Raw genomic sequence first — 56,365 nt, forward strand, 5'->3', positions numbered from 1 at the left:
CAGGCCCGCCGCAGATACCTCGCAAACGACGGCCGCCTGAGCCGTGTCCATTCGCCGCGCCGCATTCTGGTCCGTCTCAGGGCAGTACATCACGTTCGCGATCCAGTTCGCTGCGAGCGTCATTATTTCCCGCTTCTTCCTCAAACCCGCTGAAATCGGGCTGTTCTCCATCGCGCTTGCCGCCGCGATGGTTCTGGCCATCTTCCAGGACATGGGTGTCACCCGCTTCATCTCCGGCCAGCCGCAGATGCGTCGGGATGCCTTGGGCGATTACCTCACGCTCACCATTGGCATCGCCTGGAGCGTTGCCGCCATTCTCATTCTCAGCGCGCCATGGCTTGCGTCCTTTTACGATCAGCCCGGGCTCGTCGGCCTCGTCCGGCTCATCGGACTGTCATATGTTCTTGTGCCCTTCGCCACCGTGTCCTGCGCCCTCTTGATTCGCGACATGGATTTTCGCGGGCTGTTCTGGGTCAATGCCGGCAGCGGTCTGGTCGGCAATATTACCGCGGTGGTCCTGGCCTTTCAGGGCTTCAGCGCCTTTTCCCTCGCCTGGGGGGTCATCGTGACCGCACTGATCAAAGCTATAAGCGCCCAGATCATGCGGCCGGTCGCCCCCAGGCTTCGCCCACGCAAGAAGGAAGTCGCACCGCTGCTGCGGTTCGGTTCGGCCTCCTTTTTGATCAGCGCGAGCGCAGCCATAGGACAGCGTTCGCAAGATCTGATTGTCGGCTTCATTCTGGGTATTTTCGCCACCGGCCTGTTCAGCCGCGCAAGCGCGCTCGCCGGGCAACTGTCGATGCTGGTGACGGGCGCGATCAACAGCGTGTTCTATCCCGCTTTCGCCCGAAAGCGCGACGCCGGTGAACCGCTGGCCGAACCATACCTGCATCTTATGGCCTGCAACACTGCGCTCAACTGGGCTGCGATGACCGGGCTGGCAGTCTGCGCCGAACCACTGGTGCGCCTGCTCTATGGCGAGAACTGGACAGGTGTCGCCCCCTTGCTGTTCTGGACGGCCATCGGTGAAATGCTGTTCATCGCCATGCCCTTGCAGATGGATATTCCGATCCTGCTCGGCCGGATCCGCACGCTGGTGTGGATCAATTTCCTCGAAACCGGCGCGGCCGTGATGATTCTGGCGTTGGCCTGCCTGATCTCGCTTGAAGCGGCCGCGATCAGCCGGGTTCTCTATGGCTTGGTATGGTGGGCGATCTATGCTGCGTTCCTCACCCGGTTGATCGATCTTCCCGTCTGGCGCGTTGCGATCATCTATATGCAAAGCGCGGTCTGCGCGCTGGGGGCCGGATTGCCGATGATCGTGCTGCTGTACTACCTCGGTTCGGAGAACGTCGGGCTGCCGGCGCTCTTGCTCGGCACCGGTCTGGGCGGGCTGGCATGGGTCGCCATGCTGTTTCTCTGCCGTCATCCCGCCCGCGAGGAAATCCGCCTCGCGCTGAACGTCGCGCGCGGTTCGCTGCGCGCGCGCCGCTTGCCCGGGTGAGGCGATGAAGATTGCCTATCTTATTCTGGCCCATGACCAGGAAGCGCAGCTCGATGCGCTGACCGATGCACTGCTCACCCCCGAATCGGATGACATCGCGATCATTCACGCGGATCGCCGGTCGGCGCTCTGGCAGCGCTTGCGCACCCGCACCGCACCGCCGAACCCGCGCATCCATATTCTGCCCAATCCCGTCACCGTGCGCTGGGGCCACCATAGCATCGTGACCGCAACGGAGCGCCTGATTGCCACCGCCCTGCAGGAAGGGTGCGATTTCGCACATCTGCTGAGCGGGGCGGATTGGCCGATCGTTCCGCGCGCCACAGTCGTGGAAGCGCTGGGCAAGGCGGCAAAACCACCCTGCCTGATCGAAGCCGCACCCGATCCTGCGCTGGAGGAGCGGATGCAGACCCACCGCCTCGATGCACGGTGGCTGCGGCTCGATCCGGCAAAGGACCGGATGGCCTATACCGCCACATGGGAACTGCGCCGCCTGTCGGGCTGGCTCGACCGGGTTTGCCCGTCCCGTCAGCGCCCCTGGGGGGCGTGGCGCAAGGGATCGCAGTGGTGGACGCTCCCCCTCGATGCGCTGACCCTGCTGGGGGCAGAATTGCCCCGCCTGCGCAGATCGGGCCGTTTGTCCGGCACCGTCTGCGCCGACGAGCATGTGATCCAGACGCTTATCGCCGCCCATTTCCCGGAGAGGCTCGCTCCGGCCCGCCGCTTCATCGACTGGGAGGCGGGCCATTCGAGCCCGCGCACGCTCACCCGCGCCAGCATCCCAGCACTCGCCGCCAGCGGCGCATGGTTCGCGCGCAAGTTCGATGCGCGCGTGGACCCGTTCTTCCTGGAGCCAGGGGCGTTCGATCCCATCCATGCCGTAGCGCGCGCATCAGACTGACCGCCGCAGAGAAGGTGCCTGCTGCCTGCGGGGCCAGAGCGCTGGCCTTGCCGCGCCATCTTCCGATTTTGCACGCATCCACTACATAGACAGCCATGCCGCCCGACACACCTCAACAGGACACGCTCAGCCGCCTCGATGGCTGGCATACGCTGAAACGCTTTCTCCCGTATCTCTGGCCCGCCGATAACCGCGAACTGCGCTGGCGCATCGCGGCGGCGGTGATGCTGATCCTGGCCGCCAAGGCAGTCACTCTGGCTTTGCCGTTCTTCTACAAACGCGCGGTCGATGCGATGGCGGGAGATGCCGCGCAGGTGGCGCAGGTGGCGATGGCGTTCGTGCTCGCCTATGCCGCAGGGCGCTTTTCGGGGGTGCTGTTCGACAATCTGCGCAACATCGTGTTCGAACGCGTCGGCCAGGATGCGACGCGCGCGCTGGCCGAGGATGTCTTCGCCCGGCTGCACCAGTTGTCGCTGCGCTTCCACCTTTCACGCCGCACCGGCGAAGTCACCAAAGTGATCGAGCGCGGGACCAAAAGCATCGACGTGATGCTTTATTTCCTGCTGTTCAATGTCGCCCCCACGGCGATCGAGCTGATCGCCGTGGCGGTGATCTTCTATTTCCAGTTCGGCTGGGAACTGGTGATCGCCACGGCGCTGGCCGTGGTTGCCTATGCCTATGCCACCCGCACGATCACCGAATGGCGCACGGCGCTGCGCGAAAAGATGAACGATCTCGACGGGCAGGCGATGGCGCGTTCGGTCGATTCGCTGCTCAATTACGAAACGGTCAAATATTTCGGCGCCGAACAGCGCGAACAGAACCGCTATGCCGAAGCGACGCGCGCTTATGCCAGCGCCGCGGTCAAAAGCGAAAACAGCCTCGGCCTGCTGAACATCGCGCAGGCGCTGATCGTCAATCTGCTGATGGCCGGGGCGATGGCCTATACGGTGTGGGGCTGGTCGCAAGGCAGGCTGACAGTGGGCGATCTGGTGTTCGTGAACACCTACCTCACCCAGTTGTTCCGCCCGCTGGACATGCTCGGCATGGTGTACCGCACGATCCGGCAGGGGCTGATCGACATGGCTTCGATGTTCCGCCTGATGGATACCGCCGTGGAAGTGCGCGACGCGCCCGGCGCCCCGGCGCTGGTCGTGCGCCGCCCCGCTCTAGCGTTCGACAACGTGACGTTCGGCTATGAACCCAATCGCACGATCCTGCACGGGTTGAGCTTCGAAGTGCCCGCCGGGCACCATGTCGCGATTGTCGGACCTTCGGGCGCGGGCAAGAGCACTATCGCCCGGCTGATCTTCCGCTTCTACGATCCCGTGGCCGGGCGCATCCTGATCGACGGGCAGGATATCGCGCAGGTGACGCAGGCCTCCCTGCGCGCTGCGCTGGGAATCGTGCCGCAGGACACGGTGCTGTTCAACGACACCATCGGCTACAACATCGGTTATGGCCGCGACGGAGCGGATGCGGCGACAATCGAACGGGCTGCGCGCGATGCCGCGCTTATGCCGCTGATCGAGCGGATGCCCCAGCGTTTCGCCACCGAAGTGGGCGAGCGCGGGCTGAAACTGTCGGGCGGGGAGAAGCAGCGCGTGGCGATTGCCCGCACGCTGGTGAAGAATCCGCCGATCCTGCTGCTGGACGAAGCGACCAGCGCGCTCGACACCCGCACCGAACAGGAAATCCTCGCCACGCTCCACCGGGTCGCGGAAAACCGCACCACGATTTCCATCGCCCACCGGCTGTCGACGATTGCCGATTCGGACCGTATCCTCGTGCTCAACGAAGGGCGGCTGGCCGAACAGGGCTCACACGCGCAACTGTTGCGGCTGGATGGGCTTTATGCGGAAATGTGGGCGCGCCAGCAGGCCGAAGGCGATACGCCCGAACAGGCCGCGGCGATGGCGGAGTAGGACAAGCGATGGGGGACAGCGGGGCGCAGCCGGATCGCGGGGCGGATCGTAGCGGGGCCGGCGCCGATCGAACGGCACGCTTCGGCCATCCCAAGGGCCTGTGGGTCCTTGCCGGGACCGAACTGTGGGATCGCATCTCGTTCCACGGGATGCAGGCGATGCTCGTGCTCTACATGGCGGGCGAACTGCTCAAGCCCGGGCGCATCGAAAAGGTCGTCGGCTTCCCGCAGTACCGCGCCGCGATCGAAGCGGTCACCGGGCCGCTGTCCGATCAGGCGATCGCCACGCAGACGTTCGGCCTCTACATGGCGCTGCTGATGTTCTTCCCACTGGTCGGCGGGTGGATCGGTGATCGCTGGACCAGCCACCGCACCGCCGTGACGCTGGGCGCGTTGCTGATGACCGGGGGCCATTTTTCCCTTGCTTTCGACCAGACCTTCCTGCCCGCGCTGCTGCTACTCATCCTCGGTGCGGGGCTGCTGCGCGGCAATCTGAAGGCACAGATCAAGACGCTCTATGCCGAAGGGGACCGGCGGCTGGCCGACGCTTTCCAGGTCTATAGTTTCGTCGTCAATTTCGGGGCGTTCATCGCCCCCATCGTCGCCGGGACGGTGGCGAAATACTATGGCTGGCATGCCGGATTCGCGGTTGCCGGGCTGGGGATGCTGATCGGCCTCGTGGTCTATCTGTTCGGATCGCGCCATCTGCCCGCCGACCGCGCCAAACATGTGGCGGTGGCGCGCGGCGCGCTGACCGTGCGGGAAAAGCGCAATGTCATCGGCCTGTTCCTGATGTGGCCGGTTTCGCTCTGTTTCTGGACCGCGCAGGCGCAGATCTGGAACGTCTACAACCTGTGGGTACGCGACCACGTGAATCTGCTGATCGGCGGCTTCGAAGTGCCCGTGCCGTGGATGCAATCGCTCGATGGCCTGGCGCCGGCGATTTTCATCCCGCTGGTGGTGTGGCACTGGCGGCGGCAGGCCAAACGTGGGACGGAGCCCGATATCTTCGTCAAGATGGGGATCGGCTGTCTGATCTTTTGCGCCGGGGTGCTGTGGCTCGCCGCGGCACCGCTCGTGGCCAATGCGCAAGGGCGCGCGCCGCTTGCCTGGCCGGTGATGTTCCATCTGATCTCGAATCTCGGCGCGGTCTATTTCTCGCCCGTCATGCTCGCGCTTTTCGCCAGCCGCGCACCGGCCGCGTGGCGCGGCACCATGCTGGGGGTGGAAGCGCTGGCCGCCTCCGCCGCCAGCCTGCTCAGCGGCTACATGGGCGGCTGGTATGAAGTGATGAGCCCCACCCGCTTTTGGACGATCAACGCCATGATCGTCGGCGGGGCCGGGCTGGCAGTGCTGATCCTGCGCGGCCCGCTGATTCGCTTCTTCGGCCCGGAAACGGCGGAGGATGGGGAACCGGGGCCGGGCGCGGCCACGCAGCTCGCCTGACGGCGCCCCGCCCGGCAGCGCGGAACCGCCTTACCGCTTCACCACATCCGCTTCATGCCAGACCACGGCCTGCGCGGCTTTCATGAAGCCGCCTTCCTCGTCCCAGGCCAGACTGGGCGAACCGTAAAGCCGCCACCCCTGCGCCAGAGCCTCGGACACCCGCTCGCAAAAGGCGCGGTCATCCTTGCCGGTCAGCAGGCGATAGATCGGGCGGTCTTCGGGTGTCTGGTACATCGGCTCTGCTTTCGCCTTACAGGATATACTTGCTGAGATCGCTGTCGCTGGCGAGGCCCGCCAGCTTTTCGCGAACATAGGCGGCATCGACGTGGACGGTTTCGCCCTTGCGATCCTCCGCTTCGAAGCTCAGTTCCTCCAGCAGCTTTTCCATCACCGTCTGCAAACGTCGGGCACCGATGTTCTCGACGCTTTCGTTCACTTGCGCCGCGATCCGGGCGATTTCGCTGACCGCATCGGGGGCGATGGCAAGCGTGACTTCCTCGGTGCCGAGCAGGGCCTGATACTGCTGCACCAGATTGGCCCGCGTGTCGGACAGGATGGCGACGAAATCTTCCTCGGTCAGCGCTTTCAGTTCCACCCGGATCGGCAGGCGGCCCTGCAGTTCGGGCAGCATGTCACTGGGCTTGGCCACATGGAACGCGCCGCTGGCGATGAACAGCACATGGTCCGTCTTCATCGGGCCGTACTTGGTGGCCACCGTCGTCCCTTCGATCAGCGGCAGCAGATCGCGCTGCACCCCTTCGCGGCTGACCGAACCGCCGCGCACGTCGGACACCGCGATCTTGTCGATTTCATCGAGGAAGACGATCCCGTTGGTTTCGGCATTGGCCAGCGCGACCCGGGCGACATCGTCCTGGTCCATCCGCTTTTCCGCTTCCTCGTCCACCAGCTTGTCCCAGGCATCGGGCACTTTCAGCTTGCGCCGTTTCTTCGGCGCGCCGCCGAACGCCTTGCCCATGATATCGCTGAGATTGATCATCCCGACATTGCCGCCCATGCCCGGCAGTTCCATCGGCATCGAGGGGGCATCCTCCACCTCGATTTCCACCTCGGTGTCGTTCATCGCGTTCTGGACGATACGCTGGCGGAAGCTTTCGCGCGTCGCCTCGCTGGCGTTTTCGCCGACCAGGGCATGCAGCAACCGGTCCATCGCCGCTTTCGACGCGGCTTCGCGCACCGCTTCGCGGCGGCGATCCTTTTCCAGCCGGATCGCGTCTTCCGCCAGATCGCGGGCGATCTGTTCGACATCGCGGCCGACATAGCCCACTTCGGTGAACTTGGTCGCTTCCACTTTCACGAATGGCGCATCGGCCAGCTTTGCCAGGCGGCGGCTGATCTCGGTCTTGCCGCAGCCGGTCGGCCCGATCATCAGGATGTTCTTCGGCGTCACTTCATCGCGCAGCTCGGGGGAGAGACGCTGCCGCCGCCACCGGTTGCGCAGCGCCACGGCCACCGCCCGCTTCGCTTCGGCCTGGCCGATGATGTGTTCGTCCAATGCGGCCACGATGGCCTTGGGGGTGAGATTGTCGTTCATGGAATGGGGACCGCTGTTTCGGGAAATCAGATGGTTTCGACCGTCACGCGGTCGTTGGTGAAGACGCAGATATCCGCCGCCACGGCCATCGCCTTGCGGGCGATCGTTTCCGCATCGCTTTCATAGCTGTCGATCCCGCGCGCGGCGGCAAGCGCGTAATTGCCGCCCGAACCGATTGCCGTGATCTGCGATTCGCCGGTGCCCTCGGGCTCCAGCACATCGCCATTGCCGGTCAGCACCAGCAGCGCGTCCTTGTCGGCCACGATCATCAAGGCTTCGAGATTGCGCAGGTACTTGTCGGTGCGCCAGTCCTTGGCGAGTTCGACCGCGGCGCGCATCAACTGGCCGCGATGTTGTTCCAGCTTGCGTTCCAGCCGTTCGAACAGAGTGAAAGCGTCGGCGGTGGCCCCGGCGAACCCGGCGATCACTTTGCCGTGTTCGGGCCCACCTTCGCCGATGCGCCGCACTTTGCGGGCGTTGGGCTTCATCACCGTGTTGCCCATGGAAACCTGGCCATCGCCGGCGATCACGGTCTTGCCGTTCTTCCTGACGCCGATGATGGTTGTGCCGTGCCACTGAATGGTGCCGTGGCCGCTGTCGGAATGCGCGTTCATGATGGCGGGGATATGGGCCCCGCCATGCCAACCTTCAAGCGGCGGGCATCACATCCCTGCGCCGCCGCCGCCACCCGGGGCGGCCGCGCCGACCGCGCCGATGTTGCCGAACAGATCCTGCAGGAACGAACGGTCGCGGCCCAGAACCGGCGTCTTGTCGCCTTCCGGATCCAGTTTCACCACGCGTTCCATGCCCGAACGTTCGGTGCCGATAACGTTGCCCGCCTTATCGAAATGGACGGCGAACACCGTTTCATCCTTGATTTTGGGCGAGGAGAACGGCTTCTGGCGGGTGTCCGCGCTGACATAGTACCAGCTGTCCTGGCCATAGACGCTGGCGAAGGTCGGCCGCCCCAGCGTGCCGGCCACCGATTCCTTGTTGTCGATGCCCGGCTGCACCGCGTTGAGCAGCACGTCTTCGGCGACGTAGCCGCGCTTGTCCTTGATCGTGGTGCAGCCTGCCGTCAGCCCCACGGCCGCGATGGCAGCAACCAGTCCGATCCGCGCGAAAGCCTTCATCACCTGCATCTCCGAGTCTCGCATGACAGAGCCGATTGCCTTCACCGCAGCGGCTCCTATACGGGCGGAAGCCTTAAGGCGCATTGGCCCGCCGTGCAATGCCGCTTGAGACAGACGCTTTGAATTGTCGCTGAATGACGGAGACACACCACAATCATGTCCCTGCTCTCTCGCCTGTTCGGCAAACGCGAAGACCCGCGTGAGGCCCTGCGCCCGCTGTGGCACCGCGTGGTCGAAATCTCGCGCCGCCCCGAATGGTATCGCGAAGCCGGGGTCGCCGACACCGTGGCCGGCCGCTTCGACATGATCACCGCGATTCTCGCACTCGTGCTGATCCGCATGGAACGCGACGAGGAAGACCGCGCCCCGCCCGTCCTGCTGACCGAACTGTTCGTCGAGGATATGGACGGCCAGCTGCGCGAGGCGGGAATCGGCGATGTCGTGGTGGGCAAGCATATCGGCAAGCTGATGTCCGTGCTCGGCGGGCGGCTGGGCGCCTATCGCGATGCGCTGCGCGCCGAAGGCGATGAGGCGCTGGCCGAAGCGGCCGCGCGCAATCTGACACTGGCAGACGGCGCCGATCCGGCAGCAGTCGCCGCCGCGCTACGCCGATTCGAAGCGACGCTGGCCACGACGGACGATGCCGCGCTGCTGGCAGGAAGGATCGACTGATGAACGACAACACCGCACCCCACCAGGCGGGCAGCGAATTTTCCCGCCCCGTCGAATGCGCCCGAATGGGCGACGGCATCCGCCATCTCGTAGCCGACGAGAACGAGCGGGCGGCGCTGGCCGCGCGCTTCGGGCTGATCGGCGTCAGCCGGCTGGAAGCGGACATCGCACTGGATGCCGACGGTGAAACGGTCATGGCCACCGGCATCCTGCGTGCCGATTTCGTGCAAAGTTGCGCCGTTTCAGGCGATGATCTGCCCGTCAGCGTGGCGGAATCGCTCGCATTCCGCCTCGTTCCCGCGGGCACCTATCGCCCGGACGAGGAAGTGGAACTGAGCGCCGAGGATTGCGACGAGATCGAGTACACCGGAGGCACGTTCGACTTGGGCGAAGCCATTGCGCAAAGCCTTGCCCTGGTTATCGATCCCTACGCCACCGGCCCCAACGCCGAACAGGCGCGGCAGAAGCATGGCTTGCAGGGTGAGGATCAGACCGGCCCCTTCGCGGCGCTCGCCGCGCTCAAGCCCAAGAAATGAGAGCGTTCTAAAGCAAAAGCCCGCCCCCGATGAGGAGCGGGCCTTTGTTTGCCGTGCGGAAGGCGGAAGAAGCCACCGCCCCATCCTGTCAGAACGGGATATCGTCGTCGAAATCGTCGCTGAAGCCGCCGGACTTTCCGCCGCCAGACGACGAACCACCGCCGCCGAAACCACCACCGGAACCGCCCGAGCTACCGCCCTGATCCCAGCCGCCGCCCGAGGAACCGCCGCGATCGTTGTTCCAGCCGCCGCCGCGCTGGCCACCACCGCCACCGCCGCCGGATGCGCCATCGAGCATCGTCATCACCGCGCCGGGGCCCTGCAGGACGACTTCGGTCGAATACCGGTCATTGCCTGACTGGTCCTGCCATTTGCGGGTGCGGAGCTGGCCTTCGATATAGACTTTGCTGCCTTTGCGCAGGAAGCGTTCGGCAACGCCCGCCAGCCCTTCGGAGAAGATCGCCACCGTGTGCCATTCGGTGCGTTCCTGCCGTTCGCCGGTGTTGCGGTCCTTCCAGCTTTCGGAGGTGGCGATACGCAGGTTGCACACCTTGCCGCCATTCTGAAAGCTGCGGACTTCGGGATCGGCGCCGAGATTGCCGACCAGAATGACCTTGTTGACGCTGCCTGCCATAAATGTGTGTCCTCGCTATCTGGCGTGCGGGCTTATCGGACTGCGGCGCTCGCCGCCAGTCTCGCACGGGGCGGTTTCAACAGCGCGATTTGCTTCACGCAGCCCGTGCTACAGCCCGAACGCCTTTGCCGTCCAATATGTGATGCCCGCAAAGACATAGGCAAGAGCGAAAAGATAGGCGACCATGAAGGCAGGCCATTTCCAGCCGTTGGTTTCGCGCCGGGCCACGGCGATGGTCGACAGGCATTGCGGCGCGAACACGAACCAGGCGAGGAAAGCCAGCGCGGTCGGCAGGCTCCAGCGGGAAGCGAGCTTGTCCGTCAGCGCGGCCGCGGCGGCGTCTTCGTCGTCGGAGCCCACGGCATAAGTGGTGGCGAGCGAGGACACGGCGACTTCGCGCGCGGCCATGGCGGGGACCAGCGCCAGCGCGATCTCGTGATTGAAGCCGATCGGCTTCACCACCACTTCCAGCCCGCTGGCGATGCGCCCGGCGATAGACACATCGACCTGGCTTTCGCCCGGCCCCGCCTTGGGGAAGCTCAGCAGCAGCCACAGGACCACGGTGACAGTGAAAATGATCGTGCCCGCGCGGCGCAGAAACACCCACGCACGCTGCCACAGACCGATAGCCATGTCGCGCAGGCGCGGCATCTGATACTTCGGCATTTCCATGATGAAACCGCTGGCCGCGCCCTTGGTGACCGAACGGCGCAGCACCAACGCCACCACCGTCGCGCCGATGATTCCGGCGACGTAGAGGCCGAACAGCACCAGCCCCTGCAGGCCCACGCCCCAGCCGACCGTGCGGGCGGGAATGAACGCCGCGATGATCACCGCATAAACCGGCAGGCGGGCCGAACAGGTCATCAGCGGGGCGACCAGTATAGTCGTCAGCCGGTCCTTGGGATCGGCGATGGATCGCGTCGCCATGATGCCGGGAATGGCGCAGGCGAAGCTGGACAGCAGGGGAATGAAACTGCGCCCCGACAGCCCGACATAGGCCATCAGCCGGTCCATCAGGAACGCGGCGCGGGCCATGTAGCCGCTCGCTTCCATCGCCAGGATGAAAGCGAACAGGATCAGGATCTGCGGCAGGAACACGATGACCGAGCCCACCCCGCTGAGTATCCCCTGCGTCAGCAAGTCGCGCAGGAAACCGGCGGGCAGCACGCTTTCGACCCATGCGATGATCGCCCCGATGATCGCTTCCAGCCCATCGGCGAACGGGGTCGCCCAGGCGAACACCGCCTGGAACATCACGAACAGCAACGCGAACAGGAGGATCGGCCCCAGCCAGGGGTGCAGCAGAACCCTGTCGATCCGCGCATACATCCGGTGTTGCGCCGATTCGGACAGAATCGCGCCCTGGGCGATATTGTGCGCCGCCAGCCGCCGTTCGGGCAGCGTGATATGCGGGCGCGCATGGGGCTGGTGTCCGTCCGCCGCCTGGCGATGGGCGGTTTCAATCGCGGCGGCCAGTTCGGCAAGGCCCCGGCGGCGGACCGCCACGGTCGGGATCACCGGCACGCCCAGCGCCTGTTCCAGCGCCTTGGGATCGAGCACCAGCCCGTCCCGTTCCGCCAGATCGACCATGTTGAGCGCGACCAGCGTCGGCCGCCCCAGTTCGATCACTTCCTGCGCGAAAACGAGATGCTGTTCGAGATTGGACGCGTCGAGCACAACCACCAGCACTTCGGGCTGGGTTTCCCCTGGCAATTCGCCGAGAATGACCTTGCGGGTCACTTCCTCATCGGGGCTGGTGGCATCGAAGCCATAGCTGCCCGGCAGATCGACCAGTTCCAGCGGTTCGCCCGAAGGCAGCATCAGCCGCCCGGCCTTGCGCTCCACCGTGACGCCGGGATAATTGGCGATCTTCTGGCGCGCGCCGGTCAACGCATTGAACAGCGCGCTTTTCCCGGCATTCGGATTGCCGACAAGCGCGGCCCTGCGAAGCTGCATCACAGCGCCTCCACCTGCATCGCCAGGGCATGGCTGCGGCGGATGGCGACATTCATGCGCCCGACGATCACCGACAGCGGATCGCGCCCGGTGAACACCCCGCGATGGGCCACGCTGACGCGCGCGCCTTCATCCAGCCCCATGGCGCGGAGGCGTTGCCCTTCATCCGGCGCCAGCAGGGACCAATCAACCGCAACGATACGGGCACGGGCGCCGAGGGGAAGCTCTTCCAGTGTCATGCCTGCGGCGATGCCAGATCGCGCGCCATATTGCAACTTGTTCGCATTAAATGGGCAGGAGGAATCGCTCCGCCGGGCCGGCCCGTTAGCGGGCGGGATAGCGCAGGCGGCCGAGGAAACGGGCGAGGCTGAAATGCTGGCCGGGCTGCGGCGTCAGCCGGGCCTTGGCCTTTTCGAAGCGGATGATCCCGTCGATCCGCCGGTCGAGGAAGCGGGCGGTTTCGGCCTTGTCCTCGCTCGTATCGTCGATGAACACAGCCAGCGTGGCGGCATAGACGGCGGCCAGCGTGGTGCGCTTGGTATAGTGATTGTAATCGGCCGACCGGTCCCCGGCGAGCCGCCACATGACATCGGCGCTCTGCCAGCCGCGGCGCAGGGCAGCGCGGGCATGATGCGGCATGGCGAAAATCGCCAGGGCCCGGCGCACCGCCTCTTCCTGGCCCGCGACGGCATCCAGCCGGAATTGCACCAGCCGCCGGATGCGTTCGCGCACCGGCAATTCGGCCAGCATTGCGGCGGGCAGCGCCTGCGCCATCGCCGCGTCGATCCCGTCGATCCATGCGCCGATCATCCCCATCGCGCCATCCCTGAACGCCAGACGGGCGACCGCGCGATTGATGCCCGCACTGTCGGCGGCAAGATCGAGCGCGGCTTCGCTCCAGCCGTCGAATGCCGCGTTTTCGGCAACGCGCGGGCCGAGCAGGAGGCGGATTTCGTCCAGCGAGAGAGTAGCGGTATCGGCAGAAGGCATGGCGGCAGGCAGGCCCATGTCAGAAGCGGGGGCCATAGACCGGCCCATCCTGCGCGCCGCCGGCCCCGGGCTTGGCGCGCGCTTCGATTTCCGCGAGCACCGAGCTGCCCGCGCCCTGCAAGCGGGCGTAATCGCGCGCCGAACGGCCCGAATTGTCCGGCCGGTCCGGGTTGGCCCCGGCTTTCAACAGCGCGCGGATAATCGCGATATCCTTCTGGTGGACGGCCGAAATCAGCGGCGTTTCGCCGGTGTCGTTGGCATCGTTGACCCGCGCACCGCCTTCGATCAGCGCGTTGACGCCATCGACGAAGCCCAGCCGCGCGGCCACTACCAGCGGAGTCAGCCCGCGCTTGTCGCCAATATTGGGATTGGCGCCGTGCTGGAGAAGGAAACGGGTCCACAGAAGATCGCGGCGCGCCACGGCGATATGCAACCCGGTGGAGCCGCTGGTCACGTCACGGGCGTTGACGATCGTCGTCCCCGGTTCGTTGAGCAGCTTGGTCGCCGCGTCGCCATCGGCTTTCTTGACCGCTTCGAGAAAGCGGTAGCCATCGGAAAACTGGGCGTGCGAAACCGCCGGAACGGCCAGCAGCGCAGCGCCCAGCAGCAAGCCCAGATTCCGGCCCAGACTCCGCCCGCCTTTCGCCCATATCCTGCCCATTGCCACCGCCGCGCCTCCTTCGAATTCACCTTCTGCCGGGACTCGCCCCTTGCCGTATCGGGGTTAGCAGAGCATGAACCGTCGCGCCATGATGAAGCATCTCCTTACCGCTCTGCTCCTCCCCCCCGCTCTCCTGCTCGCCGGATGCGGCCCCGCCGAATCCCCCACCGGCAAGCCGCCGCTGGAAGGCGCGCGCATCGGCGGGCCGTTCACGCTCAAGGACAAGGACGGCACGACCGTGCGCTGGTCCGATTTCGACGGGCGCTATCGCATCGTCTATTTCGGCTATGCCTATTGCCCCGACATCTGCCCGTTCGACATGCAGAAGCTGATGAAAGGCTTCGAACTGTTCGCCAAGGAAAATCCGGATCGCGCCAAGGAGGTCCAGCCGATCTTCATCACGATCGATCCGGCGCGCGACACCCCCGAAGTGATCGGCGAATTCACCAGCGCCTTTTCCGACAGGCTGCTCGGGCTGACCGGCAGCGCCAAGGAAATCGACGCCGCGGCCAAAGCATTCGGCGTCTATTACGCCAAGGGCAAGACATCGCCCGGCGGCGGCTATCTGATGGACCATACGCGCGGGACCTACCTGATGGGCCGCCAGGGCGAACCGATCGCGCTGGTGCCGATTGATGCCGGGCCGGAACACGTGGCGGAGGAACTGGCCAAATGGGTCCGCTGAGACCCCGGTTCTGGACCCTGCCGCTGGGCGATCTCACCCGCGCCGAGTGGGAAGCGCTGTGTGACGGGTGCGGGCAATGCTGCCTGCACAAGCTGGAAGACGCCGATACCGGCGAAATCCTGCCCACCAATGTCGCCTGCAAGCTGCTCGACACCGGCACCGCCCAGTGCAAGGACTATCGCAACCGCAAGGCCTATGTTCCCGATTGCCTCCGGCTGACCGCGCGCAATGTGGGCGATCAGCACTGGCTGCCGCGCAGTTGCGCCTATCGTCTGCGCGCGGAAGGCGATCCGCTGCCGAGCTGGCACTACCTGATTTCGGGCAGCCGCGAGACGGTGCGCGAAGTGGGTGTGTCCGTTATCGGCCGGGTGATCTGCGAAACCGAAGCCGGGCCGCTGGAACACCATCTGGTCGACTGGCCCGATATCGGCGATACGCCTTATGACGAACCCGACGATGACCCCGAGGACAGGGACGATTGAATGATCGACTGGCTGCGCCGCGACCGGGAGCCGCCCACCGTGATCCTGGGCGGGGCGCCGGTTCCGATCATGCTGCGCCGCCATGCCCGGACCCGCCGGATGACGCTGCGCCTCGCCCCCGATGGCAGCGAAGTGCGCGTGACTTTGCCGCAATGGGGCCGCACCGCCGATGCGGTGGATTTCGCGCTGGCCCGGCGTGACTGGCTGGAAACCCAACTGGCCCGCATTCCCGCCGCCGCCCCGCCCACTCCGGGCGGCACAGTGCGGTATTGCGGGGAATCCCTGCCGATCGTCTGGACCGCGACAGCGCCACGCTCCCCCCGGATCGTGGACGGCGCGGTGCAGGCAGGCGGCCCCGAAGACGGATTGCCCGGCCGCTTGCGCCGCTGGCTCGAACGGGAAGCGCTGGCGCTGATGAGCGCGGACCTGGCGTTCTATTGCGAGCGGGCGGGGTTGCAGGTGCCGCCCGTGCGCCTTTCGCGCGCGCAGCGGCGCTGGGGCAGTTGCGCCGGCGACGGGACGATCCGGCTCAACTGGCGGCTGGTCCAGGCCCCGCCCGCCGTGCGCCGTTCGGTGGTGGCGCACGAAGTGGCGCATCTGGTGCATTTCGACCATTCGCCCGCGTTCCATGCCTTGCTCGCCCATCTGTTCGAAGGCGATCTTCCCGCCGCAAACCGCTGGCTCAAGACCGAAGGGCGCAGCCTCTACGCTCCGTTCGGCTGACAGGCCGCCGATGCCGTGCCTGCCATGAAACGCTGGCTATAGCCGCCCGTCATCCCTATCTAGGCGCGCATGAGCTATTGGCGGAACATTTCCCCCTCCGGCGCGATCGGCGATTTCGTGCGCGAATTCACCCGGCCCAACCCTTACCGCTGGCCGATTATCGGCGTGTCGCTCGCCGCCACGTTCACGCTGTTTTCGGTGATGTGGAACGAAGGCGGCGAAGGGCCGCCGCCGCGCCCGGACGTGACCTATATCACCACCTTCGCCCCCGGCCGCACCAATGCCGAGATCATCGCCTCCAACGAAGCGAATCAGCGGCGCAAGGACGAGGAGGCGGCGCAGCAGGCCGCGCGCGACGAGCGGGTGAAGAACATCTATCGCACGCTGGGCCGCGTGTCGGGCATGGATGTGGACAAGATCGAACGCGAAGCCGCCGCCGAGCAGGAGGAGGCCAAACGCGCCGAGGAAGCCCGCTTCGCCGGGCGCCGCGCCAGCGGCGATGCACCGGCCACCGCCACCGAAGTTCCGGAACCATCCCCTCCGCAAACCGATGCCCGGCAATAGGGCGGACGCGGTCTGGCTGGCCACCGCCGCCCGGCTGGGCACACGCGGGCGGCCCGAAAGCCGCCCCAACCCGGCGGTCGGCGCGATTGTCGTGCAGAACGGCGTGGTCGTCGGGCGCGGCTGGACCCGCGCGGGCGGGCGCCCCCACGCCGAAGCCGAAGCCCTGGCCATGGCGGGCGATGCGGCGCGCGGCGCGGCGCTCTACGTCTCGCTCGAACCCTGCGCGCACCAGAGCGTGCGCGGCCCCTCCTGTTCCTCGCTGATTGCCGCGGCGCAAATCGCCCGCGTGGTCGCGGGTGTGGAAGACCCCGATCCGCGCACCGCCGGAGCAGGCCTCGCTCTCCTGCGCGCCGCCGGGATCGATGCGCAACTGCTCCCCTCCCCCGAAGCGGAGGCCAGCCTTGAAGGCTATCTCATGCAGCGCCGCCACGGCCGCCCGCATGTCACGCTCAAGCTCGCCACCTCGCTCGACGGCTGCCTCGCGCTGGCCGACGGGTCCAGCCAATGGATCACCGGGCCGGTGGCCCGTGCCCATGTCCACGCGCTGCGCGCGCGCAGCGAAGCGATTCTCGTCGGCGGCGGCACCTTGCGGGCCGATTCGCCCCGGCTCGATGTCCGGCTCGAAGGGCTGGAACAGCAAAGCCCCGAACGGTGGGTGCTGACGCGTTCCAGCGCGCCGGCCGGCTGGCGGGCCATCGCCGCCCCCACCGACATCGCGCATATGGCGGATTGCCAGTACCTGTTCGTCGAAGGCGGCGCGGGCGCGGCGGCCAGCTTCCTCGCCGCCGATCTGGTGGACCGGCTGCTGATCTACCGCGCGCCCATCGTCATCGGCGGCGGCCTGCCGTGCATCGGCGATCTGGGGCTGGCCGATCTGGCCAGTGCACATGGCCGCTGGCGCAGCGCGGGGCGGCGGACGCTTGGCAGCGACACGCTGGAAATTTATGAGAGGACGCGATGTTTACAGGCATAACCACCGCCATCGGCACCATTCGCGCACTCGAGACGCGCGGCGATCTGCACGCCGTGATCGCCTGCCCCTACGATCCGGCAACCATCGCCATCGGCGCATCGATCGCCTGCTCGGGCGTCTGCCTGACCGTGGTGGAACGCGGCGGCACCGCAGGCGATGCCTGGTTCAGCGTGGATATCTCCGGCGAAACCCAGGCGCGCACGGTGCCAGGCCGCTGGGCCGTGGGCTCCGCGCTCAATCTCGAACCGGCGCTCCGGCTGGGCGATGAACTGGGCGGGCATATCGTCACCGGTCATGTCGATGCCGTGGGCACCGTGGCGGCGCGCGTGGCGGAAGGCGATTCGATTCGCCTCACCATCGCCGCGCCGCGGGATATGGCCCCCTATATCGCGGCCAAGGGCTCGATCACGGTCGACGGCGCTTCGTTGACGGTCAACACGGTGGAAGACCAGGCGGATGGCAGCGTTCATTTCGGCCTCAACATCATCCCCCATACCGCTGCGGTGACGACGCTGGGCGGCCTGCAGGCGGGCGATAGCGTCAATCTGGAAATCGACGTGCTCGCCCGCTATCTCCAGCGGATGCAAAGCCTGCGGGGGTAATTTCACTCCGTTTCGTCATCCCCACGCGGGCGGCGGGTGCAGGACTGGATTCCCGCTTGCGCGGGAATGACGAGGGAGAGCCGGTCTTTCCCCGCAGCCAAAGACCATTTTCCTACACGCCAGCCCCTGTGCCACACGGCGCGGATGGCCCATCCCGCCCGCCCCTTCCCGCCCATGCCACCGAACAGCGATGGAGCGGCTGACAAAAGCCTCTGGGAAAGTCACACCGCGAAACGGACATTCCTTTATTTTAAAAGGATAAAATCCCGTTCCACGCCGCACTCGCAGGCCGTTCTGCGTCAACCGCGCTCACGCCAGTGGCCCCGCGGCAAAGCTGGCCCGGGTTATCGCGTAATGGACATGCTCCACCGGCATGCCCGCCATCATCCGGGTTTCGCGCACGCCGGTAAGGTGCCCGCCGATCTTTTCCATCGCCCGGCGCGAGCGGAGATTGTCCGCCCCAACCACAAAGCGCACCTGCGCGACCGCGCCCAGCGCATGGCCGATCATCAGCCGCTTCATGGCGCGATTCCACGCGCCGCCCCAATGGCTGCGCGCAAGGAAAGTCCAGCCGATCTCGACCGAACCGCCGCCAGCGCAATCATGGTTCTGAAAGCGCGACGAGCCGATCAGCGCGCCGCTGGCCTTGTCGATCGCGGCAAGCGCACCGCCATGGGCCAGCGCATCGTCGAAGAAGGCGCGGAATACCGGTTCCCGCCAGCGGTCATGCGCGGGATGGAGCGCCCAGATCAGCGAATCGGAGGCGACGCCATAAAGCGCCGCCCAATCATCGGGCCTGAGCGGCCGAAGCAGCAGCCGCTCCCCTTCGAGGACCGGCTGCCGGTTCATCGGTCAGCCGGCGACATCCGCCAGCGCGGCGATGAATTTCTCGATATTGCCCATGGTGAGCCCGGCCACGTTGATCCGGCCCGAACCCGCCATATAGACGCCGTGCCTTTCACGGATGGCGAGAATCTGATCCTTGTCGAGATTGAGGATCGAGAACAGCCCGTTCTGCGTGGCGATAGCGGTGAGATCGAGGCCGGCCACCCGGTTATCCGCCGCGGCCAGCGCATCGCGCACTTCGCGCATACGGCCGCGCATTTCGTCAAGCTCGGCCAGCCACTGCCGGGTGAGCCCGGCATCTTCCAGCACGATGCGGGCGGCCGCGGCGCCATGATCGGGCGGCTGCGACCAGTTGACGCGGGCCAGAATGTGGCCGTTGGTCAGCACTTTGGCGGTGTCCGCCGCGCTGCGGGTAAGCACATAGAGCGCACCGACGCGTTCGCGGTAGAGGCCGAAGTTCTTGTCGCAGCTGTAGCAGATCAGCGCTTCCGGTACGGCAGCCAGCACCTTGCGCATGCCGGCCGCGTCTTCTTCCATACCCTGACCGAGGCCCTGATAGGCAAGGTCGATGATCGGCAGCAGGCCGGAATCGGCCACCAGTGCGGCGATCTCGTCCCACTGGGCCGGGGTGTAATCGATCCCGGTGGGGTTGTGACAGCAACCGTGCAGCAACAGCGCGTCGCCGTCCTGCGCGTTGGCGATCGCGGTGCGCAGCGCATCCAGATCGGCGGTGCCATCGGCCCTGGCGTGATTGAAGTTCACGCTTTCCATGCCGAGATCGGCAAGGATCTGCGGGTGATTCGGCCAGGTCGGGCCGCCGGTGATGATCCGCTTGATGCCCGCGCGCTTGGCCAGCGCGAAAGCGAGGCGAAGGCCGCCGGTGCCGCCCGGGGCCTGCATCCCGTCGATCCGGCCGTCCATCGTCGGGTTCTGCGCGCCGAAGACATAGGGCATCAGCGCATGGACGAAGCCCATATCGCCTTCGGGGCCGAGGTAAGCCTTGGAATCCTGCTCGGCGACGAGTTTCTGCTCCGCCGCTTTCACCGCCGCGAACACGGGGGTGGCCCCGTCATCGGTGCGATAGACGCCCACGCCCAGGTCGATCTTGTCGGCGCGGGGGTCGGCATCGTAGAGCTTGATCAGCGCGAGAAGCGCATCGGCGGGCTGTTGGTCGAGGCGGTCTAACATGGGCCCGCTCATTGCCTCCACGCCGGGCGGCGATCAACCGGAAAATCGCCGCCGCCGGATCAAATCGTCACAAAACGACGGAAACGGCCCTCGCTCAGAACGGAATCCACTTCTGCGTCTTGCGGAACTTCATGTAGCCCGCGTTCACGCCAAGGCGCAGCCCCGCGCCCACGCGGATGGGAATCAGCACCTTGTCCCCGCTGCGCAGGTAGCTCGCGTTGAACCCGCCCACGGCATAGACCTGCCCTTCCACGGCCGGAAAGCGGCGGTAGATTTCCTCGCTGTCGTAGAGATTGTACACGAGGATGAAGGTGTTGCCGACATTGGCCCCGGCATCGAACCCGATCGAAGGCCCGGTCCAGTACACCGGGCGTTGGCCTTCGACCTTGTGATAGAGCGTGCCCGAACCGTAGCGTACGCCGACGACCAGCGCGCCGCCACCTTCGCGGCCGACGATATAGCCGTTGGGTTCGCCCTGTTTGGCCAGCAGATCCTCGATCAGGCCCGCCAGGCCCTTGGCGCCCTTGCCGAACAGCCCTTCGGCTGCCCCGACCAGATCATCGCGCTTGTAGGTTTCGCCCTGCCCGGTGGTGGCCGCCTGACCGGCGGCCTGCTGCGCATCGGGGGCGGGCGCCACCGGGACATTTTCGGCGGGCATCGGCGTGCCGTTCTGGTCATAGCCGCCCTGCGTGTCGGCGGTCTCGGGGTAGCCGCCCGCCGGATTGGCCGCCGCGGCGGAACCCGGATCGGCAAGATCGCCATCGATCGGCATATCCTGCGCGGCGAGCGGAGCGGTGCCGAGCACCAGCGCAAAGCTCAGGAAAACTCCGGCTGTGCGGCGGCGGAAACTGGTGGCGAAACGTATCATCATGCGATCCCTGCGCCCCGAAACGGGACTTGTCCAATGGTAAAGAAAGAAGCCATGCCGCCTGAAGCGGCAATGAACGCTCGACGAAACGAGTCGCTTTCGGGCCGAAGCGAATCCCCCGATCCGCCGAAATCCGCGGAGCTTGCAAATTGTTGCACAGCCCACTTGCCGGGATCACCCGCCGCCGTTATAGCGCCCGCTCTAACGCCGCTGCGATCCGGAGACGTGGGTGAGTGGCTGAAACCAGCGGTTTGCTAAACCGTCGTGCCCTTAAGGGGGCACCCCGGGTTCGAATCCCGGCGTCTCCGCCACCTTTCCCGACATTTCTGAGGCAATACCCGGCAAGGCCCCGCGCTGTCAGGCGATACGGGATTCGACCATCGCCTTGCGGATTGCCTCAGGGCGTGGCCAGCGCGCCTTGAACGCGACGAATCGGCAACCGGGGCACTGGAACCCAACCCGCGTCCGAAGCCTCAGAGCACATCCCCACCTCGATGCCGTGGATATTGGCCATATCGGCCAGGTGAACGCCGCCGCATGGCCGCCGTTGCCACGCACCACGCCCTTGAGCGCGCCGGGTAATGCCTGAGGTGTAGAGGATATAGAGTGGCCGGGCTGACATCCGGACATGGCTCGCGTCACCGATCCCCGCCGCGAATACGGCCGATATCGGCGCGCAATTCACGCCTGTTTCATCGCAGATCGGTGGCCCAGCGTGTTGCCTTATGCGCCGCGCGGGTCCATGCGAGCGAAGTCGGCGGTCGGAGCCGATGCCACGGAGAGGAATGGAAGAAGCCATGCAGGATTCGATCGAGCACCCAGCCGAAATCGTGCCGGTTCCCGCCGCTGCTCGCGACGGCACAAGCTGTACGCTCGAACAATACGATGCCATGTATCGCCACAGTGTGGAAAACCCCGACGGGTTCTGGGCCGAACAGGCCGCCCGGCTGGACTGGTTCCGCGCGCCGACCCGGATTGCAGAATGGAGCTACGATCCGGTCGACATCAAATGGTTTTCGGATGGCCAGCTCAACATCTGCCACAATGCCCTCGATCGCCATGTCGCGGCGGGCAAAGGCGATGTCACCGCACTGATCTTCGAACCGGACAGCCCCCAGGGCACTGCCCGCAAGCTGACCTATGCCGAACTGCTGGCCGAAACGATCCGCATGGCCAACACGCTCAAGAAAATGGGTGTGCGCAAAGGCGACCGGGTGACGATCTACATGCCGATGATTCCCGAAGGCGCGGTGGCGATGCTCGCCTGCGCCCGGATCGGCGCCATCCATTCGGTGGTGTTCGGCGGCTTCTCTCCCGATGCGATCGCTGGCCGCATCGAAGATTGCCAGAGCGACTGGGTGATCTGCGCCGATGAAGGGTTGCGCGGATCGAAGAAAGTTCCGCTCAAAGCCAATGTCGATGCCGCGCTCGAAAAGGTTTCGGTCAAGGCCGTACTGGTGGTGCGTCACACGGGCGCCGATATCGCGATGACCGCCGGGCGCGATCACTGGTATCACGAACTGAGCGGCGATGTTCCCGCCGAATGCCCGTGCGAAGTGATGAACGCGGAAGATCCGTTGTTCATCCTCTATACTTCGGGCTCCACCGGCAAGCCCAAGGGCGTGCTCCACACCACCGGCGGCTATGCCGTATGGACGGAAAGCACCTTCCGCTACGTGTTCGATTACCGGCCGGGCGAAATCTACTGGTGCACCGCCGATATCGGCTGGGTCACCGGGCATAGCTACATCGTCTATGGCCCGCTGCAGAACGGCGCCACCGCGCTGATGTTCGAAGGCATCCCCAATTTCCCGGATCATGACCGGTTCTGGCAGGTGGTGGACAAGTACAAGGTCAACATCTTCTACACCGCGCCCACCGCGATCCGCGCACTGATGCGCGAAGGCACCGACTACGTCACCCGGCATGACCTTTCCAGCCTGCGCCTGCTCGGCTCGGTGGGCGAACCGATCAACCCCGAAGCCTGGCGCTGGTATCAGGACAATGTCGGCCACGGGAAAATCCCGGTAGTGGACACCTGGTGGCAGACCGAAACCGGCGGAATCATGATCACCACTCTGCCCGGTGCCCATGACATGAAGCCGGGCAGCGCCGGCCGGCCCTTCTTCAGCGTCTGCCCGCAACTGGTGGATGGCGATGGCGGCGTGCTCGCAGACGAGGACACCGGCGGCGCGGCCGAAGGCAATCTGTGCATCGTACGCAGCTGGCCCGGCCAGGCACGGACGATCTACGGCGATCACGATCGCTTCGTGCAAACCTATTTCGCCACTTATCACGGGAAATACTTTACCGGCGACGGCTGCCGCCGTGACGAAGACGGTTATTACTGGATCACCGGGCGGGTGGACGACGTGCTCAACGTTTCCGGCCACCGGATGGGCACGGCGGAAATCGAAAGCGCGCTGGTGCTGCACGATCTCGTCGCCGAAGCCGCCGTGGTCGGCTATCCGCACGACATCAAGGGGCAAGGCATCTACTGCTATGTCACGCTCAATGCCGGAGTCGAACCGACCAAGGATCTGGCGGCAGAACTGCGCCAGCAGGTGCGGACCGAGATCGGCCCGATTGCGGCGCCCGATCATATCCAGTTCACCCCGGCCCTGCCCAAAACACGTTCGGGCAAGATCATGCGGCGTATCCTGCGCAAGATCGCGGAGAACGATTTCGGCAGTCTGGGCGATACGTCGACTCTGGCCGACCCCACGCTGGTCGACGGCTTGATCGAAGGGCGCCTGAATCGCTAATCTGCCTTCCGGCCGGGCGAGTCATGCTTGCCCGGCCGGCACCCTGCGGCCAAGGCACCGCGCAGGAACGGAAAGGCCGGGGGATGAATGAAACGCTGATCCGCGCGTACTATGCCGCCTACAACGCGCTCGACGCGGACGGGCTGGCCCGGTTGCTCGCCCCCGATGTCGAGCTGGTCTCCGCCATGGGCACGCAAACCGGGCGCGACGCATACCTTGCAACCTATCGCTATATGACCGGGATGTTCACGGACGTGATGACGCCCGAACACATCGCCGCGGACGGCGATACGATCACCGTGACCATTCACGACAGCCTCACCGCCAAAGCCGATATCGCCGATTTCATGGGCCAATCGCTCAAGGCCGGGGAAGAACTCGTCCTCCGCCTGCAAGGCCAATACACGCTCCGCGACGGCCTCATCGCCCGTATAGCCATCACGCCCCTCGCCTGAGCAAGCCAATCCTCAGGGACACTGTCTTCCAGACCGCGGCGTGAAGCGTTCAACTCTGCACACGCGCCGTATTCCAACAAACCTGCGCGCTCTTCTACCCGCGAAACGCTATCGCGTAAGCTGAAGCGGTTGTATTCCTCGCTTTCGATCACACAGAAGCTCAATAGCGAAGCATAATCCGATTACGAAAGCCGAGTGACTGCGACAGCTTTGTGCAAGCGCGCGGACATTGTTTGGACACCTGCACGTGCGGCAGGGGGATGCAGCGATGCCCGATACAGGCACTGCGAGCACCTACTCGATGTAAGCAACCGTACGTCGGTGCGGAACGAGCGCTGATGCCGCACATCCTATTCGTGCAGCGCTTACCGCTTCCAAGACAGTAGATTGGAAACGCCGAGGTTTGGAAAGCCACCTGCCCATAACAGGCAGACTGTTAGCACCTGCCATAATCCCAAGCTTCGCGGCCTGGAGGAGTCAGCGCGCATCAAGAAATAGGTCAGCACCGGTCCTCAGGTGAATTGTCCGAGGATCGAAGTGCTGTGACGCGATGTCGCCCTCGACAGGCTGCTACCGATACTTGTCCGGAGCGAACATACAAAAGGGCCGGGAGAATAACTCCCGGCCCCCTTTGTTTGGACCGTCAGGTCAGGATCAGGCTTAGTTGCCGGAGCCCGGACCGTAGGTGATTTCCACCCGGCGGTTCTGGAGTTCGCGAACGCCGTCGGCGGTCGGAACACGCGGGTTGGCTTCACCGAAGGCCTGGCTGCTGATGCGCTCGCCCGGGATGCCCTTCGAGGTCAGGTAGTCGCGCACCGAGGTGTTACGACGAGCCGACAGACCCATGTTGTAGCGCTCCGTGCCCGAACGGTCGGTGTAACCGGCCAGCATGATCGGAACCACATCGCAGTTGCCGTAAGCCGTCACAGCGCTGTCGAGAATGGTTGCTGCTTCAGGGGTGATGTTCGCCTTATCCCAATCGAAGAAGACGATGTACGGACCCTTGTTGCAGACCACCTGCGGCGGCGGGGGCGGCGGGGGCGGCGGCGGGGGCGGCGGCGGCGGAGCAACCGGTTCAGCCGGAGCCGCACCACCGAACAGGTAGCTCAAGGTCAGACCACCGGTGTGTTCGGTGACATTGCTCGAGAACCGGCCCTGGTAGCCGAGGTGCGCGTTGAAGTTCGGGCTGAACTGAGCAGCCAGACCGACTTCGGCAACACCCGCATCCGGGGAGAAGCGTTCGGAGATCACGTCGAAGCTCGTACCAGCCGGGGCATTGAGGAATGCACCCGTGAACTTGGCGCGCTTGTCGCCGAAGTTATGCTGCCAACCCGCACGGATGTAGGGCGAGACGTTGCCCCACTGTGCGGCCAGTTCGAGACCCAGTTCGCTGGCGAAGAATTCGTCGCTGCCACGGACGGAGAGCAGAGCGCCCTGAGCCGAAGCGTCGCCGCTTTCTTCGTTGAACCGCTTCATCTTCGCATGAGCATAGTCAAGCGAGGCATACGGCGTGATGGTGGCGTTTTCGCTCAGCGCGAAACGAACGCCAGCTTCGGCACCAGCAGCCCAGACATTCACGTCCGGATCACCAGTGATGAGGCCGTTGGTCAGGCCCTGCGGAGCGGTGAGGTAGCTGGAACCGAGCGGACGGAAGTCGATCGTACGACGCGAGTCGCCATCGAGATCCGAGTAGCTGACGGCACCCTTCACGTAGAACTTACCCGTGTCGTAGTTACCGTAGATACCGGCTTGCCAGCCCTTCGACTTGATACGATCGCCGAACTTGTCGCCGTATTCGTTCGCCTTGAACTTGTTGTTGTTCTCGATGTAGCCGCCGGCCACACCCAGGACAAAGTTCGGGCTCACAGCGAAGTCGAGACCTGCAGCAATCCAGTACTGCTCAGCCTTGAAGCCCGCTGCTTCGTGGTCGCCATCGGTGCTCACGTGGCCATAGTTGCCCGTGATCCACAGACGCGGACCACCGCTTTCCGAACGGCACAGTTCGTTGGTGATCGAACCCTTACCGCATTCAGCCATATCATAGATCAGGCTGTTGAAGCGCGAACCAGCCATCGTGGCCGAACGCAGGTAACCAGCGTACTGGGTGGCTGCGAGCTGCTCGAGAGCATTGGCATAGTTGGTTGCGTTGTCGATCTTGAACAGGTCCGCCAGAACCTTGGCGTAAGCCGCATTCGTGTTGGACAAGTTCGGGTTGTACGTGCCTTCAATCGCGGTTGCGACCGAAGTTTCGTTACGATCAAGGCCTGCAACGGCGTTGAACTTAACGCGCTTGATAGCAACGTCGATGGTGTCGTAGTCGGATACGTCCTGATCTTCACCGAACAGATCGTCCTGATGCGCAGTCGCCGTGAGGAGCACCGAACGCGTCTGGACAGGAGCCAGCGTGCCGGTGATCGTGTTGGCTACGATAACATCATTCAGAACATACGAGTCTGCATACAGACCGTTGTCGTTCCCGCTGGACGGACGCAGTTCGAGAACGCCACCGGTCAGATCAGCTTCGTTAGCGAAGACCTGCGGATATTCGCCGTATTCGACGTTGGTACCAAGCTGATTACGATAGTTCGGCGCTTCGATGGCGAGAATGCCGCCATTGGTGACGCTGAAGTCGTTGACGTAGACCTTCGACGGGCCGTTGTAGTTCGGCTTACCCGCGAAATTGCCTTCCGGCAGGTCGCGCAGGTAGAGCGTGCCACCCTTGACGATGTTGAGCGTGCCAACACCCGTGGTCGGATCTGCTGCAGCAACCGTATCGCTGTTGACGATACCGTTGAGGTGCGTTTCGCCGTTGGCAACCGTGATCACGTCATCATCGGAGATGTTAACGTTACCATAGATCGAGCCGTACTTGCCCGCTGCACCGTTCAGGTTGATCGCAACCGGCGAGTCAGCGTCAGTCGTATCGATCGCCGTGCCCCACTGGTAGGTCGCACCGCTGTCATTGCTGATACGAGCAGTGATCGAACCAGCGTTGTTGTTAATGACAACCGCACCCGTCGTAGGATCAGCAAGTTCGGTGTCCACATAGATGCCGGTTGCTGATGCGTCACCACCAACGCTGGTAACTGCACTGGCCAGGATCGAACCGCTGTTGGTGATCACGACATCCTTGGTGTCCGATGCGCCAGCCACGTTGATAGCCACCGCACTTGCTTCAGCGTCGCCCTGATCAGCAGCAACTGTATCCGTATCGATCGCGCTTGCAGATACCGAGATCGCGCCGGAATTGACAACGTCCAGAGTACCGTGAACGTGCAGATCCATGCCGGTTGCCGAGGCTTCAGCGTCCCGCGCCGTTGCATTGGCTGCGACCGTGAAGGCGCTGGTATTGTTCACCTCAACGGCAATTGCGTCGTTTTCGCTATTGAAATCGTAACCAAGCGCATTAGCGTCGGCAAAGCTTGTCCCTGCAGCGCCAGAGGCAGCAGCAGTTGCGTCAGCCGTAACAGTGAACGTGCCGTCGTTCTTGAACGAAATCAAGCCGCTTTCCGCATCATTGACCGTCTGCTCGACACCATTAGCATCGGCATCAGCATTGGCATCGGTCACGCCAGTGGCAGCAGCCTTCACTTCGACCGCGAAAGTGCCCGCGTTGGTGAATGCAACGTTGGCAACGCCATTGCCACCAGTTGTGCCAGTAGCGTCAGCGGACTGGCTTACGCCGGTCCCCGTCGCATCAGCATCAGCATCGTCGCCCGTCGCGGTCGCCGTCACCGGCACCGAAAGCTTGGCGCCCTTTGCGTTCACCACCTCAAGCGAAACATTGGCGGCAGTCGCGTTCTGTTCGATCGCATTGTTCACCCCGGCATCAGCGTTAACAACACCAGCTCCGGTTGCCGTCGCCGTGGCGCCGACAGTCAGCGTGTTGTTGTTGACGTAGGAGTGCGAAATGCCGGACAGGCCTGCGGGCAGGCTTGCCAACTCAGGCCCGCCGAAATCTTCGCCGTCGCCCTGCAGGATACCCGTGTTAACATAAGCACTTGCATTTGCGTTGCCAGGATTAACGGCAGCCGGACCAGCGGCAGACACCGACGCCGACGAGGAGGCGTTGGCCGTGCCGGTTGCGGTGATGGCGATCGTACCGTTATTGACGATCGAGGTGGTCCCCACACCATCAGCGGCCTGGACATTCTGCCAGATCGCGTTGTTGACGGACGTATCGGCAGTAGCCTGAAGGCCCTGTGCATCAGCAACACCGGCGATACTGATGGTCGCGCCAGCAGCATTGGTCAGCGCGGCGGAAGCCGTCGGACGATAGGTCACATTGCTGACCGAACCGCTGGTCGAAACGCTGGCCCCACCGTTGGCAGCAGCAAACTGCACGATGCCGTTGGTCAGCTCCGCGTTAGCGATGGCGGTATCGCCCACAGCCTTGGCCGAGGAACCGACATTGAGCGTACCCGTGTTCGAGAGCTTGGCAGCGGCATCGTTGCTGGTCGACTCAGCCTGCTGAACGATGCTGTTTGCGGTACGAGCATTCGCCGTAGCCGTGAACACGCCCTTCGAGGCCGCATAGGCATCAGCAACAACCGCCAGCGTGCCGGCGTTGTCCAGAACGGCAGCAGCATTCTTCGTCGCACGGATATACTGATTAACCGTGCCACCGAACGGCCCGGCGACCGTGGCGTTGGCCGTGGAATTGCCAGCAGCAGCGCCCACAGCCGTACGATCGTTGGAAGCACCCGCCTTTACGGTGAAGCTGCCACCCTTGGGATTGGTGAACGTGACCGTGCCCTGGCCAGTCAACGGCCCGCCGGGGAACAAGCCCGCAATGTACGAAAGCTCGCCGCTGGTGGGCTGACCCGCAATTGCCGTGTTCACGGTGGCCGTAACGGTGTCCGCAACACCGCCATCGGTGCTGGAAGCGATCACACCCGTTTGAATAGTGTCGGCCTTGGCGGTTGCCGGATCGATGTCCGTCAGGGCGTAGGAATCTTCCCACACGCCCGCAACGCCCGCGCCGACGAGAATGACGCCACCGTCGGTTACAGTCGAAGTTGTCGCCGCCTGCGCTGCGACAGCGCCTGCGCCGATTGCCAGCGTCGAAACGCCAACACTCAGCAAATGCTGCACTCTGCGATTCATTCGAATAGCTCCCTCATAAACAGACCCCAAAACGCGGGGACATGTATAACGTTCCTGCCCCCCGTTCGGGAAGCAAAAATTCCGTTCTACGGACGAGGCGAACCGACGCGTTGCACACCTGTTTCGCCCTTCCTGACGCGACGCCATATAGGCTGTGGCAAGTGATGTCCATTTCCAATCGAATGTTTCCGCTGCAAAAAATTGCGGTGTGGATTATGGGCACGGCGCCGATGGCGGTATCGCTCTGGCGGATCGATGTGCCGCATTGGGCATTTTTCCTGCAAATCCTGGGGCTCCGACATACTCATCGCCCGCGGCCGCACAACCGATGGCGCCGGGCCAGCCGCGAATGCAGCACGATTTTACAGAGCTTTTTCGTGCCCCTTTTGCACGGGACAGGGTTGCTTTTGTGCAACAGGTCGGGAGGCAGCACCACTCCTCACCGCCTTTTCGCTCCATTTTCGAAGGAGTTGCACCTCATGGTTTGCGATTCAATCGGCTGTCCGCAATTGCTCGATAGGCATCCCCCTCCCCACATCCGTCATGGACGAATCATGTTGTGCCCCGGCGCAATAAAAAGGGGCCGGAGCGGCTGGCTCCGGCCCATCAGGTTTCGTTCGCAGGAGGAACGTAGGGAGGTGAGACCGGGGGGAGAGTGGGAAAGGGCCCCGGCCCCACCAAGCTTGTGGATCAGTTGTAGGCGCGCTCCCCATGTTCGCCGATGTCGAGCCCTTCGACTTCGACATCGGGCGAGACGCGCAGGCCGGTGACCAGCTTGGCGACAGTGATCGCGATCGCGGTGCCGACCGTCGAGATCACGATCGTGGTGACCACGGTGAAGAGCTGCGTCAGCACCTGCGGGCCGATGGCGAAGTCCGCGCCGCCCGGGCCGCCGAACATCGGCGCAAAGACGACGCCGGTTCCGATGGCGCCGACAATGCCGCCCACGCCGTGGATGCCGAAAGCGTCGAGCGAATCGTCATACCCAAGAGCAGGCTTGAGCTTGGCGACCGCGAAGAAGCAGACCACCGAAGCAATCGAAGCCAGCACGATCGCGCCGAAGGGTCCTGCGTTGCCCGCCGCCGGAGTGACAGCGACCAGGCCGGCGATGATGCCCGAACAGAAGCCCAGGGCCGAGCCCTTGTGGCCCATCAGGCGCTCGGTCAGCATCCAGGCAAGACCGCCTGCCGCCGTGGCGACAAAGGTGTTGACCATGGCGAGCGCGGCCGATCCGTTGGCCTCGAGGGCCGAACCGGCGTTGAAGCCGAACCAGCCCACCCACAGCAGGCCGGTGCCGACCATCGTCAGCGTCAGGCTGTGGGGCGGCATCGGTTCGGTGGGATAGCCACGGCGCTTGCCCAGCATGACCGCCGCGACGAGAGCCGATACGCCCGCATTGATGTGCACCACTGTGCCGCCCGCGAAATCGAGCGCGCCCATAGCGAAGAACACCCCGCGGCCTTCCCACACCATGTGGGCGATCGGGAAATAGACGATCGTCAGCCACACCGGCATGAACACCATCACCGCCGAGAACTTCATCCGTTCGACCACGGCGCCCAGCACCAGAGCCGAGGTGATGGCCGCGAATGTCATCTGGAAAGAGATGAAGACGTATTCCGAAATGACTTCATCGGTGAATGTCGCAGAGGTCGAAGCCGGCGTGACGCCGGCGAGGAAGAACTTGCCCCAGCTGATGAACTGATTGCCTTCGGGCCCGAAAGCCATGCCGTAACCCCAGGTGACCCAGACCAGCATGGCCAGGGCAGCAGTCGCGCCGACCTGAGTCATCGTCGACAGCATGTTTTTGGAGCGCGCCATGCCGCCGTAGAACAGCGCGAGGCCCGGAAGGATCATCAGGAGGACGAGGACGGTGGCCGTCATCATCCAGGCGTTGTTGCCGGGATTGGGCACCGCGGCGGCAGGTGCGGCGGTACCGGCGGCCTCCTGAGCCCAGGCGGAAGTGGCGGCGAAAAGCGACGCGCAGACCGCGCCCGCACCGCCGAGATAGTTGCGGATCATAGAGTTACCCCTCACGAGAACGGCGCCGCTCACAGCGCCATGTCGCCGGTTTCGGCGGTGCGGATACGGGTGGCCGAGATGAGATCGAACACGAAGATCTTGCCGTCTCCGATCGAATCCGTTCCGGCGGATTGCTGGATGGTTTCGACAATCTGCGGCGCAAGCGCGTCGGAGGTGGCGATTTCCAGCTTCACCTTGGGCAGCATGTTGGTCGCGTATTCAGCGCCCCGGTAGATTTCGGTCTGCCCTTTCTGGCGGCCGAACCCCTTGACCTCGGACACGGTCATGCCCGCCACACCGATAACGCCGAGCGCTTCGCGCACCTCGTCGAGCTTGAATGGTTTGATAATGGCAATGATGAATTTCATCCTTGACCCCCGATAGTTGGCCGGAAAACACCGGCAGCAACTATTCCAAGCAAGGACCGTGCCAATTTTACGCTGGCCGAAAAACAAGGAGGAATGCCGGAGCCCGCCGCCGCGCTGGCAGGCCTCCTGTTCATCATGCGAGCATCTGCCTAAAATTTAGGCAGAGAAGTGTCAAAGCCCGAGGCGTGCCCAGACGGGCAGGTGGTCGGACCCGCGCGCCGCCAGCGCACTGTGATGCACGCCATGCCCTTCGCAGCGCCAGTCCGCCGAAACCACGATCCGGTCAAGCTGAGCGACAGGCTGGCGCGCCGGAAAGCTCCGCCCGGGGGCCAGCACCCGCCAGTCGCCATCGAAAGCACGCAAGGCGCCGCCTTTCACCGACCATTCGTTGAAATCGCCCATAAGCACCGTGGGACACCGATCCGCACATTCCCCGATCTGCCCCAGCACCGCCTGCACCTGATGGCGGCGGCGCAGCCCAGAAAGATCGAGATGCATTCCCACCACCCGCATGCGCTTGTTGCCCACGCCGAGATCGACGCGCACGGCCCCGCGCGGTTCCAGCGTCGGCAGCGCGAGCGGCTGCGCGTCGAGAATGTCGATCCCCCGCCGTACGAGCAGCGCATTGCCATGCCAGCCGATGCTGAGCGGGCGCAGCGCGACCGGGGCGATCTGCCAGTGGTGTTCTTCGAGCAATTGCCGGGGCAGCGTGGTCGGACGCTGGCCGAAACGCCGGTCCGCCTCCTGCAGCGCCACCACATCGGCGCCGATCTCGTTCAGAATGGCGAGAATGCGTTCGGGATCGCGGCGGCGATCAAGTCCGATGGATTTGCGGATGTTGTAGCTGGCGAAAGTCAGTTCCACGGTGAAGAAGTAGGTTCAGCCGGGGACGCCTTCAACGTTCCTTCGTCGCGTTGAAGGCAATATCCGGATTTTTTTCCTGCTGATAACCGACATCCCAGGCCGAACGGGCAAGGAACACCGGATCGCCATCGCGATCCCTGGCCAGATTGGCGCGATTGAACTGGGCAAAGCCTTCAATCGCCTTTTCATCGCCTTTGAGCCAGCGCGCGGTATCGAAAGGCGCCGCTTCCAGCACCGCTTCGACCTTGTATTCCGCCTCCAGCCGCGAGACGAGCACATCGAGCTGAAGCTGGCCGACCACGCCGACGATCCATTGCCCGCCCAGTTCCGGATAGAACACCTGGATCACCCCTTCCTCGGACAGGTCATCCAGCGCCTTGCGCAATTGCTTGGTCTTGGTCGGGTCTTTCAGCACCACGCGGCGCAGGATTTCCGGTGCGAAATTGGGCAGACCGGTGAAGCGGACGGTGTTCTTCTCGCTCAGCGTATCCCCCACCCGCAGAGTGCCATGGTTGGGAATGCCGATGATATCGCCCGCTTCCGCCGTGTCGGCAATTTCGCGGTCCTGCGCGAAAAACAGGATCGGCGAATGGACGGCGATCGGTTTGCCCAGCCCCGAAGGCGTCAGCTTCATGCCGCGCTTGAAAGTGCCGGACACCATCCGCATGAACGCGATCCGATCGCGGTGCTGCGGATCCATATTGGCCTGCACTTTGAAGATGAAGCCGGTCACCTCGTTGCGATCGGGTGCGATTGCGCCTGCCTCGCTCGGCTGTGGGCGCGGGGGCGGAGCGAAGCGGGCAATCGCGTCGATCAATTCGGTGACGCCGAAATTCTTGAGCGCCGATCCGAAAAACACCGGCGTCAGATCGCCATGGCGATAGGCTTCGAGATCGAATTCGGGATAGCCTGCTCGCGCCAGCTCCGCTTCTTCTGCGATATCCTCGGGCAGCACCGGCGCTTCGTCACGCCGGCCGAGGAATTCCTTGCTGTCGCCCTCGGGGCGGCTGACCGCGCCGCTGGCGAAATCGAGAATGCCTTCGAACAGACCGCCCATACCCACCGGCCAACTCTGCGGCGAAACGTCGAGCGCCAGCGCATCGGCCACTTCGTCCAGCGTCTCGAATGGGCTACGCCCTTCGCGGTCGACCTTGTTGACGAAGGTGATGATCGGCACCGAACGCAAGCGGCAAACTTCGAACAGCTTGCGCGTCTGCGGCTCGATCCCCTTGGCCGCGTCGATCACCATGATCGCCGAATCGACGGCGGTGAGCGTGCGATAAGTATCTTCGGAAAAATCCTCGTGCCCCGGCGTGTCGAGCAGATTGAACGTCACCCCGCCCCGTTCGAACGTCATCACCGAACTGGTGACGGAAATGCCGCGTTGCTGTTCGATCTTCATCCAGTCCGACCGCGCCCGCCGCGCCTGTCCGCGCGCTTTGACCTCGCCCGCGAGGTGGATCGCCCCGCCCTGCAACAGCAACTTTTCGGTCAGCGTGGTCTTGCCCGCGTCGGGGTGCGAGATGATCGCGAACGTGCGGCGGTTGGAAATCGGGGCATTGCTCATGGCGCGCGCGGTTAGCGGCGATAGCGCCGCGCGTCCATCACCATCGACATCTGGCGGCAGGATCGGAAGCGGCAAAGGCCGCTCCCCACCCGGTCACCCGCGAAGCTCGGCACCCTGCTTGGCAGCGGCGGCAACCACTTTGTCGGCAATCGCTTTCAGTTCTTCGTCGACATAGCTTTTCGCGCCGGGCTGCAGCGTGACTTCGATGGCGAGCGATTTCTTGCCTTCGGGCACACCTGCCCCACGGAAATCGTCGAACACACGCGCGTCTACGATATTCGCCTTGTCCGCGCCTTTCACGCTGCGCAGCAGATCGCCCGCCGGAAGCGCGGCATCGACGAGAAACGCGAAATCGCGCGTCACGGCCTGCAACGCGGGCGGCGCATAAGCGGTACGGGCAAAGCCGCCCTTCCTGGCCGGGATCGCATCGAGGTGAATGCCAGCCGCAACCACCGGAACATCGATATCGAACGCGGCGAGCGTGCGCGGGTGAAGCATGCCGAAGCTGGCGATCCGGTTCTTGGGGCCGAGGCGCAATGTTGCCGACTGACCGGGGTGGTAGAATTCGCCCGCCTCGCCCATCACCATCAGATTGTCGACCGGCGCACCGGCTTCGCGCAGCAGATCGAGACAGATCGCCTTGGCGTCGAACGCATCGAAATTGCGCCCTTTGCCCGTCGCCCAACCGCGCGGCTCACGCTCGCCCGCCAGAACGAGGACGAGCGAGGGATGCTCCCCATCCTCTAGGTAACGCCGGCCAATCTCGAACAGGCGCACCGAAGTCGCGCCGCGATCGAGATTGCGGCGCACGGCGGAAAGCATACCCGGGAGCAGCGAAGGCCGCATGACTTTGAGATCTTCGCTGATCGGGTTTTCCAGCACCCAGCGCCCACCGCCGACGGCATCCGCTTCCCGTTCCGAAATGAATGACCAGGTGATCGCCTCGTTCAGCCCGCGCGCAGCGGCCGCGCGGCGCAGCCGGCGTTCGAGCTTCTGTGCCGGGGTTGCGGTCGGCTGCGCCACGCCATCGGCGCGCGGCAGGGCGACGCTGGCGATATTGTCCAGCCCATGGATACGGACGACTTCCTCGACAATGTCGGGCGCGCCATCGATATCGGGGCGCCATGTCGGCACCGCAACTTGCCACGCGTCATCCGCCATGAAGCCGAGCGCGGCGAGAATCCGCTTCTGCTCGTGGGCCGGGATGGCCACGCCGCCCAGTGTCTCCGCCAGCGCGGGATCGTAAGCGACGGTCTTCGCGGCGAGCGGAAGCTGGCCCGCACGCGCCGCTGCCGATGCTTCGCCGCCGCAGATTTCGAGCACCAGTCCGGTCAGCAGATCGAGCGCAGGATCCATGAATGCCGGATCGACTCCGCGTTCAAACCGGCTGCGCGAATCGCTGGTCAGCCCCAGCTTGCGCCCCGTCGCGCCGATCCGTTCGGGATCGAAATAGGCGATTTCGAGCAGGACATCGCGCGTCTCTTCCGAACAGCCGGAGCCTTCGCCGCCCATGATCCCGCCAATGCCCAGTGCGCGGGTATCGTCCGCAATTACCGTCATCCCGGTATCGAGCGTGTATGTCTTCTCGTTGAGCGCCAGCAGTTCCTCGCCATCGCTCGCGCGGCGCGCCACCACGGCGCCGTGCAGCCTGGCAAGGTCATAGGCATGGGCCGGGCGGCCGAACGCCAGCATCACATAGTTGGTGATGTCGACCAGCGCCGAAATCGGCCGCTGGCCCGCCGCACGCAGGGCATCCTGCATCCATTCGGGCGAAGCGCCGTTGGTAACGCCGCGCACCACCCGGCCATGGAACGCCGGGCACCCTTCGGCATCGTCAGTGCGGATTTCCACCGGGCAAGGGAAGCTGCCCGCGACCGGAGCGATCGCCAACGGCTTCAACGTGCCGAGGCCCGCCGCCGCCAGATCACGCGCGATCCCGTACACGCCCATGCAATCGGGGCGGTTGGGGGTGATCGCCACGTCGAATACCGGCGCGGTGCCGAAATAGTCCGCCACCGGCGTACCGACGGGCGCATCTTCCGGCAGTTCGATGATCCCTTCGTGATCATCGCCCAGTTCCAGTTCGCGGGTGGAACACATCATGCCATTGGATTCGACGCCGCGAATGGCCGACTTGCGCAATTGCAGCCCGTTGGCCGGAACCACCGCGCCCGCCGTGCCGAGCACGCCGACCAGCCCCGCGCGGGCATTGGCCGCCCCGCAAACGACCTGCAACGGATCGCCTTCACCCGTATCGACAGTGAGCACCTGCAGCTTGTCCGCATCCGGATGGGGCCGGGCGGTCAGCACTTTGGCCACGCGGAAACCGGCGAGCTTCTCGGCCGGATTCTCGATCCCTTCCACTTCGATGCCGATGGCATTGAGCTTGGCCGAAATTGCCGCCGCATCGGCATCGGTATCGAGATACTGCTTGAGCCAGGTCAGCGAGAATTTCATGCGCGTGCTCCCACCCCGCCCGAAAGGGTCGGCTGATCGAAAGCGGAAAAGCCGTAATGCTTGAGCCAGCGAACATCGCCATCGAAGAAAGCGCGCAAATCGTCCATCCCGTATTTCAGCATGGCAAGGCGGTCGACGCCCACGCCGAAGGCAAAGCCCTGCCATTCATCGGGATCGAGCCCCGACATCGCGATCACCCGGCGGTTGACCATGCCGGAGCCGAGCAGTTCCATCCACCCGTGGCCCGGCGCATCGCCGCTGCCGCCCAGCACGCGGCGCGCCTTGCCATCCGGCCCGGTTTCAACCGCGAAGCCGACATCGACTTCCACCGAAGGTTCGGTGAACGGGAAGTAGGACGGGCGCAGGCGCAGCACGATATCGTCCCGCTCGAAGAACGCCTTGAGGAAAGTTTCCAGCGTCCATTTCAGATGGCCGAGGTGAATGCCCTTGTCGATCACCAGCCCTTCCACCTGATGGAACATCGGCGTGTGGGTGGCGTCGCTGTCGCTGCGATAGACGCGGCCCGGGGCGATGATGCGGATCGGCGCGCCGCCGCCATGCTTTTCGGCAACGGCTTTCATGCTGCGCACCTGCACCGGGCTGGTGTGCGTGCGCAGCAGCATCCGGCCGCCGTTCGGGCCTTCGTCGGGGAAATAGAACGTATCATGCATCGCCCGCGCCGGATGGCTTTCCGGCATGTTGAGCGCGGTGAAATTGTGCCAGTCGTCCTCGATCTCCGGCCCGGTGGCGACGGCAAAGCCCATATCGGCGAAGATTTCGGCAAGCTCGTCCATAACCTGCGAGACCGGGTGGACAGATCCGATGGGCGCCTCTGGCGCGGGCAGCGTCAGATCGAGCGTCTCGCTCGCCAGCTTGGCTTCGAGCACCGCCGATTCCAGCGCCGTCTTGCGTTCGGTCAGCGCGGTCTGCACGCTTTCGCGCAAGGCGTGGATTTTCGGCCCTTCGTTCTGGCGTTCTTCGGGCGACATCTTGCCGAGCGTCTTGAGCAGGGCCGAAATGCTGCCCTGCTTGCCCAGGAATTCAACCCGCAGGCTTTCCAGCGCGGCTGCATCCCCGGCCGCGGCGATACGTTGCAACGCTTCGCTGCCCATCGTCTCGATCGTCACCTTCTACTCCTCAGCGGATTGGTTGCCATGGCGGCCTGCTCCCTAGGGCCTGCACGGCAAATCCGCAACGGGAGCCGTGGTGGCCGGTGCGCCTATTTGGTGGGACGGTCCAGCGTTTGCGCGGGCGACCCCCAGATCCGCACCCGTTCGGGCATGAACGCGGTCAAAATCGGGTGATCGAGCCCAGCGTATTCGCGTGGGCTCATATGCATGAATGCGCGGAAATCGCGGACGAAATGCGCCTGATCGTGGTAGTGATGATCGATCACGTCCGACCAGTTCCCGCTCTTGCGCAGCATGAAAGCCGCCAGGCTGCGCATCACCCGCTGGCGACGCAACAACAGCTTGGGCGCGAAACCGAAAGCGCGGCGGCATAGCCGTTCGAGCGTGCGGGCATTCAGACCGGACCGTTCCGCCAGTTCGGCAACGCTGCGCAGCGTCGGATCGACCAGCGCGGCGTGAACGGCAGTGATCCGATCCTCATCGGCATGGGGGCGGTTGAGCGCGAGGAAGCAATCGATGATCCGGCGGTATTCGCGTTCATCGTCGCCCTCTCCATCGAACAGGCTACCGGGCAGATGCGCGAAACTGGTGTAGGCGGGATGCTTTTCACCATCGACCAGCGCATTGGCGAGATCCACCGCGGGCACGCAGATGAATTTCACCCAGCCCAGCGGAAACAGGCCCACGCCCCACATGCGCGTTGTCCCCAGACGGAATTCGGTGGGGCGAACGCTGGGGCCGGTGGCGGTAAAGCGGGCGCCGGTCACCCGATCGCCATCGATCATCCGCGCATCGGGCGTGTCGCCGGAAAAAAACCGCAGATTGGCCCATTCGGGCTGGAGATAATCGCGCACCCGCCCGCCACCGTGCATGGTGAAGGTCGCGCGATAGAAAGTCGAAAAGCAGCCTTGCAGCTCCGGCGGCGGAGGAAAGAACCGCACATCGATATCGCATTGCCCGGTCATGCCGCAAACATCAGCCCCACAAACCCTGTTGTTCCGCGACCTCCACTCACGGAAATGCCAGACTAGCGCGTTATGGCACCACGGAAAAGGGAAAGGGCGCACGCAGCCATGCCGCGCGCGCCCTTTCCGTTATCTTGCCCGAAGGCGCCGGTTAGGCCGGCAGAGCCTTCTTCGCCTGAGCGATGATCGCAGCGAAAGCCGTGCCTTCGTTCATGGCGAGATCGGCCATCACCTTGCGGTCCAGTTCGATCCCGGCCAGCTTGGTGCCATGGATGAACTGCGAATAGGTCAGGCCTTCGGCGCGGACAGCCGCGTTGATGCGCTGGATCCACAGGGCGCGGAAATTCCGCTTCTTAACCTTGCGGTCGCGATAGGCGTACTGGCCGGCCTTTTCGACGGCCTGGCGGGCAACGCGAATCGTGTTCTTGCGGCGGCCGCGATAACCCTTGGCCTGATCCAGAAGCCGCTTGTGCTTGGTGCGGGTGGTTACACCACGTTTGATGCGGGGCATTGGCTAGTACTCCTGTCTCAGTTGAGCCCGTAGGGCGCCCACTTCTTGATCACCCGCGCATCAGCGTCGGAGATCACGTCGGTGCCGCGGTTCTGGCGGATATACTTGCCGTTATGGCTGATCAGGCGGTGGCGCTTGCCGGCCACGCCGTGCTTCACCTTGCCGGTGGCGGTGATCTTGAAGCGCTTCTTCACACCGCTCTTGGTCTTGAGCTTGGGCATTTTCGTCTCCTTGGTCAGGGACACGTCCGACCAGCCCTGGCAGCCCTTTCAGCCAGGCGGGCCCATGAAATACGTGTCTATGAAGGGCGCGCCCATAAAGCCGGATCGCGGCAAAGGCAAGCGTGCATATGCCCGCCGGGGGCCGCAACGCGGAAAGAATCGCGCTTCAGACCGCCTGGCCCTGGGCGCGCGCATAGGCGGCCGACAGTTGCCGGTAATAGCGCGAATTGAACGCGATCGCGGTCGCCACCACCCCGAACACGCCCGAAATCGTGAAGACGATGGCGATCCCGCGCTCTGGCCCGGTGCCGTACCAGTCGCCAATGGCTTCAGCCCCAGCGCCGGTCGTCATCAGCGGGATGAAGACCAGTTGCGTCAGCGGGCCGATCAGGAAAGCGACCAGCGGCGAGGCCGCCTGTTCCACCGACTGCGCGAAGCCGAACACCCGCCCTTGCCGTTCGTAGGGGACGACCTGCTGCAACGCGGTCTGCTCCGCCGCTTCCGCGTAAGGGCCGAGGAACAGCCAGATGAAGCACCCCGCGGCCAGCAGGGGAATCGACGACTGGATCGTGAACACCGCGCTGACCGACCAGATCACCAGATTGACGAGCATCAGCGTCTTGAGCGGATTGCGGCCCAGCCCGGTCCGGGCGATCACCATGCCGCTGAGAATGAACGCACAGGACACCACCGCCCAGAGCAGGCCCCATTCCTCCACCCGCATCAGCGACAGCCCATAGGCATCCATCAGCGCCATGAACACGCCGCCGAGGAAATTGTTGAAGGCGGAAAACAGGATCAGGGCGAACAGGCCGGGAATCGCCCCGATGACCCGCACGGTGCCCGCGATGTCGATCTTCCTATGTTCGCCCTCTTCCTGCTCGGCGCGGGGTTCTTCCAGCGGCGTCAGCGCCAGATGCAGGCAGGCGGCCAGTGTCAGCGCCAGAGCGAAAGCCAATGTCGCCACCATCCCGCCCCATGCGATCAGAAAGCCGCTGATCGCGGAAGTCAGCAGGAACCCGATCCCCGTCACCATGCCGACCAGCCCGTTGGCGCGGTCGCGCCGCTCCGGCGGAATCAGTGCGGTAACGAGAGTCGGCAGAGCGATGTTGCGGATGTTGCCGGCGATCACGCCCAGCATCGTTATCAGCACGAACAGCCACAGCGCGGGCGATGCCGCGGACGTGCGGCTGCCTTCCGGCATGATGCCGTAGAAGCCGAGCGCGGCGGCATAGAGCAGGAATGAGGCCAGGCTCGACACCATCATCATCGTCTTCTTGCGGTGATGATCGACCAGACTGCCGAACCAGATCGCAAAAGCCGCCGTCAGCACCAGATAAATGCCCGCGATCATCCCCGTGGCGAGAACCGATTGGGTCTCCAGAAAAATCCAGAACGTCACCGCGAACCACACCGTGAAATTCACGATGTTGGCCAGCAGCGTGTTCGCCAGACAATGGAGGAACGGGGTACTCATCGCGCTACGTCAAAGGCTTTCACGCGTTCGGCTTCGCCATCGCGAAACCTTCCCCCGGAATGCGGAACGAGCCTATCGCGCCCTGCCCCGATTGGCAAACCGGCGGTTCGGCCGGTCAATGATGATGGCAGGCCAGCGCTTCGACCACATCGTCGAGCCGGGCCGGATCGCCGATCGCCAGAACATGACCATCGGAACCGGCATGAAGCGGATCGCCGTTCCAGTCGCACATCACCCCGCCCGCGCCTTCAACCACGGGCACCAGCGCCGCGAAATCGTGCAGTTTCAGCCCCGCTTCGCAAACGATGTCGAGCTGGCCCGTCGCCAGTGTGGCGTAATTGTAGCAGTCCCCGCCCATCACCATCCGGCGGTGATCGGTCTTCGCCGCCAGCGCCATGAAATGATCGCCGTCGTGATCGTCGAAATAGTGCGGCCCGGTGGTGCCAATCGTTGCCGCGGAAAGATCGGGACACACGCGGGTGCGCGCCGGCCTGCCGTTCAGCGTGGTCGGTTGCCCGGCCATGCCCAGCCAGCGTTCTTCGGTGATCGCCTGGTCGATCACACCCAACACCGGAAACCCATCGATCATCAGCGCGATCAGCGTGCCGAAAATCGGCCGCCCGGCGAGGAAAGCCGCCGTCCCATCGATCGGATCGAGCACCCATTGGCGGCCGGACGTGCCTTCGCTGATGCCGATTTCCTCGCCAACGATTCCGTCAGCGGGCATTTCGGCGGCGAGAATCCGGCGCATCGCCTCTTCCGCCTCACGGTCGGCCAGCGTCACCGGGGAGGCATCGTCCTTCCGCTCGATGGCGACGGAACCCCGGAAGTACGGGCGGATCGCCGCGCGCGCCGCATCGGCCAGGCGGTGGGCCAGCGCGATTTCGGCGTCGAGTTTCACCGCCCGGCCCGATCAGTCGAACAGGCTGGAAACGGAGCTTTCGTCCGCGATCCGGCGAATCGCCTCGCCGATCAGCGGCGCGATGGAAAGGATGCGGATACGGTCGGAATCCTTGGTCGGATCGGTGCCGAGAATCGTGTCGGTGATGACCAGTTCCTTGAGTACGGAATTGTTCACCTTCTGCACCGCCGCGCCCGACAGCACCCCGTGGGTGATGTAGGCCACCACACTGGATGCCCCGGCATCGAGCAGCGCCTGCGCTGCGTTGCACAGCGTGCCACCCGAATCGACGATATCGTCGATCAAGATGCAGTGGCGGCCCTGCACTTCGCCGATGATGTTCATCACTTCGGACTGGCCGGGCTTGTCGCGGCGCTTGTCGACGATGGCGAGCGGCGCGTTGTCGAGCCGCTTGGCCAGCGCGCGGGCGCGGACCACGCCGCCGACGTCGGGCGACACCACCATCAGCGCCTGATCGCCGTAGCGCGCCTGGATATCGGCGGCCATCGCGGGGGCGGCATAGAGGTTGTCTGTCGGGATATCGAAGAAGCCCTGAATCTGCCCGGCGTGCAGATCGACCGAAAGCACGCGATCGGCGCCCGCTTCGGTGATCAGATTGGCCACCAGTTTGGCCGAGATCGGCGTGCGCGGGCCGGGCTTGCGGTCCTGCCGGGCATAGCCGAAATAGGGGACCACGGCGGTGATCCGCTTGGCCGAAGCACGCTTGAGCGCATCGATGCAGATCAGCAGTTCCATAAGGTGATCGTTGGCCGGGAAGCTGGTCGACTGGACCAGAAAGACATCTTCGCCGCGCACGTTTTCATGGATTTCAACGAAGATCTCCTCGTCGGCGAAGCGCCGCACCGAAGCATCGGTCAGCGGCATTTCGAGATAGCCAGCGATGGCCCGGGCCAGAGGCAGGTTGGAATTGCCGGCCATGATCTTCATTGCAGGGGGTCCCTTTTTCCAGATTCGGCGAGTCGCATTTGCGCAACAAACACGCCCCGGCTCTAGTCAAGCCGGGGCTGATTGCAACCGCTGCCGAAACGCGGCTGGGGATTTGCAAACGGGCACGGCCCGGGGGCCGCCCCGCCTGCGAAAACGCGAATCAGTCCGCGTGGTGTTCGCCGCGCACCCAGCGCACCGTGCCCGAGCTGGCGCGCATCACGACGCTTTCGGTCGTCATCTTGCCGCCCTTGAGACGCTTCACGCCATCCAGCAGCGAACCGTCGGTCACGCCGGTGGCGGCGAAAATGCAATCGCCCTTGGCGAGATCGCCCAGCTTGTAGATGCGGTTGAGGTCTTCGATGCCCCACTTACGCGCGCGCGCCTTTTCATCTTCGTTGCGGAACACGAGACGGCCGTTGAACTGCCCGCCGACGCAACGCAGCGCCGCCGCCGCCAGCACGCCTTCCGGCGCGCCGCCCTGCCCCATGTAGAGGTCGATGGTGGTTTCCGGATTGGTGACCGCGATCACGCCCGCGACATCGCCATCGGGGATCAACTGGATGCCGCAGCCCAGCGCGCGCAGTTCGGCGATCAGGTCCGCATGGCGCGGGCGATCGAGCACGCAGACGATGATTTCGTTCGGCGCCACGCCCTTGGCCGCAGCCACGGCCTTGACGTTCTCGGTCGGGCTCTTGGCCAGATCGATGATCCCTTCGGGATAGCCCGGGCCGACGGCCAGCTTGTCCATGTACACGTCGGGCGCGTTGAGCAGGCAGCCTTCTTCGGCCGCCGCCAGCACGGCCAGCGCATTGGGGCCCGCCTTAGCGGTGATGGTGGTCCCTTCCAGCGGATCGAGTGCAATGTCGATCTTCGGGCCGCGGCCCGGCGCGCCGCCGACCTTTTCCCCGATGTAAAGCATCGGCGCCTCGTCGCGTTCGCCCTCGCCGATCACCACGGTGCCGTCCATGTAGAGTTCGTCGAACGCCTTGCGCATCGCTTCGACGGCGGCGGCATCGGCGGCCTTTTCATCGCCCCGGCCAATCAGGCGGGACGCGGAAATGGCGGCGGCTTCGGTCACGCGGACCATTTCAAGCACCAGCACGCGATCAAGAACGGTGCTGGCGGGAGTAGCGCTCGTGTCAGACATTGGGATCCTATCCGGTATGACGTGTTCCAAGGGGCCTTAAGCCCAGCCCCGTTAAACGGCAATTGTTGCCATATGATTGTGCGGCAGGATCACCCTGCCAGCAGTTGCATGACCAGCGGCGGCGCGGTGAGGCTGGGCGACCCTTCGAGCAGCGTCAGAGCCTGTTTGACCGCGCTTTCGGGCGCTTCGTGCGTGACAATCGCCACCAGCACTTCACCGCCTTCGGCAGGCGTGCCTTTCTGCAGCAGGCTTTCGATCGAAACCCCCGCATCGCGCATCGCGGCAGTGATCTCGGCCAGGACACCCGGCCGGTCGTTGACTGCAAAGCGGATATAGCAGCGGCCCGTGCGATGGCCCGATTCCGCCGGTTCCAGCTTTTCCAGTTCGTGGCCGGGGACGGAGAACGGCGCACCGATCTCACCCCGGGCGATATCGATCAGGTCCGCCACCACGGCGCTGGCCGTGGGCCCGTCGCCCGCGCCAGCGCCCTGGAATAGCAGGCGGCCGGAGAAATTGCCTTCGGTGACGACCGCGTTGGTCGGCCCATCGACATGGGCGAGCGGATGCCCATTGGGCACAAGGCACGGTTGCACCCGCTGGAACAGACGCTGGCGCCCGGTTTCGTCCCGCTGCGATTCGGCCAGGCCGATCAGGCGGATGACGTAGCCCAGCGCTTCCGCCTGTGCGATGTCTTCGGCCCGCAGGGCCGAAATGCCGGTGGTGTCGACATTGGCGAAATCGACTTCCGCCCCGAAGGCGATCGCGGCGAGAATCGACAGCTTGTGCGCAGCATCGATCCCTTCGATATCGAACGTCGGATCGGCTTCGGCGTAGCCCAGCATTTGCGCCTCAGCTAGCACGTCGCCGAAATCGCGCCCCGTATCCTCCATAGTGGAAAGGATGTAATTGCAGGTGCCGTTGAGAATGCCATAGACGCGTTCGATCGCGTTGGCCGCCGTGCCTTCGCGCAGGCCCTTGATCACCGGAATGCCACCGGCCACCGCCGCTTCGAATTTCAGCGCAACGCCCGCCGTTTCCGCCGCCTTGGCCAGCGACAAACCATGATGCGCGATCATCGCCTTGTTCGCGGTGACCAGCGCCTTGCCGTCGCGAATCGCATTGCGCGCCAGTGTCAGCGCCGGACCGTCCGACCCGCCGACCAGTTCAACCACGACATCGACATCGCCGCGCGCGGCCATCGCGGTCATATCGTCTTCCCAGGCGAACCGGGTCAGATCGACGCCACGATCCTTGGTCCGGTCACGCGCGCTGACCGCGACAATTGCGATTTCGCGCCCGGCCCGCCGGGTGATCAGATCGCGGTTGGCATCAAGCAGGCGAATCACGCCGGCACCAACAGTACCGAGCCCGGCCAGGGCGATTCGCAACGGTTCGGCCATCAAAGCCCCCTTCGTTTCGTATAGCGTGCAGCGCCGCGCCCACCGCAGGGTGTGCGGCGCATGGGAACCTGCGCCCTAGGGGATGCGCACGCCAAAGACCAGAGCCCTGTCGCGCCCGTGTGAAAGCACGCCATGAAAGCCCTGTATGCCGGGCAGCATTATTTGCGCGTACGCGCGCAGACCCCCAGTTCCTGCTTGATCAGCGCATAATCGCGCAGGGCACGGCTGCGGTCGGCATCGCCTCGGGCGAGATTCGCCTGGGCGGGCAGCCGGCCGGGCAGCGTGCAGGCAAGGCGATACCACGCCAGCGTATCGGGCGCGGGCGAACGTCCGGCCTGATCGACCAGTTCGGACCACGACACGCTCCAGATCGGGCTCGCCCCCGGCCGCCGCACGACTGAAACCAGCACCGGCCCGTCGCTGACGCTGTCGAGGAAAAGCTGAGTCTCCGATTCCCCCGCCAGATTGCCCTGCACCGACAGGATATCGCGAATCCCCGCGATGCGCGGCGGGGCGCCGGGATCGGCCAGCTCCGCCAGCAGCGGCATGAGCCGCGCGGCAGTGACCGGGTCAGCCGGAAGCTGCGCATCCGGGGCGACAAGCTGCAGCTCCCCCGGCTTGCCGGGCACGGCACGGGCGAACACGATGTAGCTCTTTCCGCGCACCTTCGGCACTCGCCGGTCCGCTCCCACCGGCACATCCACCAGATATTTCACCACTTTGACCGGTGGCACCTGCCCGGCGAGCGCAGCTTCGGGCCTGGCTTCGACATAGAGCCGCACTTTGCCCGGCGACAGGCCCGGCGAGCGGGCGGGATCGATCATCGACTGGCGCGTTATCTTGACCCGCAGAACCAGTTGGGCGGGGTCCGCCAGATCGGCCAGATCGGCATAAGTCAGCGCGGATGCCGGGGCCGGGGCCGGAGCCGGGGTCGCGGCCCCGGCCGAAGTCAGGCCCGCCAGGGCCGCGCAGGCCGCCAGACAGATCGCGCCGCGCCGCGCGCTCTTGGTGATTTTCATACTCTGCACCTTCTGCTCACCCACACTGCTGGCGGTTTCGCGCACCGCCTGATCGGGCCGTATTGTCCGTCACGGACAGTTCAACGGCAAGCGCTTGAATCCACCATGAACCGATAAAGCGTTTGCGCAGGTCGCACTTCGCAGTTAAAGAGCCCTGAAAAACGGGGTAGAAAACACGTTTCGCCCCAGATTGCCCGACGAAACATCGAACAGGGCAACGTGAGGCCATCCGGCCTAAACTGGCAGGGTAAAAAACTGGATTTTTGCGCCAGTCGGTGAGGCCGACCCGTCGCTGGCGTAGCCCGGGGTTTGCCCCCGGGGAGCTGAATGGAGTGATGCGACTGAATGGCTTACGCTGACCAATCAACGAGCAGTAACCGCGTTATTGCGCTGGTTGTGGTTGCTCTGCTCCACGTCCTTCTTGGTTATGGCCTGGTGACTGGCCTTGCCTTCGAAGCAGTCAAGAAGGTCGCGCAGCGCGTGACGACGATCGATATCGAGGAGGAGAAGCCCAAGGAAGAGCTTCCTCCACCGCCCCCCCCCAAGGAAGCGCCGCCGCCGCCCATCGTGGCGCCGCCGCCGCCCATCAACATTTCGCCGGCACCGCCGCCGATCTCGACGGTGACACACGCACCGCCGCCGCCGCCGATCGTGATCCCGACGGCTGCACCGCCGCCACCGCCGCCGCCGCCGCCGCGGGTCGCTCCCAAGGCGCCGCAACCGCGGAACAGCCCGGGCAGCTGGGCCACGCCGGATGATTATCCGACCAAGGCGATGCGCGAAGATCGCGCCGGCACCACCCGCTTCTCCGTTACCGTGGATGCCGAAGGCAAGGTGACGAGCTGTCAGGTCACCGGTTCGAGCGGCCACAGCGATCTCGATGATGCCACCTGCAAACTGGTGACCCGTCGCGCCCGCTTCAAGCCGGCAACCGATGGCGAAGGCAATCCGACCACGGGCAGCTACAGCAACGCCGTTCGCTGGCAGATTCCCCGGTAATTTAACACTGGCCGCCGCTCGGCTCTGGACGGCGCGGCGACTGTTTCAACCCGTCTTACATATCTTCTTGAGAGGACAACCCGCATGCTTATCGAAATTCTCGCTGCCGCCGCGCACGCGGCTCCGCAGAACAAGTTCGGCTTCAAGGAAGCTCTGGAACAGGGCGGTGCCGTTGCTTACGCAACCGTCATCATTCTGGGCATTATGTCGTTCGGTTCCTTCTACATCCTGTTCACCAAGCTGTTCGAACAGCAGAAGATCCTGAAACAGGGCCGCGAAGTGCGCACCGCGTTCTGGCGCGCTCCCTCGCTGCGTGACGGTGCTGCCAAGCTCGCCAAGAACAGCGCGTACCGCCAGATCGTCGACGACGCTCTCGACGCCGAAGATCAGCACAAGAAAATGACCGATACCCTCGAAGCGCATGACTGGATGCACGGTTCGCTCGCGCGTTCGGAAGCGGCCATCAACGCCAAGCTTGCCGGCGGTCTGCCGTTCCTCGCCACCGTGGGCGCCACCGCACCGTTCATCGGTCTGTTCGGTACCGTGGTCGGTATCTACCGCGCTCTGATCAATATCGGTCTCGCCGGTTCGGCATCGATCGACAAGGTTGCCGGTCCGGTCGGTGAAGCTCTGATCATGACCGCGCTCGGTCTGCTCGTGGCCGTTCCGGCCGTGCTCGCCTACAACTGGCTGCAGTCGCGCAACAAGCGCATCGGCGGCGAAATCAACGGCTTCGCCACGGCCGTGCTTGCCAACCTGTCGTCGAACGGCGCTGTGAAGCCGACCACCGCTCCGGCTCCGGCTGCGAAGCCGGCCGCTGCTGCTGCCAAGCCGGCTGCTCCGGCAGCTGCGCCGAAGGCCTGAGGCCAGCGGAACGTATCGCGACGGGGAGGGACCGGCATGCGGGCCCCCTCCCCGTCCGAGAGACACGAAGTTTAGGATAGGATTACGACCATGGCCATTTCGATGGGCAGCGGCACCGAAGAGACCCCGATGTCGGACATCAACACCACGCCCCTCGTGGACGTGATGCTGGTTCTCCTGATCATCTTTCTCATCGCCGTTCCGGTAGCAATCCAGACTATCGAGAAGCTGCATATCCCCATCTTCGCCTCCCAGGAATCGGAGGACAAGGTCGAGAACCTCTTGTTGACGGTTTCGACCACGGATGCTTCGGGACGCAGCGCCGGTGATCCGGGTTACGAAGGCGCCAACCGCGGCGGTGAATGCCGCGTCTATTTCAACAACATCACACCGGTCAGCTCCCAGGAGCTCTACGATCAGGCTTTCAAACGTCTCGATGCCATCGTCCAGCGCGAAGGCGGGATCGATGCCATCATGGCCAATCCGGAAAAGGTCCCGCAGGTCCATATCCGCGGTGACGTGAATGCCCCGTGGCGCTGTGTTGCCGGTGCGATCTACAACGTGCAGGCGGCAGGCTATCCGACCGTCGGCTTCATCTCGAACCCGGTCGACCCGAACGGTTGACGGCCGGATTCGAGCCCATTCAGGAGTAATACCCCATGGCAATGTCAGGCGGTAAGGACGATGGCTCCCCGATGATGGAAATGAACACGACGCCGTTGATCGACGTCATGCTCGTGCTCCTCATCATGTTCATCATCACCATCCCGGTTGCGACCCACGCAGTGAACATCGATCTGCCCGCACCCGTGGACAACCCCACGAACCCGCCGGTCGATCCGGTGAAGAACAAGGTCGTCCTGACCACGGACAACCAGATTCTGTGGAACGGCAATCCGATCAGCAACGGCCAGCTCGTCTCGCTGTTGCAGGAAGGTCTCAAGATGCCGGTCGAACCCGAACTGCAGTTCGAACCGGATGCGAACGCCAGCTACGATCTTTCGTCGCGTGTGCTGAACATCATCAAGGGTTCGGGCATCACGAAGTTCGGCTTCGTCGGCAACGAACGCTACGCCTCTTTCACCAAGGAGGAAGGCGCCTGACCGGCACCTGATCCTCCCGGTGAAACCGGCATGAAGGGGCGGAGCAATCCGCCCCTTTTTGTTTGGGCGGCCGCTTTTGGGGGGTCGTATCGCCTGCCAATGCTCCTACCGACCGTGCGCCCATTCGCTCGTTCAGCGTGAGTGTCCAAGCCAGTCCCGCGCGGCGGCTGCCAGTCCGAAGGGGCTGACGCAAGGGCAGCTTCCAGCGCTGGAAAGCGCCCGGCCACACGTTCGGTGCGTGGCCTTCGACAGGCTCAGGCCGAACGGAAATTGTGCGGCAATCATACCCGGCCCGGGCCCAGCGTATCGGCAAACGATACGATCGCCGCCTTGCCAGCGCGGGCTCAGTTCTCATCCTCCTCAGGCGGATCGTCCGCGCGCATGGCGGCGGCGGCGAGCCCTTCGGCTTCGATCAGCAGCGCTTCGTCCACCGCTCCCTGCGGCACCGCCTCACGCCCGATCATGACCATCACCGGCACGGCCAGCGGGCTGACCCATTCAAGCCGTTCATGCACCAGTTGCTGCCCGGCCCGATCCAGCACGTCCGCCAGCCGGGCGATATCGGTCATCCGGCTGCGGGCATCGGCCCAGGCCGCTTCGAGCAGGACATGGCCCGGTTCGTGCTTGCGCAGCACGTCATAGATCAGGTCCGTGGAAAAAGTGACCTGCCGCCCGCTCTTGCGCGCGCCGGGATGCTGGCGCTCCACCAGCCCGCCGATCACCGCCACTTCGCGGAAGGCCCGCCGCAGCAGATAGGAATCGGCCACCCACTGCACGAATTCGTCCGTCAGGATATCGGGCGACAGCAAGGGCGCCGGATCGGCCACAGGCTTCAACCCCCACACCGCAAGCGCATAGTCGTTCGCCACGAAGCCGCCAGGCAGCAACCCGCGATCTTCCATCCGCCGGGTAATAAGCATGCCGAGCGACTGATTCGCGTTCCACCCTTCGAACGTGTAATAGACCGTGAAATGGCGGCCTTCATGGGGGAAGCTTTCCGCCAGCAGCATACCGGGCCCCGGAATCCGGCTGCGCCAATCCTGCATTTCCAGCCATTCGCGCACATCGTCGGGAAACCGCGCCCACCCCGCGCGGTCGCGCAGGAGACCTTGCACCCGGCTGGCGAGATGCGTGGTCAGCGGCATCCGTTGCCCGCCGTAGGACGGGATCATCGCCGATTTCTTCGCCGCGCGCACGATCAGGTCCAGATCCTTGATCCGCACGACCTCAAGGCTCATCCCGGCGAAATAGAACGTGTCGCCCGGCGACAGGGAGGCTGCAAACCGTTCCTCCACTTTACCCAGAGCCCGCCCGTTGCCGAAACGCACCTGCAGCATCTCCGCATCGACAATGATGCCCGCGTTCATCCGGTGGCGGGCAGCGAATTCCGGGTGAGCCAGCCGCCACACCCCCGCCCCATCCCGCACGATCCGCCGGAACCGGTCATAGGCTTCCAACGCATAGCCCCCGGTGGCGACGAAATGGAGAACGCGCTGCCACACCGCCTGATCGACCCAGCGATAAGCCGCGGCGGAGCGGATTTCAGCCAGCAGTTCCGCCTCGTGGAACGGCCCGGCGCAGGCACAGGCCATGACATGCTGCGCCAGCACGTCGAGCGTGCCGGGGCGAAACGCTTCCCCATCGCGCTGCCCGGCCTCCACCGCATCGCGCGCGGCCATGGCTTCGAGGAATTCGAACCGGTTGCCCGGCACCAGCAGCGCCCGGCTGGGCTGGTCGAGCCGGTGATTCGAACGGCCGATGCGCTGCAACAGCCGCGATGAGCCCTTGGGCGCGCCCATCTGCACCACGCAATCGACATCGCCCCAATCGACCCCGAGATCGAGGCTGGACGTGCAGACCAACGCCCGCAGTTCGCCCCGGGCCATCGCGCCTTCCACCTTGCGCCGCGCCTCCACCGAGAGCGAGCCGTGATGGATGCCGATCGGCAGATTGCCCTCGTTCGCGTCCCAGAGCAGTTGGAAAAGATATTCGGCAAGGAAGCGGGTGTTGGTGAAAATCAGCGTCGTCCGGTTGCGGGCGATCTCCTCCATCAGTTGCGGCACGGCCCAGCGCCCCGCATGGCCGCCCCAGGGGACAGTTTCCCCGCGCGGGAGCAGGATATCGATCTGCGGCTGAGCCCCCTTCTCTCCTTCGACCAGCACGACCTGCCGCCCGGTTTCCCCCACATCGCCCCCGTGCGGCGCCAGCCACTCGCGGAACCCCTCCGGATCAGAGAGCGTGGCCGAGAGGGCCGCACGCTGCATCGCGGGGGCCAGCCGTTGCAACCGCGCGAGACACAGCGCCAGCAGATCGCCGCGCTTGCCGGTGACGAAGGCATGCACTTCATCCACCACCACCCGTTTCAGGCTGGCGAACAGGCCCGCGCTTTCGGGATAGCTGAGCAGCAGCGAGAGGCTTTCAGGCGTGGTCAGCAGGACATGCGGCGGGCGGACACGCTGGCGCCGTTTGCGGTCCGACGGGGTATCGCCGCTGCGCGTTTCCACCCGCAGCGGCAGTCCCATGTCCGCGATCGGGGTGAGCAGGTTGCGCTGCACATCGTGCGCCAGCGCCTTGAGCGGGGAGACGTAGAGCGTGTGCAGCCCTTCCGGCGGCGGCCCCTCACCCAGTTGCGAAGGGCAGAAGGCGGCCAGAGTGGGCAGGAAGCCCGCCAGCGTCTTGCCCGCCCCGGTATCGGCCGCCAGCAGCGCATGATGGCCTTCGCAGGCCACGCGGTACATCGCCTGCTGGTGGTCGCGCACGCGCCACCCGCGCGCGGCGAACCAAGCCTCGATCTCCGTTGGCAGATGCGGCGGCCTGCTCACTCCCGCCACTCCCGGCCAAGTTGACACAGTTGACACGGTTCAGGAGTGCGCATTCGCGCCGCCCACACAGCCTGCCCGGATACCGCGGCGGGCATGGAAACGGCAGGGGCGGCTCCGATCGTCATGAGAACGAATGGAGCACGAAACCGCCGTGTAGGAAAGCGCCGCCCGCGACGGCGGGATCGCGGATCCCGCGTTACGTCCCGGCGGTGTCGCCCGCCGGCGGGGTGCAGGCATCTTCCGGCAATTCCTTCAGGCCGAGCAGCTTCATCACCTGCGCCTTTTCCGCCGCGCTCAGATCGCAGGTGGTACGCGGCGGAGGGAGATTGGCCGTGGCCGCTTTCGCCGCCGCTTCGATGGCGGGCATTTCCTGGATCATCACCGGCATCAGCTTCTGCATCGTCTGCATGACTTCGGGATCGAGGAAAATCATCATCGACTGTTCGGCATAGAGCTTGCCCGTGGGCGTGGCGAAGAACCGGTTCAACTCGCCAAGCTGGGCGGCATCGAAACGGCTGGCGTAGGCGCGGGTGAGCCCGACACGGATATCCGGTTCGATCTTGCTCATGATCACGGTCATCCGGTCCATCATCGCCCGCATGCCGCCTTCCATACGCTGGCGGAATACCGGGTCGTAGATCGCCATGACTTCGCTCACTTTGCCGTCGCCAAGCTCGGTAAGGCTGTCAGGGGCCATTCCGGTCATCCGGGCGAGTTCGTGCACGGGGAGCGAGCCGACCGATTCGAACACCGGCCCGAGCACGGCGTCGAGCGATTCCTTCATCATCCGCGCATAGGTGCCTTCGGGAAAGATCAGGTCGACAGTGCGCTGTGCGGCCTGCAAACGGGCCGGATCGATCGCCTGCGCGGGCTGGGCCGCCGCCGCGGGATCGCGATCGTTGGCGCCCGCCGCCAGCGGCACCAGAGCCAGCGCCGCACCGGCAAGTATCGAAAATCCACGCATCGTCCGCTCCTCAGGCCAGCGCCCGAAAACGAGCGACCATCCACCATATCCGGGGGAACCAACGCCCACCCCGGATGGCATGAAGCGATCATTGGCGAAGAGCGTCCGGCCAGACAAGAGGCAACGCCCCCTGCTTGCGGTAGCCCGAGTCAGTGCGCGACGGATGGGCCGCGTGTCAGCCCCGAAAGGCCCAGTTGCGTATCGATCTGCGTCAACAGCCGTTCCAACCCCTCCGCAGTCGTGCTTTCCGCGCGGGCGACCAGCACATCCTGCGTGTTGGAAGCGCGCAGCAGCCACCAGCCATCGGGGGTGGTGACCCGCACGCCATCGGTCGCATCGACCGCCGCCGCACCGGCTTGCAGCCGCGCCCGCACCTCGTCGATCACGCCGAACTTGCGGCTTTCGTCCACCTGGAAGCGCAATTCGGGCGTGTTGATCATCGCCGGCATCGCGCCGCGCAGGTCCGTCACCGAACGGCCCAGGCGCGCAGCGGCGGCAATCAGCCGCACCCCGGCATAGAGCGCATCGTCGAACCCGTAATAGGCATCGGCAAAGAACACATGCCCGCTCATCTCGCCCGCCAGCGGCGCGCCGGTTTCCTGCATTTTCGCCTTGATCAGGCTGTGCCCGGTCTTCCACATCAGCGGCACGCCGCCTTGCCCGGCCACAAGATCGAACAGGGCCGCGCTGGCTTTCACATCGGCGATAACCGTGGCGCCCGGCATTTGCCGGAGCAGATCCTGCGCATAGATCATCAGCAGCTGATCGCCCCAGATCACCCGTCCCTGTCCATCGACCGCGCCGATCCGGTCACCATCGCCATCGAACGCGATCCCGAAATCGAGCCCTTTGTCCGCGACCAGCGCTTTGAGATCGGCCAGATTGGCTTCCACTGTCGGATCCGGGTGATGGTTGGGAAAGGCCCCGTCGACAGCGGTGTAAAGCAGATGATGTTCGCCCGGCAGGCGCGCCGTCAGCGCTTCCAGCGCCGGGCCCGCCGCGCCGTTGCCCGCGTCCCAGCCGATCCGCAGACCCGCCAGTTCCTCCGGCGCGATCCCGTCCAGCCCGGCCAGCAGGCGAGCGATATAGGCATCCATCACGGCGCGGGTTTCCACCGCGCCCATGCCGTCCGCCCATGCGCCATCGGCCGCCACTTCGCCCAGTCTGGCGATATCCGCGCCGAAGAACGGGCGGCCCTGGAACACCATCTTGAAGCCGTTGTAATTGGCCGGGTTGTGGCTGCCGGTGATCTGGATTCCGCCATCGATATCGCCGCCCGCCGCTTCGGCGAAATAGAGCATCGGCGTGGCCGACAGCCCGATCCGCACGACATCGCACCCGCTCGCCGTCAATCCTTCGACCAGCGCATGTTCGAGCAGCGGCGAACTGATCCGCCCGTCATAGCCGACCGCGACTTTGCGCCCGCCCGCCGCGCGCAGTAGCGTGGCGAAACTGCGGCCGATGGCGCGGGCATCGTCGGGCCCCAGCGTCTCGCCGATGATCCCGCGAATATCGTATTCGCGCAGGATCGTGGGATCGAACCTGTGATTCATGGCCGCTCGCGCCCGGATGCCTTGAGCCGGGCCAGCAGGAGATCGCGCGCGGCATTGGCTTCGTGCGCCTGTTCGCCCGTGCCGCCCCGATCGGGGTGGACCCGTGCGATCAGGCGGCGGTGCGCGTCGACAATCTCGGCCTGGGTGGCGTTCCTGCTGACTCCCAGCAGCGCCCGGGCACGCTGTTCGGCTTGCTCTTCGCCTGTTCCCAGGCCGAGCATCTGCCAGGGCCAGGCCCGCAGCAGCACTCTGCAAACGAGGCTCGCGACGAGCAGGATCGCCAGGAGCTTCAACATCGCCGGATCAGCCCGCCGCGATGCGCCGGGCCGGTTGCTGCGCCCCCGCCGGCATCGGCAGATTGAGCGCGGCGATCAGACTGCGCAATTCCTGCCGCGCGACCAGATGGCTGGTGCCCAGTTCGCCCAGATGCCCCTTGTCCAGCAGCGTGAGGCCCGAAGGGAACAGTTCGCGATAGATCACGCGTTCAGACAGGCCGTGCGAAGTGCGGAAACCCACCCGCTTGGACAGTTCGGCCAGCGCCTGTTCGATACGCGTCATATTGCGCGCTTCGACATGGCCGGTGCGGTTGCGCACTACCACCCAGTCCATTTCGCGCCGCTGATCGCGGATCGTGGCCATGGCGCGCTTCTTGCGCGTTTCCCAGATCAGTTCGGCATAGAAGCTCAACCGTTTGACCTTGAAGCTTTCGGCATCGACCTGCCCGATCAGATCGAAATCGACGAAGCTGTCGTTCATCGGCGTCACCAGCGTATCGGCGGTGGTCGCCACATGGCGCGCCAGCGGATCGTCGCGGCCGGGCGTATCGAACAGCAGGAAATCATGCTCCGCCGACAGGCTTTCCGCCAGATGATCCAGCTCGTCGGTGCTGGTGCCGTCATAGACATCGAAACGCGCCATCGGCAGATCAACGCCCCGGCGCCTGAGCGTTTCCGCCCGGTTTTCGAGATAGCGGTAGAAGGTGCGCTGGCGCGGATCGAGATCGATCGCGGCGACTCTGGCGCCCTGATAGGCGAGCGCGATGGCGACATGGACCGCAGTGGTCGATTTGCCGGTGCCGCCTTTTTCGTTGGCGAAGACGATACGATGGGGCTGGGACGAGTTCACGGCGGCAGTTCCTGTTGCGTTTCGACCAGTTCGGCGTCACGGCTGGCGCGACATCCATACCGCCCATATCGGAGGCCCGGCCCCATGCAAACCGTGAACACCCTTGGAACACTGCGCGAAGCTGTGGAGAGTTTGCGTGCCACAGGGCCGGTGGCGCTCGTCCCCACCATGGGCGCGCTGCATCAGGGGCACCTGACTTTGGTGCGCGAAGCGCGCGCGCGCGGGGCCCAGGTCGTCGCCTCGATCTTCGTCAACCCCCGGCAATTCGGGCCGAATGAGGATCTCGACGCCTACCCCCGGCGGATGGCCGAGGACTCGCGGCTGCTCTCCGAGGAAGGCGTCGCCGTGCTCTGGGCGCCCGATGTGGCCGAAATGTATCCCCAGGGGTTCTCCACCAATATTTCCGTCACCGGGGTCAGCGACAATTTCTGCGGCGCGTCCCGCCCCGGCCATTTCGACGGGGTGGCCACCGTGGTGTGCAAGCTGTTCAACCAGGTGCGGCCCGATCTGGCCCTGTTCGGAGAAAAGGACTGGCAGCAACTCGCCGTGATCCGCCGCATGGCCCGCGATCTCGACCTGTCCTACCCCCATGTGGACGCGATCTACGGCGTGCCCACCGTGCGCGAGGCGGACGGCCTCGCCATGTCGAGCCGCAACCAGTACCTCTCCGCCGAAGAGCGGCAGGCGGCAGCGACTCTGCCCACCGCGATGCGCGCCGCGCTGGCCGCTATCGCGGGCGGGACACCGGTGGCCGATGCGCTCGCCTCGT

General features: G+C 64.8%; 53 protein-coding genes and 1 tRNA gene (2 of these 54 running past the window's edge). 21 read left to right on the top strand and 33 right to left on the bottom strand.

All coding sequences use genetic code 11. From position 1 onward, the window contains the following. From K5X80_RS01590 to K5X80_RS01610, 5 genes are all read left to right on the top strand, one after another. Positions 1–40, top strand: the 3' portion of a protein-coding gene (locus K5X80_RS01590; protein ID WP_222559122.1) for a glycosyltransferase. The gene continues 1,100 nt to the left of window position 1, outside the view; only the last 40 of its 1,140 coding nucleotides appear in the window; its start codon lies off the left edge, out of view; the stop codon is at positions 38–40. Between the two features lie 3 nt (positions 41–43). Continuing rightward, on the top strand, positions 44–1,504 hold the full coding sequence (locus K5X80_RS01595) for an oligosaccharide flippase family protein (protein ID WP_222559123.1): 1,461 nt from the start codon (positions 44–46) through the stop codon (positions 1,502–1,504). 4 nt (positions 1,505–1,508) lie between these two features. Further along, entirely contained in the window at positions 1,509–2,405 is an 897-nt protein-coding gene (locus K5X80_RS01600; protein WP_222559124.1) for a beta-1,6-N-acetylglucosaminyltransferase, read from the top strand. A 95-nt stretch (positions 2,406–2,500) separates the two neighbouring features. Then, the gene (locus K5X80_RS01605; protein ID WP_222559125.1) at positions 2,501–4,330 is read left to right on the top strand and encodes an ABCB family ABC transporter ATP-binding protein/permease; all 1,830 of its coding nucleotides are present in this window, start codon (positions 2,501–2,503) and stop codon (positions 4,328–4,330) included. An 8-nt stretch (positions 4,331–4,338) separates the two neighbouring features. Next, positions 4,339–5,775: a peptide MFS transporter gene (locus K5X80_RS01610; RefSeq protein ID WP_222559126.1), complete on the top strand. Its 1,437-nt coding sequence runs from the start codon at positions 4,339–4,341 to the stop codon at positions 5,773–5,775. A gap of 30 nt (positions 5,776–5,805) precedes the next feature. Here the strand turns inward: K5X80_RS01610 and K5X80_RS01615 are convergent, their stop codons facing one another. From K5X80_RS01615 to K5X80_RS01630, 4 genes are read right to left on the bottom strand one after another with little or no spacing between them, the layout of a single operon-like run. Beyond that, positions 5,806–6,009, bottom strand: coding sequence for a DUF1737 domain-containing protein (locus K5X80_RS01615; RefSeq protein ID WP_222559127.1), 204 nt, complete (start codon positions 6,007–6,009; stop codon positions 5,806–5,808). A 16-nt stretch (positions 6,010–6,025) separates the two neighbouring features. Continuing rightward, positions 6,026–7,327, bottom strand: coding sequence for an ATP-dependent protease ATPase subunit HslU (gene hslU, locus K5X80_RS01620; RefSeq protein ID WP_222559128.1), 1,302 nt, complete (start codon positions 7,325–7,327; stop codon positions 6,026–6,028). Between the two features lie 26 nt (positions 7,328–7,353). Further along, positions 7,354–7,941, bottom strand: coding sequence for an ATP-dependent protease subunit HslV (gene hslV / locus K5X80_RS01625; protein WP_222559129.1), 588 nt, complete (start codon positions 7,939–7,941; stop codon positions 7,354–7,356). A gap of 48 nt (positions 7,942–7,989) precedes the next feature. Further along, complete coding sequence (locus K5X80_RS01630) at positions 7,990–8,484, bottom strand: outer membrane protein assembly factor BamE (RefSeq protein ID WP_222559130.1); 495 nt, start codon at positions 8,482–8,484, stop codon at positions 7,990–7,992. A gap of 132 nt (positions 8,485–8,616) precedes the next feature. Between K5X80_RS01630 and K5X80_RS01635 the strand changes: the two genes are divergently transcribed. Both K5X80_RS01635 and K5X80_RS01640 read left to right on the top strand, forming a co-directional pair. Continuing rightward, positions 8,617–9,132 (top strand): ubiquinol-cytochrome C chaperone family protein, encoded by a 516-nt coding sequence (locus K5X80_RS01635; protein WP_222559131.1) that lies wholly within the window; start codon positions 8,617–8,619, stop codon positions 9,130–9,132. After that, positions 9,132–9,668 (top strand): YceD family protein, encoded by a 537-nt coding sequence (locus K5X80_RS01640; protein WP_222559132.1) that lies wholly within the window; start codon positions 9,132–9,134, stop codon positions 9,666–9,668. Before K5X80_RS01635 ends, K5X80_RS01640 begins: the two co-directional genes overlap by 1 nt. Before the next feature lie 88 nt (positions 9,669–9,756). On the opposite strand, the gene ssb is transcribed toward K5X80_RS01640, so the two are convergent. The 5 genes from ssb to K5X80_RS01665 all read right to left on the bottom strand — a co-directional run bounded on the left by ssb (position 9,757) and on the right by K5X80_RS01665 (position 13,912). Next, complete coding sequence (ssb, locus tag K5X80_RS01645) at positions 9,757–10,302, bottom strand: single-stranded DNA-binding protein (protein WP_222559133.1); 546 nt, start codon at positions 10,300–10,302, stop codon at positions 9,757–9,759. Positions 10,303–10,410: 108 nt separating this feature from the next. After that, positions 10,411–12,261 (bottom strand): ferrous iron transporter B, encoded by a 1,851-nt coding sequence (feoB, locus tag K5X80_RS01650; protein ID WP_222559134.1) that lies wholly within the window; start codon positions 12,259–12,261, stop codon positions 10,411–10,413. Beyond that, on the bottom strand, positions 12,261–12,500 hold the full coding sequence (locus K5X80_RS01655; RefSeq protein ID WP_222559135.1) for a FeoA family protein: 240 nt from the start codon (positions 12,498–12,500) through the stop codon (positions 12,261–12,263). Before K5X80_RS01655 ends, feoB begins: the two co-directional genes overlap by 1 nt. 85 nt (positions 12,501–12,585) lie before the next feature. Further along, positions 12,586–13,287, bottom strand: coding sequence for a COQ9 family protein (locus tag K5X80_RS01660; RefSeq protein ID WP_222559136.1), 702 nt, complete (start codon positions 13,285–13,287; stop codon positions 12,586–12,588). Beyond that, positions 13,271–13,912, bottom strand: a complete 642-nt coding sequence (locus tag K5X80_RS01665; RefSeq protein WP_222559137.1) for an ankyrin repeat domain-containing protein — start codon at positions 13,910–13,912, stop codon at positions 13,271–13,273. Before K5X80_RS01665 ends, K5X80_RS01660 begins: the two co-directional genes overlap by 17 nt. Before the next feature lie 73 nt (positions 13,913–13,985). Between K5X80_RS01665 and K5X80_RS01670 the strand changes: the two genes are divergently transcribed. The 6 genes from K5X80_RS01670 to K5X80_RS01695 all read left to right on the top strand — a co-directional run bounded on the left by K5X80_RS01670 (position 13,986) and on the right by K5X80_RS01695 (position 17,941). Continuing rightward, on the top strand, positions 13,986–14,597 hold the full coding sequence (locus tag K5X80_RS01670) for an SCO family protein (protein WP_222559138.1): 612 nt from the start codon (positions 13,986–13,988) through the stop codon (positions 14,595–14,597). Beyond that, positions 14,585–15,079 (top strand): YcgN family cysteine cluster protein, encoded by a 495-nt coding sequence (locus K5X80_RS01675; protein WP_222559139.1) that lies wholly within the window; start codon positions 14,585–14,587, stop codon positions 15,077–15,079. Before K5X80_RS01670 ends, K5X80_RS01675 begins: the two co-directional genes overlap by 13 nt. Further along, entirely contained in the window at positions 15,080–15,802 is a 723-nt protein-coding gene (locus K5X80_RS01680) for a M48 family metallopeptidase (RefSeq protein ID WP_222559140.1), read from the top strand. Between the two features lie 69 nt (positions 15,803–15,871). Further along, positions 15,872–16,366, top strand: coding sequence for a hypothetical protein (locus tag K5X80_RS01685; protein ID WP_222559141.1), 495 nt, complete (start codon positions 15,872–15,874; stop codon positions 16,364–16,366). Continuing rightward, entirely contained in the window at positions 16,353–17,339 is a 987-nt protein-coding gene (gene ribD, locus K5X80_RS01690) for a bifunctional diaminohydroxyphosphoribosylaminopyrimidine deaminase/5-amino-6-(5-phosphoribosylamino)uracil reductase RibD (protein WP_222559142.1), read from the top strand. The genes K5X80_RS01685 and ribD overlap by 14 nt, the downstream gene beginning before the upstream one ends. Continuing rightward, positions 17,324–17,941 (top strand): riboflavin synthase, encoded by a 618-nt coding sequence (locus K5X80_RS01695; protein ID WP_222559143.1) that lies wholly within the window; start codon positions 17,324–17,326, stop codon positions 17,939–17,941. The genes ribD and K5X80_RS01695 overlap by 16 nt, the downstream gene beginning before the upstream one ends. A gap of 309 nt (positions 17,942–18,250) precedes the next feature. Here the strand turns inward: K5X80_RS01695 and K5X80_RS01700 are convergent, their stop codons facing one another. The 3 genes from K5X80_RS01700 to K5X80_RS01710 all read right to left on the bottom strand — a co-directional run bounded on the left by K5X80_RS01700 (position 18,251) and on the right by K5X80_RS01710 (position 20,843). Next, positions 18,251–18,790, bottom strand: a complete 540-nt coding sequence (locus K5X80_RS01700; RefSeq protein ID WP_222559144.1) for a GNAT family N-acetyltransferase — start codon at positions 18,788–18,790, stop codon at positions 18,251–18,253. A gap of 3 nt (positions 18,791–18,793) precedes the next feature. Beyond that, a complete protein-coding gene (locus tag K5X80_RS01705; RefSeq protein WP_222559145.1) occupies positions 18,794–19,975 on the bottom strand; it encodes an amino acid aminotransferase in 1,182 nt (393 codons plus the stop codon). Positions 19,976–20,069: 94 nt separating this feature from the next. Beyond that, positions 20,070–20,843: a DUF1134 domain-containing protein gene (locus tag K5X80_RS01710; protein WP_502778651.1), complete on the bottom strand. Its 774-nt coding sequence runs from the start codon at positions 20,841–20,843 to the stop codon at positions 20,070–20,072. Positions 20,844–21,062: 219 nt separating this feature from the next. On the opposite strand from K5X80_RS01710, the gene K5X80_RS01715 reads away from it, so the two are divergent. From K5X80_RS01715 to K5X80_RS01725, 3 genes are all read left to right on the top strand, one after another. Beyond that, positions 21,063–21,154: transfer RNA gene (locus tag K5X80_RS01715), tRNA-Ser, on the top strand. A gap of 474 nt (positions 21,155–21,628) precedes the next feature. Further along, a complete protein-coding gene (acs, locus tag K5X80_RS01720) occupies positions 21,629–23,608 on the top strand; it encodes an acetate--CoA ligase (protein ID WP_283249208.1) in 1,980 nt (659 codons plus the stop codon). Positions 23,609–23,691: 83 nt separating this feature from the next. Continuing rightward, a complete protein-coding gene (locus K5X80_RS01725; protein WP_222559147.1) occupies positions 23,692–24,063 on the top strand; it encodes a nuclear transport factor 2 family protein in 372 nt (123 codons plus the stop codon). A 660-nt stretch (positions 24,064–24,723) separates the two neighbouring features. On the opposite strand, the gene K5X80_RS17250 is transcribed toward K5X80_RS01725, so the two are convergent. The 16 genes from K5X80_RS17250 to K5X80_RS01805 form a co-directional block, all read right to left on the bottom strand. Then, complete coding sequence (locus K5X80_RS17250; protein ID WP_349306070.1) at positions 24,724–29,316, bottom strand: autotransporter domain-containing protein; 4,593 nt, start codon at positions 29,314–29,316, stop codon at positions 24,724–24,726. Between the two features lie 543 nt (positions 29,317–29,859). Next, positions 29,860–31,191 carry an ammonium transporter gene (locus K5X80_RS01735; RefSeq protein ID WP_222559149.1) on the bottom strand — a complete coding sequence of 444 codons (1,332 nt, stop codon included), beginning with the start codon at positions 31,189–31,191 and terminating at the stop codon, positions 29,860–29,862. A gap of 29 nt (positions 31,192–31,220) precedes the next feature. Continuing rightward, positions 31,221–31,559, bottom strand: a complete 339-nt coding sequence (locus tag K5X80_RS01740; protein ID WP_222559150.1) for a P-II family nitrogen regulator — start codon at positions 31,557–31,559, stop codon at positions 31,221–31,223. 171 nt (positions 31,560–31,730) lie between these two features. Beyond that, positions 31,731–32,423, bottom strand: a complete 693-nt coding sequence (locus K5X80_RS01745; RefSeq protein WP_261390587.1) for an endonuclease/exonuclease/phosphatase family protein — start codon at positions 32,421–32,423, stop codon at positions 31,731–31,733. 31 nt (positions 32,424–32,454) lie between these two features. After that, a complete protein-coding gene (locus K5X80_RS01750; protein ID WP_222559151.1) occupies positions 32,455–33,990 on the bottom strand; it encodes a peptide chain release factor 3 in 1,536 nt (511 codons plus the stop codon). 93 nt (positions 33,991–34,083) lie between these two features. Then, positions 34,084–36,447 carry a phenylalanine--tRNA ligase subunit beta gene (gene pheT, locus K5X80_RS01755; RefSeq protein ID WP_222559152.1) on the bottom strand — a complete coding sequence of 788 codons (2,364 nt, stop codon included), beginning with the start codon at positions 36,445–36,447 and terminating at the stop codon, positions 34,084–34,086. Further along, positions 36,444–37,559: a phenylalanine--tRNA ligase subunit alpha gene (pheS, locus tag K5X80_RS01760; protein WP_222560341.1), complete on the bottom strand. Its 1,116-nt coding sequence runs from the start codon at positions 37,557–37,559 to the stop codon at positions 36,444–36,446. Before pheS ends, pheT begins: the two co-directional genes overlap by 4 nt. A 107-nt stretch (positions 37,560–37,666) precedes the next feature. Next, positions 37,667–38,542, bottom strand: a complete 876-nt coding sequence (locus K5X80_RS01765; RefSeq protein WP_222559153.1) for a helix-turn-helix domain-containing protein — start codon at positions 38,540–38,542, stop codon at positions 37,667–37,669. Between the two features lie 151 nt (positions 38,543–38,693). Then, positions 38,694–39,053, bottom strand: coding sequence for a 50S ribosomal protein L20 (rplT, locus tag K5X80_RS01770; RefSeq protein WP_222559154.1), 360 nt, complete (start codon positions 39,051–39,053; stop codon positions 38,694–38,696). Between the two features lie 17 nt (positions 39,054–39,070). Next, positions 39,071–39,274 (bottom strand): 50S ribosomal protein L35, encoded by a 204-nt coding sequence (rpmI, locus tag K5X80_RS01775; protein ID WP_021689946.1) that lies wholly within the window; start codon positions 39,272–39,274, stop codon positions 39,071–39,073. A 166-nt stretch (positions 39,275–39,440) separates the two neighbouring features. Then, a complete protein-coding gene (locus tag K5X80_RS01780) occupies positions 39,441–40,751 on the bottom strand; it encodes an MFS transporter (RefSeq protein ID WP_222559155.1) in 1,311 nt (436 codons plus the stop codon). A gap of 115 nt (positions 40,752–40,866) precedes the next feature. Beyond that, positions 40,867–41,652, bottom strand: coding sequence for an inositol monophosphatase family protein (locus K5X80_RS01785; protein ID WP_222559156.1), 786 nt, complete (start codon positions 41,650–41,652; stop codon positions 40,867–40,869). A gap of 12 nt (positions 41,653–41,664) precedes the next feature. Then, the gene (locus K5X80_RS01790) at positions 41,665–42,600 is read right to left on the bottom strand and encodes a ribose-phosphate pyrophosphokinase (RefSeq protein ID WP_222559157.1); all 936 of its coding nucleotides are present in this window, start codon (positions 42,598–42,600) and stop codon (positions 41,665–41,667) included. Positions 42,601–42,760: 160 nt separating this feature from the next. Next, positions 42,761–43,747 (bottom strand): class II fructose-bisphosphatase, encoded by a 987-nt coding sequence (gene glpX, locus K5X80_RS01795; protein ID WP_222559158.1) that lies wholly within the window; start codon positions 43,745–43,747, stop codon positions 42,761–42,763. An 89-nt stretch (positions 43,748–43,836) separates the two neighbouring features. Beyond that, positions 43,837–45,147 carry a homoserine dehydrogenase gene (locus K5X80_RS01800; RefSeq protein WP_222559159.1) on the bottom strand — a complete coding sequence of 437 codons (1,311 nt, stop codon included), beginning with the start codon at positions 45,145–45,147 and terminating at the stop codon, positions 43,837–43,839. 158 nt (positions 45,148–45,305) lie between these two features. Then, positions 45,306–46,166, bottom strand: coding sequence for a hypothetical protein (locus K5X80_RS01805; RefSeq protein ID WP_222559160.1), 861 nt, complete (start codon positions 46,164–46,166; stop codon positions 45,306–45,308). Between the two features lie 345 nt (positions 46,167–46,511). Between K5X80_RS01805 and K5X80_RS01810 the strand changes: the two genes are divergently transcribed. From K5X80_RS01810 to K5X80_RS01825, 4 genes are all read left to right on the top strand, one after another. Next, positions 46,512–47,165 carry an energy transducer TonB gene (locus K5X80_RS01810; protein WP_222559161.1) on the top strand — a complete coding sequence of 218 codons (654 nt, stop codon included), beginning with the start codon at positions 46,512–46,514 and terminating at the stop codon, positions 47,163–47,165. An 84-nt stretch (positions 47,166–47,249) separates the two neighbouring features. Continuing rightward, positions 47,250–48,029 (top strand): MotA/TolQ/ExbB proton channel family protein, encoded by a 780-nt coding sequence (locus tag K5X80_RS01815; protein ID WP_283249209.1) that lies wholly within the window; start codon positions 47,250–47,252, stop codon positions 48,027–48,029. Positions 48,030–48,119: 90 nt separating this feature from the next. Continuing rightward, positions 48,120–48,653, top strand: coding sequence for an ExbD/TolR family protein (locus K5X80_RS01820; RefSeq protein ID WP_261390588.1), 534 nt, complete (start codon positions 48,120–48,122; stop codon positions 48,651–48,653). Positions 48,654–48,688: 35 nt separating this feature from the next. Next, a complete protein-coding gene (locus K5X80_RS01825) occupies positions 48,689–49,132 on the top strand; it encodes an ExbD/TolR family protein (RefSeq protein ID WP_283249210.1) in 444 nt (147 codons plus the stop codon). A gap of 344 nt (positions 49,133–49,476) precedes the next feature. Here K5X80_RS01825 and K5X80_RS01830 read toward each other — a convergent pair whose 3' ends face one another. The 5 genes from K5X80_RS01830 to K5X80_RS01850 form a co-directional block, all read right to left on the bottom strand. After that, positions 49,477–51,954 carry a ligase-associated DNA damage response DEXH box helicase gene (locus K5X80_RS01830; protein WP_261390589.1) on the bottom strand — a complete coding sequence of 826 codons (2,478 nt, stop codon included), beginning with the start codon at positions 51,952–51,954 and terminating at the stop codon, positions 49,477–49,479. 196 nt (positions 51,955–52,150) lie between these two features. Then, on the bottom strand, positions 52,151–52,918 hold the full coding sequence (locus K5X80_RS01835; RefSeq protein ID WP_222559162.1) for a DUF2059 domain-containing protein: 768 nt from the start codon (positions 52,916–52,918) through the stop codon (positions 52,151–52,153). Between the two features lie 149 nt (positions 52,919–53,067). Next, positions 53,068–54,471, bottom strand: coding sequence for a phosphoglucomutase/phosphomannomutase PgmG (pgmG, locus tag K5X80_RS01840; protein ID WP_222559163.1), 1,404 nt, complete (start codon positions 54,469–54,471; stop codon positions 53,068–53,070). Beyond that, positions 54,468–54,767 carry a J domain-containing protein gene (locus K5X80_RS01845; RefSeq protein WP_222559164.1) on the bottom strand — a complete coding sequence of 100 codons (300 nt, stop codon included), beginning with the start codon at positions 54,765–54,767 and terminating at the stop codon, positions 54,468–54,470. Before K5X80_RS01845 ends, pgmG begins: the two co-directional genes overlap by 4 nt. A gap of 7 nt (positions 54,768–54,774) precedes the next feature. Further along, positions 54,775–55,596, bottom strand: a complete 822-nt coding sequence (locus K5X80_RS01850; protein WP_222559165.1) for a division plane positioning ATPase MipZ — start codon at positions 55,594–55,596, stop codon at positions 54,775–54,777. Between the two features lie 84 nt (positions 55,597–55,680). On the opposite strand from K5X80_RS01850, the gene panC reads away from it, so the two are divergent. Further along, positions 55,681–56,365, top strand: partial view of a pantoate--beta-alanine ligase gene (gene panC / locus K5X80_RS01855; RefSeq protein ID WP_222559166.1) — the 5' portion only. The gene runs 167 nt beyond the window's last position; the window shows 685 of its 852 coding nt (coding positions 1–685); it begins with the start codon at positions 55,681–55,683; its stop codon lies off the right edge, out of view.

Origin of the sequence: Caenibius sp. WL, from assembly GCF_019803445.1 — a bacterium.
Classification (GTDB): Bacteria; Pseudomonadota; Alphaproteobacteria; order Sphingomonadales; family Sphingomonadaceae; genus Caenibius.

Bases quoted from the DNA above. Each gene is read 5' to 3' on its own strand.
- K5X80_RS01600 (WP_222559124.1), top strand. From the start codon at position 1,509: ATGAAGATTGCCTATCTTATTCTGGCCCATGACCAGGAAGCGCAGCTC.
- K5X80_RS01675 (WP_222559139.1), top strand. From the start codon at position 14,585: ATGGGTCCGCTGAGACCCCGGTTCTGGACCCTGCCGCTGGGCGATCTC.
- K5X80_RS01845 (WP_222559164.1), bottom strand. From the start codon at position 54,767: ATGTTGAAGCTCCTGGCGATCCTGCTCGTCGCGAGCCTCGTTTGCAGA.
- K5X80_RS01815 (WP_283249209.1), top strand. From the start codon at position 47,250: ATGCTTATCGAAATTCTCGCTGCCGCCGCGCACGCGGCTCCGCAGAAC.
- K5X80_RS01635 (WP_222559131.1), top strand. From the start codon at position 8,617: ATGTCCCTGCTCTCTCGCCTGTTCGGCAAACGCGAAGACCCGCGTGAG.
- rpmI (WP_021689946.1), bottom strand. From the start codon at position 39,274: ATGCCCAAGCTCAAGACCAAGAGCGGTGTGAAGAAGCGCTTCAAGATC.
- pheS (WP_222560341.1), bottom strand. From the start codon at position 37,559: ATGGGCAGCGAAGCGTTGCAACGTATCGCCGCGGCCGGGGATGCAGCC.
- hslV (WP_222559129.1), bottom strand. From the start codon at position 7,941: ATGAACGCGCATTCCGACAGCGGCCACGGCACCATTCAGTGGCACGGC.
- acs (WP_283249208.1), top strand. From the start codon at position 21,629: ATGGAAGAAGCCATGCAGGATTCGATCGAGCACCCAGCCGAAATCGTG.
- rplT (WP_222559154.1), bottom strand. From the start codon at position 39,053: ATGCCCCGCATCAAACGTGGTGTAACCACCCGCACCAAGCACAAGCGG.
- K5X80_RS01610 (WP_222559126.1), top strand. From the start codon at position 4,339: ATGGGGGACAGCGGGGCGCAGCCGGATCGCGGGGCGGATCGTAGCGGG.
- K5X80_RS01780 (WP_222559155.1), bottom strand. From the start codon at position 40,751: ATGAGTACCCCGTTCCTCCATTGTCTGGCGAACACGCTGCTGGCCAAC.
- K5X80_RS01710 (WP_502778651.1), bottom strand. From the start codon at position 20,843: ATGATACGTTTCGCCACCAGTTTCCGCCGCCGCACAGCCGGAGTTTTC.
- ribD (WP_222559142.1), top strand. From the start codon at position 16,353: ATGCCCGGCAATAGGGCGGACGCGGTCTGGCTGGCCACCGCCGCCCGG.
- K5X80_RS01800 (WP_222559159.1), bottom strand. From the start codon at position 45,147: ATGGCCGAACCGTTGCGAATCGCCCTGGCCGGGCTCGGTACTGTTGGT.
- K5X80_RS01705 (WP_222559145.1), bottom strand. From the start codon at position 19,975: ATGTTAGACCGCCTCGACCAACAGCCCGCCGATGCGCTTCTCGCGCTG.
- K5X80_RS01670 (WP_222559138.1), top strand. From the start codon at position 13,986: ATGAACCGTCGCGCCATGATGAAGCATCTCCTTACCGCTCTGCTCCTC.
- K5X80_RS01825 (WP_283249210.1), top strand. From the start codon at position 48,689: ATGGCAATGTCAGGCGGTAAGGACGATGGCTCCCCGATGATGGAAATG.
- K5X80_RS01665 (WP_222559137.1), bottom strand. From the start codon at position 13,912: ATGGGCAGGATATGGGCGAAAGGCGGGCGGAGTCTGGGCCGGAATCTG.
- K5X80_RS01640 (WP_222559132.1), top strand. From the start codon at position 9,132: ATGAACGACAACACCGCACCCCACCAGGCGGGCAGCGAATTTTCCCGC.
- K5X80_RS01660 (WP_222559136.1), bottom strand. From the start codon at position 13,287: ATGGCCCCCGCTTCTGACATGGGCCTGCCTGCCGCCATGCCTTCTGCC.
- K5X80_RS01630 (WP_222559130.1), bottom strand. From the start codon at position 8,484: ATGCGAGACTCGGAGATGCAGGTGATGAAGGCTTTCGCGCGGATCGGA.
- K5X80_RS01810 (WP_222559161.1), top strand. From the start codon at position 46,512: ATGGCTTACGCTGACCAATCAACGAGCAGTAACCGCGTTATTGCGCTG.
- K5X80_RS01685 (WP_222559141.1), top strand. From the start codon at position 15,872: ATGAGCTATTGGCGGAACATTTCCCCCTCCGGCGCGATCGGCGATTTC.
- K5X80_RS01740 (WP_222559150.1), bottom strand. From the start codon at position 31,559: ATGAAATTCATCATTGCCATTATCAAACCATTCAAGCTCGACGAGGTG.
- K5X80_RS01700 (WP_222559144.1), bottom strand. From the start codon at position 18,790: ATGAACCGGCAGCCGGTCCTCGAAGGGGAGCGGCTGCTGCTTCGGCCG.
- K5X80_RS01805 (WP_222559160.1), bottom strand. From the start codon at position 46,166: ATGAAAATCACCAAGAGCGCGCGGCGCGGCGCGATCTGTCTGGCGGCC.
- feoB (WP_222559134.1), bottom strand. From the start codon at position 12,261: ATGCAGCTTCGCAGGGCCGCGCTTGTCGGCAATCCGAATGCCGGGAAA.
- K5X80_RS01735 (WP_222559149.1), bottom strand. From the start codon at position 31,191: ATGATCCGCAACTATCTCGGCGGTGCGGGCGCGGTCTGCGCGTCGCTT.
- pheT (WP_222559152.1), bottom strand. From the start codon at position 36,447: ATGAAATTCTCGCTGACCTGGCTCAAGCAGTATCTCGATACCGATGCC.
- ssb (WP_222559133.1), bottom strand. From the start codon at position 10,302: ATGGCAGGCAGCGTCAACAAGGTCATTCTGGTCGGCAATCTCGGCGCC.
- K5X80_RS01765 (WP_222559153.1), bottom strand. From the start codon at position 38,542: ATGACCGGGCAATGCGATATCGATGTGCGGTTCTTTCCTCCGCCGCCG.
- K5X80_RS01695 (WP_222559143.1), top strand. From the start codon at position 17,324: ATGTTTACAGGCATAACCACCGCCATCGGCACCATTCGCGCACTCGAG.
- K5X80_RS01615 (WP_222559127.1), bottom strand. From the start codon at position 6,009: ATGTACCAGACACCCGAAGACCGCCCGATCTATCGCCTGCTGACCGGC.
- hslU (WP_222559128.1), bottom strand. From the start codon at position 7,327: ATGAACGACAATCTCACCCCCAAGGCCATCGTGGCCGCATTGGACGAA.
- K5X80_RS17250 (WP_349306070.1), bottom strand. From the start codon at position 29,316: ATGGCGTCGCGTCAGGAAGGGCGAAACAGGTGTGCAACGCGTCGGTTC.
- K5X80_RS01605 (WP_222559125.1), top strand. From the start codon at position 2,501: ATGCCGCCCGACACACCTCAACAGGACACGCTCAGCCGCCTCGATGGC.
- glpX (WP_222559158.1), bottom strand. From the start codon at position 43,747: ATGTCTGACACGAGCGCTACTCCCGCCAGCACCGTTCTTGATCGCGTG.
- K5X80_RS01725 (WP_222559147.1), top strand. From the start codon at position 23,692: ATGAATGAAACGCTGATCCGCGCGTACTATGCCGCCTACAACGCGCTC.
- K5X80_RS01680 (WP_222559140.1), top strand. From the start codon at position 15,080: ATGATCGACTGGCTGCGCCGCGACCGGGAGCCGCCCACCGTGATCCTG.
- K5X80_RS01835 (WP_222559162.1), bottom strand. From the start codon at position 52,918: ATGCGTGGATTTTCGATACTTGCCGGTGCGGCGCTGGCTCTGGTGCCG.
- K5X80_RS01790 (WP_222559157.1), bottom strand. From the start codon at position 42,600: ATGAAGATCATGGCCGGCAATTCCAACCTGCCTCTGGCCCGGGCCATC.
- K5X80_RS01655 (WP_222559135.1), bottom strand. From the start codon at position 12,500: ATGACACTGGAAGAGCTTCCCCTCGGCGCCCGTGCCCGTATCGTTGCG.
- pgmG (WP_222559163.1), bottom strand. From the start codon at position 54,471: ATGAATCACAGGTTCGATCCCACGATCCTGCGCGAATACGATATTCGC.
- K5X80_RS01820 (WP_261390588.1), top strand. From the start codon at position 48,120: ATGGCCATTTCGATGGGCAGCGGCACCGAAGAGACCCCGATGTCGGAC.
- K5X80_RS01750 (WP_222559151.1), bottom strand. From the start codon at position 33,990: ATGAGCAATGCCCCGATTTCCAACCGCCGCACGTTCGCGATCATCTCG.